Source organism: Nocardia sp. NPDC004711 (genome assembly GCF_053601595.1).
This window is the reverse complement of sequence record NZ_JBSGCB010000010.1, coordinates 169,368-224,909: the sequence shown is the minus strand read 5'-3', so window position 1 is coordinate 224,909 and position 55,542 is coordinate 169,368. Positions and strand designations below refer to the sequence as shown.

Annotated in this window: 54 protein-coding genes and 1 pseudogene (1 of these 55 cut by a window edge); 34 read left to right on the top strand and 21 right to left on the bottom strand. The window is 69.0% G+C overall.

The annotated features are described in order from the left end of the window. Positions 1 to 291: 291 nt before the first annotated feature. The 9 genes from ACWEKS_RS12640 to pdxS all read left to right on the top strand — a co-directional run bounded on the left by ACWEKS_RS12640 (position 292) and on the right by pdxS (position 10,080). Positions 292 to 1,071: a (2Fe-2S)-binding protein gene (locus ACWEKS_RS12640; RefSeq protein WP_452340171.1), complete on the top strand. Its 780-nt coding sequence runs from the start codon at positions 292 to 294 to the stop codon at positions 1,069 to 1,071. 486 nt (positions 1,072 to 1,557) lie between these two features. Next, the gene (thrS, locus tag ACWEKS_RS12635) at positions 1,558 to 3,615 is read left to right on the top strand and encodes a threonine--tRNA ligase (RefSeq protein WP_452340170.1); all 2,058 of its coding nucleotides are present in this window, start codon (positions 1,558 to 1,560) and stop codon (positions 3,613 to 3,615) included. Continuing rightward, on the top strand, positions 3,612 to 4,205 hold the full coding sequence (locus ACWEKS_RS12630; protein WP_452340169.1) for an HIT family protein: 594 nt from the start codon (positions 3,612 to 3,614) through the stop codon (positions 4,203 to 4,205). Before thrS ends, ACWEKS_RS12630 begins: the two co-directional genes overlap by 4 nt. Position 4,206: 1 nt before the next feature. After that, on the top strand, positions 4,207 to 4,878 hold the full coding sequence (gene pgsA / locus ACWEKS_RS12625) for a phosphatidylinositol phosphate synthase (RefSeq protein ID WP_452340168.1): 672 nt from the start codon (positions 4,207 to 4,209) through the stop codon (positions 4,876 to 4,878). A gap of 20 nt (positions 4,879 to 4,898) precedes the next feature. Further along, positions 4,899 to 5,861, top strand: a complete 963-nt coding sequence (locus tag ACWEKS_RS12620) for a phosphatidylinositol mannoside acyltransferase (RefSeq protein ID WP_452340183.1) — start codon at positions 4,899 to 4,901, stop codon at positions 5,859 to 5,861. After that, positions 5,858 to 6,982 (top strand): glycosyltransferase family 4 protein, encoded by a 1,125-nt coding sequence (locus ACWEKS_RS12615; RefSeq protein ID WP_452340167.1) that lies wholly within the window; start codon positions 5,858 to 5,860, stop codon positions 6,980 to 6,982. The genes ACWEKS_RS12620 and ACWEKS_RS12615 overlap by 4 nt, the downstream gene beginning before the upstream one ends. After that, a complete protein-coding gene (locus ACWEKS_RS12610; RefSeq protein WP_379440519.1) occupies positions 6,982 to 8,022 on the top strand; it encodes an NUDIX hydrolase in 1,041 nt (346 codons plus the stop codon). The genes ACWEKS_RS12615 and ACWEKS_RS12610 overlap by 1 nt, the downstream gene beginning before the upstream one ends. A 114-nt stretch (positions 8,023 to 8,136) precedes the next feature. Next, positions 8,137 to 8,805: a hypothetical protein gene (locus ACWEKS_RS12605; RefSeq protein WP_452340166.1), complete on the top strand. Its 669-nt coding sequence runs from the start codon at positions 8,137 to 8,139 to the stop codon at positions 8,803 to 8,805. A 372-nt stretch (positions 8,806 to 9,177) separates the two neighbouring features. Further along, the gene (gene pdxS, locus ACWEKS_RS12600) at positions 9,178 to 10,080 is read left to right on the top strand and encodes a pyridoxal 5'-phosphate synthase lyase subunit PdxS (RefSeq protein ID WP_452340165.1); all 903 of its coding nucleotides are present in this window, start codon (positions 9,178 to 9,180) and stop codon (positions 10,078 to 10,080) included. Positions 10,081 to 10,161: 81 nt separating this feature from the next. On the opposite strand, the gene ACWEKS_RS12595 is transcribed toward pdxS, so the two are convergent. Then, the gene (locus ACWEKS_RS12595) at positions 10,162 to 10,650 is read right to left on the bottom strand and encodes an MmpS family transport accessory protein (RefSeq protein ID WP_452340164.1); all 489 of its coding nucleotides are present in this window, start codon (positions 10,648 to 10,650) and stop codon (positions 10,162 to 10,164) included. A 465-nt stretch (positions 10,651 to 11,115) separates the two neighbouring features. Here ACWEKS_RS12595 and ACWEKS_RS12590 point away from each other — a divergent pair, with 465 nt between their 5' ends. Beyond that, a complete protein-coding gene (locus ACWEKS_RS12590; protein WP_452340163.1) occupies positions 11,116 to 11,265 on the top strand; it encodes a hypothetical protein in 150 nt (49 codons plus the stop codon). A gap of 42 nt (positions 11,266 to 11,307) precedes the next feature. Next, positions 11,308 to 11,745, top strand: a complete 438-nt coding sequence (locus tag ACWEKS_RS12585; protein WP_452340162.1) for an SRPBCC family protein — start codon at positions 11,308 to 11,310, stop codon at positions 11,743 to 11,745. Positions 11,746 to 11,764: 19 nt separating this feature from the next. On the opposite strand, the gene ACWEKS_RS12580 is transcribed toward ACWEKS_RS12585, so the two are convergent. Continuing rightward, complete coding sequence (locus ACWEKS_RS12580) at positions 11,765 to 12,709, bottom strand: GlxA family transcriptional regulator (protein WP_452340182.1); 945 nt, start codon at positions 12,707 to 12,709, stop codon at positions 11,765 to 11,767. A gap of 111 nt (positions 12,710 to 12,820) precedes the next feature. Here ACWEKS_RS12580 and ACWEKS_RS12575 point away from each other — a divergent pair, with 111 nt between their 5' ends. Beyond that, positions 12,821 to 13,456, top strand: a complete 636-nt coding sequence (locus tag ACWEKS_RS12575) for an HD domain-containing protein (RefSeq protein WP_452340161.1) — start codon at positions 12,821 to 12,823, stop codon at positions 13,454 to 13,456. Here the strand turns inward: ACWEKS_RS12575 and ACWEKS_RS12570 are convergent. After that, positions 13,428 to 14,075: a TetR/AcrR family transcriptional regulator gene (locus ACWEKS_RS12570; RefSeq protein ID WP_452340160.1), complete on the bottom strand. Its 648-nt coding sequence runs from the start codon at positions 14,073 to 14,075 to the stop codon at positions 13,428 to 13,430. The two genes, ACWEKS_RS12575 and ACWEKS_RS12570, sit on opposite strands and share 29 nt — an antisense overlap. 92 nt (positions 14,076 to 14,167) lie before the next feature. Here ACWEKS_RS12570 and ACWEKS_RS12565 point away from each other — a divergent pair, with 92 nt between their 5' ends. Continuing rightward, positions 14,168 to 15,187 carry a hypothetical protein gene (locus ACWEKS_RS12565; RefSeq protein WP_452340159.1) on the top strand — a complete coding sequence of 340 codons (1,020 nt, stop codon included), beginning with the start codon at positions 14,168 to 14,170 and terminating at the stop codon, positions 15,185 to 15,187. Between the two features lie 42 nt (positions 15,188 to 15,229). Here ACWEKS_RS12565 and ACWEKS_RS12560 read toward each other — a convergent pair whose 3' ends face one another. The 10 genes and pseudogenes from ACWEKS_RS12560 to ACWEKS_RS12515 form a co-directional block, all read right to left on the bottom strand. Continuing rightward, positions 15,230 to 15,841: a hypothetical protein gene (locus tag ACWEKS_RS12560; protein ID WP_452340158.1), complete on the bottom strand. Its 612-nt coding sequence runs from the start codon at positions 15,839 to 15,841 to the stop codon at positions 15,230 to 15,232. 41 nt (positions 15,842 to 15,882) lie between these two features. After that, positions 15,883 to 17,340 (bottom strand): hypothetical protein, encoded by a 1,458-nt coding sequence (locus tag ACWEKS_RS12555; RefSeq protein ID WP_452340157.1) that lies wholly within the window; start codon positions 17,338 to 17,340, stop codon positions 15,883 to 15,885. Beyond that, a complete protein-coding gene (locus ACWEKS_RS12550; RefSeq protein WP_452340156.1) occupies positions 17,337 to 18,035 on the bottom strand; it encodes an FHA domain-containing protein in 699 nt (232 codons plus the stop codon). Before ACWEKS_RS12550 ends, ACWEKS_RS12555 begins: the two co-directional genes overlap by 4 nt. Positions 18,036 to 18,045: 10 nt before the next feature. Next, positions 18,046 to 19,338, bottom strand: a complete 1,293-nt coding sequence (locus ACWEKS_RS12545) for a VWA domain-containing protein (protein ID WP_452340155.1) — start codon at positions 19,336 to 19,338, stop codon at positions 18,046 to 18,048. After that, positions 19,335 to 20,246: a protein phosphatase 2C domain-containing protein gene (locus ACWEKS_RS12540; RefSeq protein WP_452340154.1), complete on the bottom strand. Its 912-nt coding sequence runs from the start codon at positions 20,244 to 20,246 to the stop codon at positions 19,335 to 19,337. Before ACWEKS_RS12540 ends, ACWEKS_RS12545 begins: the two co-directional genes overlap by 4 nt. 3 nt (positions 20,247 to 20,249) lie before the next feature. After that, a complete protein-coding gene (locus tag ACWEKS_RS12535; RefSeq protein ID WP_452340153.1) occupies positions 20,250 to 22,517 on the bottom strand; it encodes a tetratricopeptide repeat protein in 2,268 nt (755 codons plus the stop codon). Next, positions 22,514 to 22,768 (bottom strand): hypothetical protein, encoded by a 255-nt coding sequence (locus ACWEKS_RS12530; protein WP_452340152.1) that lies wholly within the window; start codon positions 22,766 to 22,768, stop codon positions 22,514 to 22,516. Before ACWEKS_RS12530 ends, ACWEKS_RS12535 begins: the two co-directional genes overlap by 4 nt. Positions 22,769 to 22,942: 174 nt before the next feature. Continuing rightward, positions 22,943 to 23,764, bottom strand: coding sequence for a PaaX family transcriptional regulator C-terminal domain-containing protein (locus ACWEKS_RS12525; protein ID WP_452340181.1), 822 nt, complete (start codon positions 23,762 to 23,764; stop codon positions 22,943 to 22,945). 84 nt (positions 23,765 to 23,848) lie between these two features. After that, on the bottom strand, positions 23,849 to 25,051 hold the full coding sequence (locus ACWEKS_RS12520) for a saccharopine dehydrogenase family protein (protein WP_452340151.1): 1,203 nt from the start codon (positions 25,049 to 25,051) through the stop codon (positions 23,849 to 23,851). Positions 25,052 to 25,091: 40 nt separating this feature from the next. After that, positions 25,092 to 25,301, bottom strand: a pseudogene (locus ACWEKS_RS12515) (alpha/beta hydrolase); the annotation flags it as partial. An 89-nt stretch (positions 25,302 to 25,390) separates the two neighbouring features. Here ACWEKS_RS12515 and ACWEKS_RS12510 point away from each other — a divergent pair. Next, positions 25,391 to 26,242 (top strand): acyl-CoA thioesterase, encoded by an 852-nt coding sequence (locus ACWEKS_RS12510; RefSeq protein ID WP_452340150.1) that lies wholly within the window; start codon positions 25,391 to 25,393, stop codon positions 26,240 to 26,242. 82 nt (positions 26,243 to 26,324) lie between these two features. Here the strand turns inward: ACWEKS_RS12510 and ACWEKS_RS12505 are convergent, their stop codons facing one another. After that, on the bottom strand, positions 26,325 to 28,016 hold the full coding sequence (locus tag ACWEKS_RS12505; RefSeq protein ID WP_452340180.1) for an APC family permease: 1,692 nt from the start codon (positions 28,014 to 28,016) through the stop codon (positions 26,325 to 26,327). 208 nt (positions 28,017 to 28,224) lie between these two features. On the opposite strand from ACWEKS_RS12505, the gene pdxT reads away from it, so the two are divergent. The 7 genes from pdxT (at position 28,225) to ruvB (ending at position 33,231) form a co-directional block, all read left to right on the top strand. After that, on the top strand, positions 28,225 to 28,887 hold the full coding sequence (gene pdxT / locus ACWEKS_RS12500) for a pyridoxal 5'-phosphate synthase glutaminase subunit PdxT (RefSeq protein ID WP_452340179.1): 663 nt from the start codon (positions 28,225 to 28,227) through the stop codon (positions 28,885 to 28,887). Positions 28,888 to 28,932: 45 nt separating this feature from the next. Continuing rightward, positions 28,933 to 29,685, top strand: coding sequence for a YebC/PmpR family DNA-binding transcriptional regulator (locus ACWEKS_RS12495; RefSeq protein WP_452340149.1), 753 nt, complete (start codon positions 28,933 to 28,935; stop codon positions 29,683 to 29,685). A gap of 96 nt (positions 29,686 to 29,781) precedes the next feature. Next, entirely contained in the window at positions 29,782 to 30,306 is a 525-nt protein-coding gene (locus ACWEKS_RS12490; protein ID WP_452340148.1) for an O-acetyl-ADP-ribose deacetylase, read from the top strand. A 97-nt stretch (positions 30,307 to 30,403) separates the two neighbouring features. Then, positions 30,404 to 30,850, top strand: a complete 447-nt coding sequence (locus ACWEKS_RS12485; protein ID WP_452340147.1) for a hypothetical protein — start codon at positions 30,404 to 30,406, stop codon at positions 30,848 to 30,850. A 114-nt stretch (positions 30,851 to 30,964) separates the two neighbouring features. After that, positions 30,965 to 31,534 carry a crossover junction endodeoxyribonuclease RuvC gene (ruvC, locus tag ACWEKS_RS12480; protein ID WP_452340178.1) on the top strand — a complete coding sequence of 190 codons (570 nt, stop codon included), beginning with the start codon at positions 30,965 to 30,967 and terminating at the stop codon, positions 31,532 to 31,534. Continuing rightward, on the top strand, positions 31,531 to 32,136 hold the full coding sequence (gene ruvA, locus ACWEKS_RS12475; protein ID WP_452340146.1) for a Holliday junction branch migration protein RuvA: 606 nt from the start codon (positions 31,531 to 31,533) through the stop codon (positions 32,134 to 32,136). Before ruvC ends, ruvA begins: the two co-directional genes overlap by 4 nt. A gap of 6 nt (positions 32,137 to 32,142) precedes the next feature. Continuing rightward, positions 32,143 to 33,231 carry a Holliday junction branch migration DNA helicase RuvB gene (gene ruvB, locus ACWEKS_RS12470; protein ID WP_452340145.1) on the top strand — a complete coding sequence of 363 codons (1,089 nt, stop codon included), beginning with the start codon at positions 32,143 to 32,145 and terminating at the stop codon, positions 33,229 to 33,231. An 81-nt stretch (positions 33,232 to 33,312) separates the two neighbouring features. Here the strand turns inward: ruvB and ACWEKS_RS12465 are convergent, their stop codons facing one another. Then, on the bottom strand, positions 33,313 to 34,281 hold the full coding sequence (locus ACWEKS_RS12465; protein ID WP_452340144.1) for an NADP-dependent oxidoreductase: 969 nt from the start codon (positions 34,279 to 34,281) through the stop codon (positions 33,313 to 33,315). A 69-nt stretch (positions 34,282 to 34,350) separates the two neighbouring features. On the opposite strand from ACWEKS_RS12465, the gene ACWEKS_RS12460 reads away from it, so the two are divergent. Continuing rightward, positions 34,351 to 35,334: a GlxA family transcriptional regulator gene (locus ACWEKS_RS12460; protein WP_452340143.1), complete on the top strand. Its 984-nt coding sequence runs from the start codon at positions 34,351 to 34,353 to the stop codon at positions 35,332 to 35,334. Positions 35,335 to 35,338: 4 nt separating this feature from the next. Here ACWEKS_RS12460 and ACWEKS_RS12455 read toward each other — a convergent pair whose 3' ends face one another. Continuing rightward, entirely contained in the window at positions 35,339 to 36,034 is a 696-nt protein-coding gene (locus tag ACWEKS_RS12455; protein ID WP_452340142.1) for a FadR/GntR family transcriptional regulator, read from the bottom strand. A gap of 149 nt (positions 36,035 to 36,183) precedes the next feature. On the opposite strand from ACWEKS_RS12455, the gene ACWEKS_RS12450 reads away from it, so the two are divergent. The 3 genes from ACWEKS_RS12450 to ACWEKS_RS12440 are packed head-to-tail and all read left to right on the top strand — an operon-like array spanning position 36,184 to position 40,003. Beyond that, a complete protein-coding gene (locus ACWEKS_RS12450; protein WP_452340141.1) occupies positions 36,184 to 37,332 on the top strand; it encodes an acetamidase/formamidase family protein in 1,149 nt (382 codons plus the stop codon). Then, complete coding sequence (locus ACWEKS_RS12445; protein ID WP_452340140.1) at positions 37,332 to 38,528, top strand: amidase family protein; 1,197 nt, start codon at positions 37,332 to 37,334, stop codon at positions 38,526 to 38,528. The genes ACWEKS_RS12450 and ACWEKS_RS12445 overlap by 1 nt, the downstream gene beginning before the upstream one ends. 23 nt (positions 38,529 to 38,551) lie before the next feature. After that, a complete protein-coding gene (locus ACWEKS_RS12440) occupies positions 38,552 to 40,003 on the top strand; it encodes a DUF222 domain-containing protein (protein ID WP_452340139.1) in 1,452 nt (483 codons plus the stop codon). Positions 40,004 to 40,644: 641 nt separating this feature from the next. On the opposite strand, the gene ACWEKS_RS12435 is transcribed toward ACWEKS_RS12440, so the two are convergent. Both ACWEKS_RS12435 and ACWEKS_RS12430 read right to left on the bottom strand, forming a co-directional pair. Next, entirely contained in the window at positions 40,645 to 41,940 is a 1,296-nt protein-coding gene (locus tag ACWEKS_RS12435; protein WP_452340138.1) for an amidohydrolase family protein, read from the bottom strand. A gap of 80 nt (positions 41,941 to 42,020) precedes the next feature. Beyond that, positions 42,021 to 42,731 carry a GntR family transcriptional regulator gene (locus ACWEKS_RS12430; protein WP_452340137.1) on the bottom strand — a complete coding sequence of 237 codons (711 nt, stop codon included), beginning with the start codon at positions 42,729 to 42,731 and terminating at the stop codon, positions 42,021 to 42,023. A 226-nt stretch (positions 42,732 to 42,957) separates the two neighbouring features. On the opposite strand from ACWEKS_RS12430, the gene ACWEKS_RS12425 reads away from it, so the two are divergent. The 6 genes from ACWEKS_RS12425 to ACWEKS_RS12400 all read left to right on the top strand — a co-directional run bounded on the left by ACWEKS_RS12425 (position 42,958) and on the right by ACWEKS_RS12400 (position 49,960). Then, entirely contained in the window at positions 42,958 to 44,157 is a 1,200-nt protein-coding gene (locus ACWEKS_RS12425; RefSeq protein ID WP_452340136.1) for an amidohydrolase, read from the top strand. Positions 44,158 to 44,226: 69 nt separating this feature from the next. Continuing rightward, a complete protein-coding gene (locus tag ACWEKS_RS12420; RefSeq protein WP_452340135.1) occupies positions 44,227 to 45,072 on the top strand; it encodes an ABC transporter ATP-binding protein in 846 nt (281 codons plus the stop codon). Then, entirely contained in the window at positions 45,069 to 45,968 is a 900-nt protein-coding gene (locus tag ACWEKS_RS12415) for an ABC transporter permease (protein WP_452340134.1), read from the top strand. Before ACWEKS_RS12420 ends, ACWEKS_RS12415 begins: the two co-directional genes overlap by 4 nt. A gap of 46 nt (positions 45,969 to 46,014) precedes the next feature. Next, a complete protein-coding gene (locus tag ACWEKS_RS12410) occupies positions 46,015 to 47,148 on the top strand; it encodes an ABC transporter substrate-binding protein (RefSeq protein ID WP_452340133.1) in 1,134 nt (377 codons plus the stop codon). A gap of 13 nt (positions 47,149 to 47,161) precedes the next feature. Further along, positions 47,162 to 48,442, top strand: coding sequence for a purine-cytosine permease family protein (locus ACWEKS_RS12405; protein ID WP_452340132.1), 1,281 nt, complete (start codon positions 47,162 to 47,164; stop codon positions 48,440 to 48,442). Positions 48,443 to 48,451: 9 nt separating this feature from the next. Then, positions 48,452 to 49,960 (top strand): amidase, encoded by a 1,509-nt coding sequence (locus ACWEKS_RS12400; protein WP_452340131.1) that lies wholly within the window; start codon positions 48,452 to 48,454, stop codon positions 49,958 to 49,960. Here the strand turns inward: ACWEKS_RS12400 and ACWEKS_RS12395 are convergent. The 3 genes from ACWEKS_RS12395 to ACWEKS_RS12385 all read right to left on the bottom strand — a co-directional run bounded on the left by ACWEKS_RS12395 (position 49,920) and on the right by ACWEKS_RS12385 (position 52,119). After that, positions 49,920 to 50,702 carry a hypothetical protein gene (locus tag ACWEKS_RS12395; protein ID WP_452340130.1) on the bottom strand — a complete coding sequence of 261 codons (783 nt, stop codon included), beginning with the start codon at positions 50,700 to 50,702 and terminating at the stop codon, positions 49,920 to 49,922. The genes ACWEKS_RS12400 and ACWEKS_RS12395 overlap by 41 nt on opposite strands. Before the next feature lie 94 nt (positions 50,703 to 50,796). Then, positions 50,797 to 51,366 carry a DivIVA domain-containing protein gene (locus tag ACWEKS_RS12390; RefSeq protein ID WP_452340129.1) on the bottom strand — a complete coding sequence of 190 codons (570 nt, stop codon included), beginning with the start codon at positions 51,364 to 51,366 and terminating at the stop codon, positions 50,797 to 50,799. A gap of 87 nt (positions 51,367 to 51,453) precedes the next feature. Continuing rightward, positions 51,454 to 52,119, bottom strand: a complete 666-nt coding sequence (locus ACWEKS_RS12385) for a TetR/AcrR family transcriptional regulator (RefSeq protein WP_452340128.1) — start codon at positions 52,117 to 52,119, stop codon at positions 51,454 to 51,456. Between the two features lie 68 nt (positions 52,120 to 52,187). Here ACWEKS_RS12385 and ACWEKS_RS12380 point away from each other — a divergent pair, with 68 nt between their 5' ends. The 3 genes from ACWEKS_RS12380 to secD all read left to right on the top strand — a co-directional run. Continuing rightward, positions 52,188 to 53,681 carry a flavin-containing monooxygenase gene (locus tag ACWEKS_RS12380; RefSeq protein ID WP_452340127.1) on the top strand — a complete coding sequence of 498 codons (1,494 nt, stop codon included), beginning with the start codon at positions 52,188 to 52,190 and terminating at the stop codon, positions 53,679 to 53,681. A gap of 182 nt (positions 53,682 to 53,863) precedes the next feature. Beyond that, a complete protein-coding gene (yajC, locus tag ACWEKS_RS12375) occupies positions 53,864 to 54,235 on the top strand; it encodes a preprotein translocase subunit YajC (protein ID WP_379386935.1) in 372 nt (123 codons plus the stop codon). A gap of 101 nt (positions 54,236 to 54,336) precedes the next feature. Beyond that, positions 54,337 to 55,542, top strand: the 5' portion of a protein-coding gene (gene secD, locus ACWEKS_RS12370; protein ID WP_452340126.1) for a protein translocase subunit SecD. Its footprint extends 495 nt past the window's final position; only the first 1,206 of its 1,701 coding nucleotides appear in the window; its start codon is at positions 54,337 to 54,339; the stop codon falls past the right edge of the window.

The window sequence follows — 55,542 nt, the reverse complement described above, 5'->3', positions numbered from 1 at the left end:
ATAGGGGCGTTACCCCACACGCACTGATAGCGCCCACCCTGCGATGGTGCGGGCTTCCCGTACGGGAAGCCCGCACCATCGTGTTTTCCGGGGTGGCTATCCGGCCGGTGCTCGCCGCCGGGCGCGTCGGCGCGGTGAGGGAGCCCGTGCGGCATACGCTGAGCGCGCCTCGCGGCATCGTGAGTCGAACGGGTGCGCCGGGGGTCGCGGGGGAGCGGCCCACATCGGCGCGGAAACGTGACATCGTGGGTAGTAATCACCGTGGATCGGCCGGATCGGAGTCGAATGGAAATGGTTGCGCAGCCCCCCGTTTCACAGGCGCTGGTGCCGGGCACCGACCTACTGCGACCACAGTGGCTGGCCGAGCGGATCGCCGACATGGGGATCTCGTGGGGGACTGCCAACACGCGAGTGTCGGGGACGCTGTGGTGGTGCATGGCGGCCTCGTCGCTGGTGGATCCGATCGTCGCGGCCATCGCGAGCGGGCGGCCCGCCTTCGACCCCGCGCTCGAGCACATCGCCCTGGAGATCCGGCCCGACGGCGGCGTGGAGCGGGTGCTGCCGGAACCGCGCGGCTACCTCGTCGGCGCGGGTCCGCTGCCCATCGAATCCTGGTCTCCGATCGCGCCATCGCCGCAACCGGGGGAGGCAGCGGGCCCGGCGAGTGCCGGTCCGGTGGTGCCCGCCGAGGACACGGACGCCGAGTCCGCAGGCTGCTGTGCGACGGCGTCCGTCGGACATGCGTTGCGGCACACGCTGACTCGCGTGATTCCGGTGGTGGCCGAGGTGTCCGGCGCGGGTGCTGCTTCGCTGTGGGCGATCGTGGCCGACGCCATCGGCAACCGCGCCCTGGACATCGGGGCCGAGGACGCCGGTGCCCGCCTGGCCCGCGATGTCGCGGGCCGGCTGCCGGTGCCACGGTTCCAGGACGTCGGCAGCCGCACCTTCGTCCGCCGCATCTCCTGCTGCCTGGTCTTCGAGGTGCCGGGCTGCGAGATGTGCACCAGCTGCCCCAAACGCCCCGCCCCCGAACGCGAAGCCCTGCTCGCCGAGGTCGCCGCGCGCGGCTGACGGCCCGGCGGAGCGTGCCGGCGCGACCGTGCCCGCCCGCAGCCGCCACCGCGGCTGCCCGAAACCTCCTGCGGCACAGGACAAGCGCACCCGTCCGAGGCCGCCGCACGCGGGTGGCGGTTTCGGCTCCCGCGATGAATTCGCTTGCCGTGCCGGTGCGGTCGCCCGGAGAATCATGCGGTCGACCTGCCCAGGAGCCCTGGACTTCGCGGTTCGGGCCGATCTTGTTCCACCGGTGCCCCGGATCCTCGATTCCTCGTGCTGATCGGGTGTTTCACCTGGTCACCGGGGCGGGATCGGCCCGGGCCGGGACCTGCGCGGTGGCGGGCGACGCGGCGGGGCCGGTCCATCGGCGCACGGTGACAACCGTGCCGATAGAGTGGTGCCGCCGGGGCTCTGCCCTTCACGAAGGGGGTGCCCGGTCATCCAGTCCAACCTGTACGGCGGATCGACCACCCGCCGTGAACCGCCAAGGAGTGTCCAGCCGTGACCACCTCACCCCAGCAGACCCCAGTCGCCCGCGTCCGGGTTACGGCTGGGACTACCGCCGGGGCCGCGGTGCGCGAGGCGGACCTGCCGAGCAAGGGCCCGGCCGCGGTCATCGTGGTGCGTGACGCCGAGGGCGCGCTCAAGGACCTGTCCTGGGTGCCCGAACTCGACACCGAGGTCGAGGTGGTCACCGCCGATTCCCCGGACGGCCGCAATGTGATCCGGCACTCGGCCGCGCACGTGCTGGCCCAGGCGGTGCAGCAGGAGTTCCCCGAGGCCAAGCTGGGCATCGGCCCGTTCATCAAGGACGGCTTCTACTACGACTTCCAGGTCGACCGCCCCTTCACCCCCGAGGATCTGGCCAAGCTGGAGTCCCGGATGAAGAAGATCATCAAAGGCGCGCAGCGGTTTTCGCGCCGGGTGGTCGAGGTCGACGAGGCCCGCGTCGAGCTGGCCAAGGAGCCGTTCAAGCTCGAGCTCATCTCCGACAAGTCGGGCATCGACGATCCGGAGGTCATGGAGGTCGGCGGTAAAGAGCTGACCGTCTACGACAACCTGGACCCGCGCACCGGCGAGAAGCTGTGGGGCGACCTGTGCCGCGGCCCGCACATCCCGACCACCAAGTACATTCCGGCCTTCAAGCTGACCCGCTCCTCGGCCGCCTACTGGCGTGGTGACCAGTCCCGCGAGGACCTGCAGCGCATCTACGGCACCGCCTGGGAATCCAGCGAGGCGCTGGACGAGCATCTGCGCCTGCTCGAGGAGGCCGAGAAGCGCGACCACCGCAAGCTCGGCCTGGAACTGGACCTGTTCTCCTTCCCCGACGAGCTCGGTTCCGGTCTGCCGGTGTTCCACCCCAAGGGCGGCATCATCCGCAAGGAGCTCGAGGACTACTCGCGCCGCCGCCACATCGCCGCCGGCTACGAGTTCGTCAACACCCCGCACATCACCAAGGGTCATCTCTTCGAGGTCTCCGGCCACCTGGACTGGTACCACGACGGCATGTTCCCGGCCATGCACCTCGACGCCGAACTCAACGAGGACGGCTCGGTGCGCAAGCCCGGCCAGGACTACTACGTCAAGCCGATGAACTGCCCGATGCACAACCTGATCTTCCGGTCGCGCGGGCGCTCCTACCGTGAACTGCCGTTGCGCATGTTCGAATTCGGCTCGGTCTACCGCTACGAGAAGTCCGGCGTCGTGCACGGCCTCACCCGGGTGCGCGGCATGACCCAGGACGACGCGCACATCTACTGCACCAAGGAGCAGATGCACGCGGAGCTGACCAACACGCTGCAGTTCGTGCTCTCGCTGCTGCGCGACTACGGCCTCGACGACTTCTACCTGGAGCTGTCCACCAAGGACCCGCAGAAGTTCGTGGGCTCCGACGAGCTGTGGGAGGAGGCCACCGAGACCCTGCGCAAGGTGGCCACCGACTCCGGTCTGGAGCTGGTGCCGGATCCGGGCGGGGCCGCCTTCTACGGCCCGAAGATCTCGGTCCAGGCCAAGGACGCGCTCGGCCGCACCTGGCAGATGTCCACCATCCAGCTGGACTTCAACCTGCCCGAGCGTTTCGAGCTGGAGTACACCGGCTCCGACGGCGGCAAGCACCGCCCGGTCATGATCCACCGCGCGCTCTTCGGCTCCATCGAGCGCTTCTTCGGCGTGCTCACCGAGCACTACGCGGGCGCGTTCCCGGCCTGGCTGGCGCCGGTGCAGGTGGTCGGCATCCCGGTCGCCGAGACCTTCGTCGAGCACCTGGACGGCGTGATCGAACGCCTGCGGGACAACGGCATTCGCGCCGAGGTCGACCGCAGCGACGACCGCATGCAGAAGAAGATCTTCAACCAGACCGCGCAGAAGGTGCCGTTCATGCTGCTGGCCGGCGCGCGCGATGTGGAGAGCGGCGCGGTCAGCTTCCGCTTCCGCGACGGCACCCAGGTCAACGGTGTGCCCGTGGCCGACGCGGTGGCCACCATCGTGGACTGGATCGGGCGCCGCGAGAACCAGTCGCCGACCGCGGAGGGCTTCGAGATCCGCAAGGCGGATCGATGAGTGAATGGATTGCCCCCGTGTCCGAGCAGATCGTGGATACCGGTGCCGGGGATCCGGACCGCCTGCAGCGGTTGTGGACCCCGTACCGGATGTCCTACATCACCGGCGAGGCCGAGGATCGGAAGATCGACACGGCCAAGAAGACCGGGCACCCCTTCACCGACATTCCGGAGATGTCGGACGAGGACGGCCTGATCGTCGCGCGCGGTGAATGGGTCTACGCGGTGCTGAACCTGTACCCGTACAACCCGGGCCACATGATGGTGGTGCCCTACCGCCGGGTCGCCAACCTCGAGGACCTGACCACCGAGGAGAGCGCCGAGCTGATGGCGTTCACCCAGCAGGCGATCCGGGTGATGAAGCAGGTGTCGCGGCCCGAGGGCTTCAATGTCGGCCTGAATCTCGGTGGCGTTGCCGGTGGTTCACTCGCCGATCACCTGCATCAACATATCGTGCCGCGCTGGAGTGGGGACGCGAACTTCATTACCGTCGTCGGCGGAGTGAAGGTGATGCCGCAGCTGCTCCGGGAAACCCGGGCGCTGCTGGCACAGGCGTGGAAGGAAGCCGACGCATGGAACGACGCGGGATAGCGTGCTGAGCTTCTTCGGTCGCGAGACGTTCGCCAAAGCGACTGCGCCGCTGGGCAAAGCGCTGGTGAGCACGGGGCTCACGCCCGATGCGATGACGCTCATCGGCACCACCGCCTCGATCGTCGCGGCGGTGACCCTGTTCCCGACCGATCACCTGTTCTGGGGAACGATGGTGATCTGGCTGTTCGTCATGTTCGACATGCTGGACGGGGCCATGGCCCGCGCCCGGGGCGGCGGCACGAAATACGGTGCGGTGCTGGACGCCACGTGTGACCGCGTGGCCGACGGCGCCATCTTCGCGGGGCTGGCCTGGTGGTCGGTGTACCACGCGAACTCCAAGCATCTGTTCGTGGCGACCCTGGTGGTGCTGGTGACCTCGCAGGTCATCTCGTACGCGAAGGCGCGGGCGGAGGCCAGCGGGCTCTCGGCCGACGGCGGCCTGATCGAGCGGCCCGACCGGCTGGTCATCGTGCTGGTCGGCGCCGGATTGACCGGTATCGGCGGCTACTTCGGCATCACCTGGCTGTCGTACGCGGTGTACGCGGCCATGTACGCGCTGGCCGTGCTCAGCATCATCACCGTCTTCCAGCGGGTGCTGGCGGTGCGTAATTCCCCTGGCGCCCGTGACATCATCGCCCCCACGGCGAAGGCTCCGGAGGAACCGCAGCGGTGACAACCGATTTCACGTCCGCGATGACCGACAAGGCGTACGCGGCCGGGTGGCGGCTTGTCCGCGGACTGCCGGAGGGCATGGTGCGCAAGGGCTTCGACGCGGGCGCGAACGCCATCGCGCGGCGATCGAACCGGAAGGCGCACCGCGGGCACCCGAACCAGCTGCGCCGCAACCTCGCCCGCGTGCTGGGCACGACACCGGCGGCGGTGCCGGACAGCCTGATCGCGGCGAGTATGCGGTCCTACGCCCGCTATTGGCGCGAGGCGTTCCGGCTGCCGTCGATGGACCACACCGCACTCGGACAGCTGCACGTGCACGGGGTCGAACACCTGGACGCGGCGCTGGCCCGCGGCAAGGGTGTGCTGCTGGTGCTGCCGCACTCGGGCAACTGGGATATGGCCGGGGTCTGGCTGGCACAGAACTACGGCCCGTTCTCCACTGTCCAAGAGCGTTTGAAGCCGGAGTCGCTGTTCGAGCGGTTCGTCGAGTACCGGGCGAGCCTGGGCTTCGAGGTGTTCCCGCTGACCGGTGGCGAGCAGCCGCCGTTCCCGCAGCTGGCCGATCGGCTGCGGGACAACAAGGTGGTCTGCCTGATGGGGGATCGCGACCTTACCGGCAAGGGGGTGCCGGTCACCATGTTCGGTGAACGCACCTGGCTGCCCGCCGGCGCGGCCAAGCTGGCCGCCGGCACCGGTGCCGCGCTGCTGCCGGTGCACTGCTGGTTCACCACCGAGGCCGACGGCCGCGAGGGCTGGGGCATGCAGGTCTTCGAGGCGCTGGATCTGTCCGGTGGCGTCGCGCCCGCCACCCAGGCGCTGACCGATGTGTTCGCCGCCAATATCGCTGCCCATCCGGCGGACTGGCACATGCTGCAACCCCTGTGGGAAAGCGACCTGTCGCAGGCCAGACTGGAACGTATCGCCGCTGCGCAACAGGCGCTGGGCTATGACGCGCAGGGGTCGCAGGGAACAGGGGCGCTATGAGAATCGGCATGGTCTGCCCGTATTCGTTCGACGTGCCGGGCGGGGTGCAGGCACATGTCGTGGAGCTGGCGCAGGTGCTCATCGAGCGCGGCCACAAGGTGAGCGTGCTCGCGCCCGCCGCCGACGACACGCCGCTGCCCGATTTCGTGGTGTCGGCCGGCAAGGCCGTGGCCATCCCTTACAACGGCTCGGTGGCGCGACTGTCCTTCGGGCCCACCGCCTATACCCGGATCCGCCGCTGGATCGCCGAGAACGACTTCGACGTCCTGCACATCCACGAACCCAACGCACCCAGCCTGTCCATGCTGGCGCTGAAGATCGCGGAGGGGCCGATCGTCGCCACCTTCCACACCTCGACCACGAAGTCGCTGGTGCTGAGCACTTTTCAGGGTGTGCTGCGGCCGTACCACGAGAAGATCAGCGGGCGGATCGCGGTGAGCGAGCTGGCGCGGCGCTGGCAGGTGGAGGCGCTCGGCGGGGACGCGGTCGAGATCCCCAACGGTGTCGACGTGCCCGCGTTCGCGCACGCGCCGCTGCTGGCCGGGTATCCGCGTCCGGGGAAGTCGGTGCTGTTCCTGGGCCGGTTCGACGAGCCGCGCAAGGGCATGGAGGTGCTGCTCGGCGCGCTGCCGGAACTGGTGCGCCGGCATCCGCAGCTCGAGCTGCTGATCGTCGGCCGCGGTGACGAGGACCGGCTGCGCCGCGAGGCGGGGGAGAACGCGGGACACCTGCGCTTCCTCGGTCAGGTGTCGGATGCAGAGAAGGCCTCGGCCATGCGCAGTGCCGATGTCTATGTCGCGCCCAATCTCGGCGGTGAGAGCTTCGGCATCGTGCTGGTCGAGGCCATGGCCGCCGGGACCGCCGTGGTGGCCAGCGATCTCGATGCCTTCCGCCGGGTGCTGCGCGACGGCACCGCGGGCCAGCTGGTGCCGGTCGGGGACTCGGCGCGGCTGGGCGAGGCGATCAGCGGCATGCTCACCGACGACGCCCGGCGCGAGGAGTTCATCCGCACCGCGAATCAGGTTGTCGGCGAATATGATTGGCCGGTCGTGGCCGAGCAGATCCTGCGGGTGTACGAGACCGTGACCGTCGGCGACGTGCGCGTCAGGACCGCCGGATGATCACCTTCTCCGCGACGACCATCCTGGTCCTCGCCCTCGTCGCGGCCCTCATCGTCACCGCCGCGGTCTGGGCCTACACCACCGCCAACCGCCTCGACCGCCTGCACGTGCGCACCGACCAGGCCCGCCACGCGCTGGACGCGGCCCTGGCCCGGCGCGCGGTGGTGGGGCGCTCGGTGGCCACCACCCTGGCCGGGCTCTACGATCCGTCCCTGGTCGAGCAGGCCCGCCGGCTGACCGCCCTGGCCGACCGGGCCGAACGCTCCAACTGGCGCGACCGCGAAACCGTCGAGAACCAGCTCGCCGCCGCCCTGTCCGCGGTCGACATCGCCCTGTTGCCGCCCCAGCTGGTGGCCGAGCTCGCCGATGCCGAGGCCCGGGTCCTCATCGCCCGCCGCTTCCACAACGACGCGGTGCGCGACACCCTCGCCCTGCGCACCCGCCGCCTGGTCCGCTGGCTGCACCTCGGCGGTACCGCACCGCTGCCGACCTACTTCGAGATCGCCGAACGGGTCACCCCCGCCGCCTCCACCGGCCTCGACGTCGACACCGTCCGCACCTCGGCCCGCGTGGTCCTGGTCGACGAGAACGACCGCGTCCTGCTGCTGCAGGGCGTCGACCCCAAGGTCCCCGACGTCCCGTTCTGGTTCACCATCGGCGGCGGCGTCAACCCCGGGGAAACCCTGCGCGAGGCCGCGATCCGCGAGCTCTACGAGGAAACCGGCCACGCCGCCGACTCCTCGGCCCTGCGCGGCCCCCTCTGGCGCCGGGTAGCGGTGTTCCCCTTCAACGGCGAACTCATCCGCTCGGAGGAACTCTTCTTCGCGCTGCGTGCCAAGGCGTTCGACCCGGTTCCCACCAACCTCGACTACATCGAACGCCGCTCCATCACCGGCAGCAAATGGTGCACCCCCACCGACATCGCCCAGATCGACCACTCCGGCGAGACCGTCTACCCCTACCACCTCGACCAACTCCTCGCCGAGGCCATCGCGGCCGCCGACTCCGACATCGACCCCGAAGTCCGCTCCATCCGCTGACAACCGCCGGCCTCGGTCCGGTGGGTGGGATCGGCGGCTGAAAGCTCGCATTCCGGGCGGCGGCCGGGGCTACGGTGGGGCGATCAATGGTGATCTGTGGCAAGGACTTACGGCATGAAGTTGATGTATGTGTTGTGGGGCGCGGGGCTGGGGGAGCGGCTGCGGGGCGAGGAGCTGCGCAAAGAGCTGGCCGGGGTGGGGGTGACGGCCTATCAGGTGAATGTGCAGGATGCCGACGTCGAGGCCGCGCAGGTGAAGCACACCACCTATGACGCGCCGATCGACGCCATCGTGAGCGTGTGGACCGAGGGCGGGCACGCGGCGGTCACCGATGTGCTGCGAACGGTGGCGGACGACGTGAACGGCTGGGTCGTGGATGAGCGCCGGCCCATCGAGCCCCCGGTGGTCGAGGACGGGGTCCGGACCGACGCGCTGGCGAATATCGCGATTCTGCGGATTCCCGAGGACCTGACGCGCGAGGAGTGGCTGCATCGGTGGCACGTCCTGCACACGCCAGTGGCTATCGAGACGCAGGACACGTTCGGCTACGTCCAGAACACCGTCACCGAGGCGATCACCGACGGCAAGCGGGTCGACGCCCTCGTCGAGGAACTGTTCCCGATGGCGGCCATGACCAGCGCACATGCCTTCTACGGCAGCGGCGGGGACGACGCGGAACTGCAGCGGCGCGTGACCGCCATGATGGAGAGCGTCGTCCGCTTCGGCGCGCACCTGAACCTGGATCTGGTGCCCACGAGCCGGTACGTCTACACCCTGGGCTGACCGGCGGCTTCCCGGACCTTCTGTGATCTATGGCGCAATCTCCGCTAGGGTCCCTGGGAAGGTTTGCCGCGCAACGGAATCGGCGGACCGTGTGTGGAAGGTGGAAAATTCTTCGTGTCTTACCTGCTCTATGACTTCCTGGAGCCGTTGATGGGTCCGGCCGCGGCCGAGTACTGGGCGACGATTTTCGTCGTCGGACCGCTCTAGTGGCGACGCGGTAACCCTGGCGCTGTGACGCCCGTCATCCCTTGCGGAGCGGGCAGTCCAGTCGTGTCGGACTGGCTATGAAGTGGCCTGAAAGCGCCGCCTAGAATCGACCTGTTCGATTCCGAGCGATCCGACCGATTGGCCCACATGACCCAGGAGTTTGCCGTGACCACGCCCGACACCACCCCCACCATCGGTACCGCCCGCGTCAAGCGCGGCATGGCCGAGATGCTGAAGGGCGGTGTGATCATGGATGTCGTCACGCCGGAGCAGGCCAAGATCGCCGAGGATGCCGGCGCCGTCGCGGTCATGGCGCTGGAGCGGGTCCCCGCCGACATTCGCGCCCAGGGTGGCGTGTCCCGCATGTCGGATCCGGACATGATCGACGGCATCATCAACGCCGTCTCCATCCCCGTCATGGCGAAGGCCCGCATCGGTCACTTCGTCGAGGCGCAGATCCTGCAGTCGCTGGGTGTCGACTACATCGACGAGTCCGAGGTGCTGACCCCGGCCGACTACGCCAACCACATCGACAAGTTCGCCTTCACCGTCCCGTTCGTGTGTGGCGCGACCAACCTGGGCGAGGCGCTGCGCCGAATCACCGAGGGCGCGGCCATGATCCGCTCCAAGGGTGAGGCCGGCACCGGCGACGTCTCCAACGCCACCACCCACATGCGCAAGATCCGCGACGAGATCCGCCGCCTGACCTCCCTGCCGAAGGACGAGCTCTACGTCGCGGCCAAGGAACTGCAGGCTCCCTACGAGCTGGTCGCCGAGATCGCCGAGACCGGCAAGCTCCCCGTCGTGCTGTTCACCGCGGGCGGCATCGCCACCCCCGCCGATGCCGCCATGATGATGCAGCTCGGCGCCGAGGGCGTCTTCGTCGGCTCGGGCATCTTCAAGTCCGGCAACCCGGCCGAGCGTGCCGCCGCCATCGTCAAGGCCACCACCTTCTACGACGACCCCGATGTCCTCGCGAAGGTCTCGCGCGGCCTGGGTGAGGCCATGGTCGGCATCAATGTCGAGGAGATCCCCCAGCCCCACCGCCTCGCCGAGCGCGGCTGGTAGTCGGCTCCGGCCGGTAAACGGCTCCGCGACAATCTGATTCGACATCGCCGGGTGGTCTTCGAACCACCCGGCGATCGTCGTTCACTTGCTGCCGATGATATTGCTCAGATCCGTGGTGCAGGTGGCCATGGCCAGCGAACCGGTGGCCGTGTTCTCCACCAGCACCTTGTCGCCCTGCACGATGCGGCAGGTGATGGTCGCACTGTCATCGTCGGCGGCCGTCGCGGTGAGGGTGGCCATCTTGAGAAAGCCGGTCAGGGTGACATCCTTGCTCCACGGCAGTTGTGCCGCTGTGTTCGTCCCCGATCCCGTGTCGCCGATGCTGTAGGTGACCGACGGCTTGACGTACGTGCCTTCGCCGGACCCGGTCACCTCGTAGCGCACATCCACGGTGCGCTTGGACTCCTTGGCGACGTCGTTCGCGGCCTTGCCGAACACCGCTGTGCAGGCTGCGAACGGCAGCACGATGAACAGCAGCAGTGCCCCCACGATCCACGGCCAGATCTTCCGCTTCTTGGGCGGTGGCGGCTGCATCGGATATCCCGGAGCCGGAACACCTTGGTACGTCATGAATCCCCTTGATTTGTATTGCTGTGGACCGGAGCGGAACCGTATCAGCGGGATCGCGCGGTGAGAACCGCCCGGAGCGGGGACGGATAGGTCGTTCAATCGGTCGGGGAATCCGTTGGTATCGGACGGAATTGGAGATTCTTGCCGAAGTCGGCAGACCGAGGATCTCAGGTGGTTTCGCGGTGGCATTGTGCACTGTTCCGCAATCGCATTGTGCACGAGTGACCTTCGGCCCTTGCCGGGTTGCCGGGTGGGTGCCAGGTGTCAATGACCGCATACGTGGCAGCCGCGGTGCTCCGGGCCCGCCCATACCGGCGGCTACCTGCGTGCATACCGTTCAGCAAACCCCAGCTAATTGTTGCGGACTGTACTGCGACAAATATTTACTGCCTGGTACTTCCTCGCCAGTCTTCGGCTCAGTCACCGGTGAATCGTCATGAACAGCCATTCCGGCAAGGAGCCAGCATGCTGGTAATCGACCACTTCACCTGTGGGTGGCTCACCCGTGTCCTGGCCTATGTCATGTCCGTCACCGGGTCGTTGCTGGCGCTGCGAATCCGGACGCGGACACGCCGCCCGGGTGGTGGCCCGGCCGCCCGCTTGCTGGTGTCATGAACCGGCATCGCTGCCGAACACCCCTGAGGCGAAAGGACCGCCATGCCCGCCGCGTCCCGTACGGTGACCATCGCCCGCCCCATCGACGAAGTGTTCGCCTTCTTCGCCGACTCGACCAACAGCGCCCGCTGGCGTACCGGCGTCAAGCAGATCACCGCCGAAGGCCCGCCCGCCGTGGGCACCGTCTACCGTCAGACGGTCTCGGGTCCCGGCGGTCGGGGCATCCCCGCCGACGTCCAGATCACCGAGTACCTCCCGAACGAGAAGGTCGTCCTGAAGGGCATCGCGGGACCGCTGCGTCCCACGGTCACCTATGCCTTCGCGCCGGTGGCGGCGGGCACCGCGGTGACCTTCTCGCTGGCCGCGGAACTGTCGGGCTTCAAGAAGCTGCTCATGAACCGCCCGGTCCAGAAGACCATGACCGCAGAGGTTTCCGGTCTGGATCGCGCCAAGGCACTGCTCGAGTCCGGGACGGCCTGACCACGCCGGCACCGTCCGGTCAGGCCCGGCGCGCGGTCCGGAACTGGGCCCGATAGGCGGACGGGGTGATGCCGAAGCGCCGGAAGAAGATGCGGCGCAAGGATTCCTCGCTGCCCAGACCGGATCGGTGGGCGGCGGCGGTGACCGAGGCCCCGGCCTCCAGCATCGCCTGTGCGGCCTCGACGCGCGCCGATTCCACGAATACCGCCGGGGTGGTGTCGAGTTCGTCGCGGAACAGGCGCGTGAGCTGCCGGGTGCTCACGGCGGCGCGGGCCGCCATGGCGGTGAGCGAATGGTCGGCGGCCGGGTCGGCGAACACCTCGTCGACGACGGCGCGCACATCGTCTCGGCGCGGCACCGCGGTGCGGGACGCCACCGAGAACTGCGATTGCCCGCCCGGCCGTCGCAGGAAGACGACCAGTTCCCGGGCCACCTCGCGGGCGAGGTCGGCGCCCTCGTCCTCCTCGACCAGGGCCAGGGTCAGGTCGAGACCCGCGCTGACTCCGGCCGAGGTGAGGTATTTGCCGTCGCGAATGTAGATGGCATCCGGTTCGACCGTGATCGACGGGTACGCGCGGGCCAGCCGGGCGGCATGCCGCCAATGTGTGGTCGCCCGGCGGCCGTCGAGAAAACCGGCCTGCGCCAGGACGAAAGCGCCCGTGCACACCGAAGCCGTGCGGCGCGTGGACGGCGACAGGGCGCGAACGGCGTCCAGAATCGCGCTGTCGACGGGGGAGTGCGGAAACCGGTCGTCGCCCGGCACGATCAGCGTGTGCACGCGGCCCACCTCGGCCGCGGCCGCGTCGACGAGCAGGCGCGTACCCGCCGCGGTGGTGACCGGTGCGCCGTCCGGTGAGCACAGCGTCACGTCATAGCGCGCGCCCGACCCGGCGGCGGTGCTCAGCACCTCCAGTACGGCGGTGACATCGAGCAGCCGGACGCCGTCGAAGGCCAGCACCGCCATTCGCTTCCTGCCCACCCACCCGAACCTAGCACTCGGGCATGTCCGGATCTATGGGGTTCCTGTCCGGAAAGACACGGTGCCGCTCCTATCGGTTCGGCGAGTGTGGTTGCCATGGAACACATTGCCGATATCGCCATCCCCGACAGCGCTCTGGCCCGCGAGGCCACCGAACTGGTCCGCGACACCGCGGGCGAACTGCTCTTCGATCACTCCCGCCGGGTCTACCTGTTCGGTGCGCTGCAGGGTGCGCGCCGCGGGCTCGGCTACGACCCCGAACTGCTCTACGTGGCGGCCATGTTCCACGACCTGGGTCTGACACCCCGGCACCAGGATTCCCGGCAGCGCTTCGAGATCGACGGCGCGGACGACGCCCGGGCCTTCCTGCGCGCGCACGGCATCCCCGCCGAGCGGGCCGAGATCGCCTGGACCGCAATCGCTCTGCACACCACCCCGGAGATCCCGGCCCACATGGTACCCGAGATCGCCCTGGTCACCGCCGGTGTCGAGCTCGATGTGCTCGGCATCGGCTACGACGATGTCACCGAGGAGCAGCGCGCCGCGGTGATCCGCGCCCACCCGCGCCCGGATTTCAAGCGCCGCATCCTGGCCGCCTTCACCGACGGGATCGCCCACCGCCCGGACACCACCTTCGGGAATGTGAAAGCCGATGTCCTGGAACATTTCTCGCCAGGCTTCCGGCGCGGCGACTTCGTCGAGGTCATTCTCGATTCGCCCTGGGCGGCCTGATCTCGCCCCGGTGGTGACTCGCAGCCGAATAGCCGCGGATCAGTGGCAGGTACACGGTGTCGACGATGTCCACCAGCACGTCGTCGGGCACCGTCGGCACGCCGCGCGTCACGAACTCGTTGCGCAGCAGGTCGATCGGCGTGGTGGCGACCCGGGCCACGCACGCCGCGGGCGGGGCCTCGCCGCGGTCGGCCGCCCGCTCGAGGATGGTGAGCCACGGCCGGGTCCCCGCGTCCCCGGACTGTTCCCGCAATTGCGCGAGCAGTTCGGGCTCGTTCGCGAGCTGGGAGAGCAGGCTGCGCAGGATCTCGCCGAGCGGCGAGGACAGATGGGAGTTGGCGCGGCGCAACAACTCCAGCGCGTCCGCACGCAGGGCGCCCGTGTCCGGCAGTTCGAGCGCTGCCGAGGTCAATTGCCGATACGCCGCGACGCCCAGTGCGGCGCGGTTGGGCCAGCGCCGGTAGATGGCGTTCTTGTTGGTGCCCGCCCGGGCGGCGACGGCATCCATGGTCATCCCGGGGTATCCGGATTCGAGCAGTTCGTCCACGGCCGCGCGCAGGATCGCCTGTTCCAGTGCCGGGCCGCGGCGGCGGGTCGGGCGCTCTGTCGATTCGCTCATAACGGTACTGAGCGTACCTTGCGAGACCGGTTCGCAGCGGGCTATGGTCGCAACTAGGGTACGAACAGTACCGTAAATGGAGGAGGTAGCCGATGAGAGCGATCGGCGTTTGCTACGACACCGGCTTCGTGAACCTGGGCAGCAGCACCCACGAGCCGTTCGATATCGCACGGGTCCGAGAGGACATGCGAGTCATCCGCGCGGACCTGCACTGCGGCGCGGTCCGCATCACCGGCGGGTACCCGGAACGGCTGAATCTGGCGGCCTCCGAGGCCGCGGCCGCCGGATTGGAGGTCTGGGTGTGCCCGTTCCTGAACGACGTCACCGAGGACGAGGTCCTCGCCGTCGTCGCCGACTGCGCCGAACACGCGGAACGCCTGCGTGCGAGCGGCGCGGAGATCGTGCTGGCGGTCGGGTCCGAGCTCGCCATGTTCGTGCTCGGTTACCTGCCCGGCGAAACCCTGGCCGAGCGGGCCGCCGCCCTCCGCACCCCGGCGGGTCAGGCCGCGCTCGCCGGAATCCCCGCTCGCGTCAACGATCTCCTGGCCCGCGCCGCCGCGATCGCCCGGGACCGGTTCCGCGGCAGGCTGACCTATTGCAGCCTGCCGTTCGAGCAGGTCGACTGGGAGCTCTTCGACATCCTCGCCACCGACGCCGGATACCGCGGCGCGGAGCTGGCCCCCGGCTATCGGGACACCATGCGCGCCTACGTCGCTCAGGGTGAGCAGCTCGGAAAGCCGGTGGCCATCACCGAATTCGGCTGCCCGTCCTTCCGCGGCGCGCCCGATGCGGGCCCGCACGGCTTCGACATCATCGAATGGGACCCGGACACCGCGAGGCCGCTACGCCTCGATGGCGTCTACGAGCGTGACGAGCCCGCCCAGGCCGACCACCTCACCGACCTGCTCGGCATCCTCGATACCGCGGGCGTGGACGCCGCCTTCTACTACTGCTTCGCCCGCTACGACCTGCCACACCGCGACGACCTCGCATTCGACCTGGACCTGGCGAGCCCGGGACTGGTGAAAGTCCTTCAGCCCGAAAGCGGTTCGCTGACCTGGGAGCCCAAGGCGGCGTTCGGGGCCCTGGCGGAGCAGGCGGAATCGCGCTGAGTTCCGTTCCGCGGCTCGGCCGATCAGGATTGTCGGGCGGGTTCAGCCGACCCGGATCGCCGGCCGGTCCGGATGGTCCCAGGCGACCTGGATATCGGGTTCTTCGGCATGCTCGCGCTGGAACTTGAGCAGCCCGTCCACGGTGAACAGGCTCGCGGCGTCCGTCCGGCGGCGCAGCGCCCCCGCCGACATGCGCAGGCCGACAGTCAGATCGAAGTCCAGTCCGCGCCCGAGCAGCATGGGTCCGGCGATGAACAGCACCGTGGTGTCGTCGGCGGTGCGGATGCGAGCGCGGGCGGAGCGATCGGCGCGTTCATCCCAGAGCGCGGGCAGGTAGCGCCCGGTGTCCCGGAGCGGTTTGAGGACTTCACGATTCAGCGCCGCGTAGTCGAACCACCCGGTGCGGTAGGTGAATTCGCTGTCGCGATCGTATTCCAGGCGCACGGAGGCGGGCCGCACGAAATCATGCAGCGACACCACCGCGGCGGGACGGCCCCGGGTGCGCAGGAGTTCGGCGACGCCGTTCGCGACGGTGAGCGGATCTGCGGCATCCGCGCCGTCGACCGCGATCACCGCATACCCCGCCAGCGTCATGGCCCGCTCGGCGATGAGTGCGTACAGGGCGTCGGGGCTGATGGCGGTGAAATCGGGCACGAGACCATCTTGGCCGAGGTCTGGTGCCCGGTCACCTCCGGTCAGCGGTACTCGGCCAGGCGCGGGCGGACACCGAGCAGCACCAGCACCGCGACGACCACGGCCGCGCCGTACGGGAGCCAGGTGCTCCAGCCCGACAGATCGCTCTCGCCCTGGGTGATCGCGGTGTCGAAGGCGTGCTGGTTGATGTCGATGGTCGACACCAGGGCCTTGTCGTAGGCGGCGAAGTGGTCGTTGGAAGCACCGGTGTCGAGGGCGATGGCCGCCCGCAGATCCGAGCCCGCCAGTCCGCGCAGCGCGTGATCGTCGTGCTGGTAGGCCTGATAGGTGAGCAGGTTCTGCTCGGCGGCCTGGCGCTCGCCGGAGAAGGTGATGTTGCGCAGTTCCTGGCCGAGGAAGGAGTCGGCGCTGATGGCCTGCGCGAGATCGCCGCTGTGTGCGCCGATCGCCTGGTCGAGCGCGCCCGCGTAGTCGTCGACGCCGCGCGCCTGGACGCCGGCCAGTCGCTGCGCTTTCTCGAAGTAGCTCTGCTGGTATGTCGCCGCGCGTGCGGGGTCGAGCAGGTACCGGCTCTCGTCGGCATTGGCGTCGTAGCTCAGCGCCCGCGCCTGCCGCAGCGCCAGCAGCGAGTCGAAGGCGTCCTGCTTGGCGACGGTGAGCTGGTGTGCCGCCGAGGCATTCGCGAGGTAGCCGCCGGTCAGCACCCCCAGCATCAGCACGGTGGTCGCGGCCAGCGCCGGGTTGACCCGCCGGTGCAGCATCACCCGCAGCACGACCTGCAATCCCGCCAGCACGACGAGCAGCAGCAGCCCCAGCACGGCGATGCGCACGCGGGCCGCGACCGTGGTGTGCTCGCTGTCCTGGTACGCCTGGCTCAGCACACCGCTGTTGGTGTCGGCCAGTTTCTGGGCGCGCGACAGCAGATCCGGCACCATCCCCGTCGCCGCCCGGTAGGCCTCCAGGGTGCGTGCCGAGGGCTGTCCCGCTGCCCCGCGGTCGAGATCGCCGAGCTGGAAGGTGTCCGCGGCCAGTGCCTCGTACTGTCCGAACTTGTCGAGCAGCTCCCGGATCTGGCGGGACGCATCGTCATTGGTGGCGATGGTCATGGCCTGCTGCAGGTCGGCGTCGGCCTGCACGCGCCGCTGCTCGTAGGCGGTCAGGGCGTTCTTGCGTACGCTCGCCAGCGTCGAATCGTTTCCGGCGAGCAGCACATTCGCCAGCTGCGCGTCCATGTCCGCCAGCGCGAAGTACAGATCCTCTGTGGCGGTCACCGTCGGTGCCGTGTGGTTGCCGATGACGTCGATACCGTGCCGGGTCGTTCGTGCGTCGGCGGCCATCACCAGCGCGGTCACCGCGGTGAGCACGACCGCGGCGATGGCCAGCAGCCGGATCCAGCCCGGCGTGTCCGACCGCCCGGGCAGCAGTCCGCGCAGCCGCGCGAGCGCGCCCGGATCGGCCTCGGTGCGTGGAGTCTGGGGACGGGTGAGCATCGTCGTCATGACGGGGTGTCCTGCTTCAGGGTGAGAGTGGTCCACGCGCCCAGGTGGATCCGATCACCGGATCGCACCGGCACCGCCTGCCCACGCGGAATGGGATCGGCGGCCGCGTTCACGCGGGTGCCGTTGGTGGAGCCGAGATCGATGACGACCCAGCCGTTTCCGGGCTGGGCGACGAACAGCACGTGCAGGTGCGAAATGCCCGGATCCTGTGGGGGACCGGTGAGATCGATCTCGGGATCGATGCCCTTGGAGGCGCTGTAGCGGCCCACCCGGACCTGCGTGCCCTGCAGCGCGAAGACGCGTTCGGGGCAGTACCCGGGGAATTCGACGTCGTCGTCCTCGCTGCGCATGGTGTCGAAGTACTCGCGGTCAGCGAAAACGGTTGCCGTCCACGTGGTTCCGGGTACCTCGAACGCGGGCGGCGCGCCCATCGCCGACGCGGGCGCGACCACGGTCGGTGCCGGCACGACCACCGTGGCAGCCGGCGCGGCCCGCGTCACCCTGGGCCCGCCCGCCACGAAGTCGTAACTGCACCCCTCGCAGAACCGTCCCGTCTGCGGCTCGCCGCACACCGGGCACGGCACCCCCGTGGGTTCCGGTGCGGGCGAGGGTTTCTCGCCCGGGTCCATGAGCAGCCCGCACACATCGCAGTAGTCGCCGGCCACCGAATCGTGTCCCGCCGGACAGGTCAGCATGGTCGTCCCCTCACCGCTTGTGCACGCGGGAGGTCTTGGTCGACCGCGTGTCCAAGGTCATCTCGTCGGCCTTGCGCACCGCGGACTTCAGCCGCACGGTCCCGGTCCGCGCATCGAGCACGTCGACCACGCCCTCCAGAAGTTTGGCCGTGTCCGCATTGCCGGAGGCCGCGGCGATCTGCACCGCGCGCCCGAGTTTCCTGGTGGCCGTGTCGAGGTCGCCGTCGCGGCGCGCGGCGAGGCCCTCCTGGATGACCCCGGCGAGTTCGGCCTGCCCGGTGTAGTGGGCCACTTCCGGGCTGATCTTGCTGGACTGGGCGACGTCGTCGGTCCACACGGCCTTGATCAGTCCCTGCCCCAGCACCTCGGCCCGATCCCCGCTGCCGCGCACCAGCGCGACCCGCCCGGCGAGCATGACATCGCCGAGTCCGCCGGGCGCGACCTCGACGCAGATGTGGTAGTCGCGGCTCTCCGCGCCACCCCAGGAGCCGGTCGGGTATTCGCCGGTCTGCGTGCCGGTTTCGGTGCGCCGCCCGGTCAGGTCCAGCAGCTCCGGCGCGACCTGCTTGACGAATTTCACGGTGGCCCCGCGCGGGGTCCACAGCCGCAGCGCGACATCGGCGACCGACTTGCCCATGGCGGTGGTGGTCATGGCCTGGAAGTCGGCCACCAGATCCCGGGGGTCGGCGACGATGTCGACGGTGCCGAGCAGCGCGCTCGAGATCTTGCGCAGTTCCGCGATCTCCCAATCGGTGCCGACGCCGCGGCAGTCGCACACGTACACCCCGGTGCTGGCCTGGATTTCGGCGTCGAGCTGCTGCGGCGTCTCGTGCTCGTCACGGCCGTCGGTGAGCAGGATGGCGTGGCGCAGCCCGGCCCGGTCCCCGAACAGCTGCCGCGCCAGCCGCAGCCAGGTGCCGATCGCGGTGCCGCCCCCGGCGCGCAGGTTCTGCACGGTCGCAATGGCATTGGCCTTGTTGCCGGGGGAGGCGGTGATCAGCGACGGCGTGACCGGGTACACCATGCGCGCCTGGTCGGTGCCCGCCACCACGGCGAAGTCCACGCCGTCGCGCACCGCCGAGATGGCGGCGGCGGTGGCGTTCTTGGCGGCGGCCAGTTTGCCGTAGGCGTGGTCCATGCTGCCCGAGCAGTCGACGATGATCACCTCGGCCGCCCCGCCGCCGCCCGGTATCGCGCCGCCGCCGGTCGCGCTCACGGTGACGACCGCGTCGACCCGCGTCGCACCGGCGGGCAGGTACTCGTTCTGGAAGGTGTCGATGCGGAAACCCAAGGGGTCGTTCATGATCGGTCATTCCTCGAGAGGGCGGGAAACGGTGCGACGGCGACGGTGATGTTGTCGCCGCCGCCGGCGGCCAGCGCCCGATCGGCCAGCTGGTGGGCCGCGGCGCGGGGGTCGGTCAGGGCGGACGGCAGGGCGAGCGCGGTGAGCGCGGCGGCGTCGGGGTAGTAGTTCCACAGTCCGTCGCTGCACAGCAGCACCGCGCCCGGCCCGTCCGGGACGAAGGTGCGCAGATGGGGTTCGACACCGTCGGCGTCGGCCCCGAGCCAGGCGGTGAGGGTGTGCGCGTCGGGCATGGACATGGCGGTCACCTCGTCGACGCCCAGATCCACCAGCCCGGCCGCCACCGAATCGTCGATGCTCAACCGGCGCGGCGGGGTGGCCGCGGGGTCGGCGGTGAGCCAGTAGGCGCGGCTGTCGCCGATGGACCCGACGGTGACCGCGGTCGCGGTGACCGCCGCGGTCACGATAGTGCAGGATGGTGTCAGTTCGCCCCGATCACCCAGGGCCGCAACGGCTTCGGCCGCCGCGCCGATGGCCAGCAGGGTCGCCCCCTCCGCGCCGAGTCCCGCGCCGAGCGCGGCCGCCAGCCGGTCCGCGGCGGTGGCGGCGGCCCGCTGGGCGGCGTCGGCGGCGTGCTCGGAGCTGGACACCCCGTCGCACACCACCAGGATGCGGGTGCCGTCGAGGACGCGCAGCGCCATCGCATCCTCGTTGTGCGCGTGCCGTTTCCCGCGATCGCTGACCGCGGCGAGCGCGCCGAGGTCGAGCTGCCACCGGTCGGGCACGGCCGCCGGCGTGATCTCACCGGTCAGCGCTGCGCCGCAGTCCTCGCAGAATCGGTCGCCGTCGGCGCATCGCGCTCCGCACGCCGGGCACACGTCGGTCGTCTCCTCGAGTGTCGTCGTCATGGCTCACACCCAGCTGACGGGGCGAATGGCATTGGCGCGGTTCACCAGATCCCGCCGCGTCACTTTGTCGGGGGCCAGTCGCGCCAGTGTCCGGAACTGGGATTCCAGCGCGGTCCGCAGCTCGCGATCGGCGAATCGGCAGCCCAGCACGGTCGCGCCCGGCTCGACCGGCTGGGCGGCCGCCAGGGTGCGCGCGGCGTCGAGGACGGCAATGCTGCGCCACGCCCTGTGCTCCGGATCCAGCGGCAGACCGCTGAGGCGAGCGCCGGCGGCGACGAGATACCCGTGCCGGTCCGACCCGCCCGCGAGTTGCGCGCCGAAGGCGGCGAGCTGGGCGGCGGTGTGATGGCTGGAGCCGGCGGGCACCGATTCCGCGGCGGCGATGGCGCCGTCGATATCGCGCTCCTGCAGCCGGGTGCGGGCCAGACCGAAGGCGGCACTGGGGTATCCGTGGTCGGTCCGCCACACCTGCAGGTACAGCCGGGACGCGGCGTCGAACTCACCCGCGCACTCCCGGGCCGCCGCGAGCGCCAGCTTGGCCGCGGCCTCACCGGGCAGCATGCCGTGGACGGTGTCGAAATGCTCGCGGGCGGCGGTGCAGTCGCGGCGGGCCAGGGCGGTCGCCCCGCGATACCAGGTGATCCGCCAGTCGGCGTCCTCCGACTCCTCCAGTGCGGCGAGTTCGGCGGTGGCCGTGTCGAAGTCGCCGCTCTCGATGCGGGCGCGGACCAGTGCCAGGGCCACCTCCGGCGAGGACACCGGTGCGGCCTCCAGCGCGGTCACCAGCTGCCGGGGATCACCGATCGAGGTGGTGGCCAGGAAGCCCGCCGCGGGATCGGACGGATCGACCATGGGCACCGGCAGTGCCGCCACGATGGCGAGCGGGTCCGGTGTCGCGGGCCACTGCTGCGGGTCGGCGCCGAAAGCCGCACGCTCGCCGCTGAACACGGTCGACAGCGCCGGCCGCGGCTGCCCGTCCTCGGCGGCCACCACCTCGCGCAGCACGCCGGTGACCTGCTCGGCCATCTCCGAGGCGGACCCGAACCGCTCGTTCGGGTCGGCGGCGGTGGCGCGCTCGAGCAGCCGCCGGAACGACGGGAACTGCGCCAGCACCGGCACCTCCGTCGCGGGCGGCAGGGTGTACCGGTAGGCGTGCTGGTAGTCGAAGTTGAAGGTCAGCACGGCCAGTGTCCGCGCCACGGTGAACAGATCCGACTCCACCGACGCGCCTTGGGTTTCCAGCTCCGGCGCACAGTAGCCGTCGGTCTTGAACCCGGCGCTGTCCTCGTCGTCCATGTGCCGGACGGCGCCGAGGTCGATGAGCTTGAGCTGCTCCTCGGTCTGAATCATATTGTCGGGCTTGAAATCGCAGTACAGCAGATCCAAGCCGTGCAGGTAGCCGAGCGCGGGCAGGATCTCGAGAATGTAGGCCAGCCCCCGGGCCAGCGGCAACGGCTGCAGCCGTCCGGCCGGATCATGCTGGGAGCGCAGCTCTTTCAGCGATGCCCCACCGATGTACTCCATGACGATGTAGCCGACCGGCTCCTGCGTGCGGGGGTCGGGATGGCGGACGAAGTTGAAGATCTTGACGATGTTCGGGTGCTCCACCGACGCCAGGAACTGCCGCTCGGCCACCGCCGCCGCCAGGGCGTCGGCGTCACCGGTGTCGAGCAGGCCCTTGAGCACCACCCAGCGGTCGCTGACATTGCGGTCGCGGGCCAGATAGATCCAGCCCAGGCCGCCGTGGGCCAGACAGCCCAGCACCTCGTACTGCCCGGCCACCAGATCTCCGGCCGTCAGCTTCGGGGTGAAGGAGTAGACGGTGCCGCACTGGCGGCAGAAGCCCTCGGTGCGGCCCGGCACCCCCTCGCGGCCGCGGCCCACCCGCTGATTGCAGTTGCTGCAGAAGCGTTCGTGCTCGGGCACCTGCGGATCGGCCATGACCGCCGTGGACGGATCCCGGTAGGGCACCTGCGGAATCGACACCAGGCCCGCGCCCAGGCGGCCCCGGCTGGACCGCGCGGTGCGGGTCGAGCGGGAGGAGGAGCGGCTGGAGCCGCGGCGGCTCTGCCGGCCCGAGCGGGCCGAGCCCACCCCGGTCCGGGAAACCGGATGCCCATCGGGCGTCGGCGCGGCCTCGGTGAAGGTGGCCGCGAGGACCGGTGCCGAAACGTGCTGTGCCGGTGCGGCAGGCGCCAGCCCACATTCGTCGCAGAAGCCGTCCTGAATGGTGCCGCCGCAATCCGGCCGCAGGCAGTGGGTCATGGTCATGCCGTCTTCTCGGTGATAGCCCGCTGAAACTCGGCCACCGCGCGGGTGATGGCGGCGAGATCGCAAGGGGCGGAATGGAGTAGCTCGTGCAGCGCGAGGGCATCGTCGCCATCGGGCCGCTCCAGCAGTGGATGGCCGATGGCGCTCGCACCCGTCAGCGGCACCCCGTCCAGAAACCGGACGCCTGGATCGTCTTCCGGCTCCGCGAGATTCGCGGCGATTTCACCATGGTCGGCATCGAGCCGGGCCAAGGCCTGATCGACCTCGGCTATTGCCAACACTGGCACCCCCCGTTTCAGCGATGTCCCTCATCGAGCGTGAGCCCGTCAGCACATGCTGCCACCGCTGGGCGTAAGCAAACCGTAAGGATTTTCCGGGTTCCGGGTCACCGCCACGACCGGGCCGGGGGATGATGTGCTGTCGGTCTAATCCCGGGCGCCGGTGGGGGCGGTAATCTCGGCGACCGCCTCCGCGTACCAGCGGAACAGCCGAATCGGCGGCAGGGGAGCGGCATTCAGCGCCGCCCAGCAGTCCGCCACGGCGGCGCGCGCGGTCACCCCGATCCAGTGCTCGGGAAGCAGCTCCGGCGGCAGCAGCGGATCGGACACGACGGCACGATCGAACTCGCTCGCCAAAGTGATTGCCAGCGAGAGCTGCCGGGTCGGATCCGCGGTGCGCAGCGCCGGCAGGGTGCGCTCGGCGGCCGCGAGCAGCCGCTCGTGCCCGGCGGCCAGCCGGTCCAACGGCCACAATCGCGCCGCGAGCTCGGCACCCCCGGTGATCCCCCCGACCGAGAGCTCATCGGTCGACAGCGTGGTGAGCTGCCCGTCGATGCCGAGTTTCCTTGCCAGGGAACGGATTCGGTCTTCCCATGCATGCGGCGACACATACAGCCCGCCCTGGATCGGCGCGCCGCCGCGGTACACGATGTCCTCGCGCATGGCGTCACGCGCCTGCCGATTCGCCTCGGGCACCGCGAACGCCACCAGATGCCAGACGCCGTCCCACTGCACCTCCCCGCGATCCTGGGCATAGGCGAAGCGCAAGTACTCCAGATCGGGTTCGATGGTCCCGCGGGTGTCCTCGGTGGCGCGCAGCACCGCCTTGCGCCCACGCCCCTCGTGCGTGAATCGACCCTCGGCCACCAGCCTTTTGATGCACAGCCGCACCTGCTGATCGCTCATGCCGAGCACGGCCGCGACATCGTAGAGCTCACCGGCGTCGATCGTGGCGTCCTCCCGGATCATGCTCTCCACGAGCGTCCGGGTCGGAATCTCGGTGGCCGGAATCAGATCGTCCACGGCGTACTCCTCACTCCACGATGCACGGTGCTACCCGACCGGTTCCCGCTCGATGACGACCGGTGAGCCGCCACCGAATTCGCGGCCCAGATCCGCGAAGAACCGCGACGCGTCGATGACCGCCTCCGGTGGATGCACCCCCGGCCGGCGGGCGCGGCCGTCGATGACCTGGGACATGCCCAGCGCCAAGGGCATCCCGGTCGCCCGCGCCATATCGCCGAACAGCTTATCGATGCCGCCGGCCACCGACGGGTCCAGGTGTGCCAGCACCCGATATTCGCGCCCGGCTCGCCGGCCCGACAGAGCGGCGAAGAACGGCGGCAGATTCCCCGGCCCCCGGGTCCGCAGGGCCGTCGGCACCGAGCGGGCGATCCGCGCCAGCGTCGGCCGCGCCAGCTCCTGCGCGGCCGCCTCATTGGTGAGCCGGCCCGCGTCGATATCGCGGCGCAGCATCTCCAGATAGGCCAGCGTCGACGGCGTCACCACCATCAGGTTGGCCGCGTCGCCGACCGGTTTCAGGCTGCGCTGCAAGGTGATCGGCTCGGGGTGGCCGATGGTGTAGGCGGTGCCGCGCCGCCCGCCGGGCAGGGTGAGCTCGACCGGGCGCAGAGGGCGCTGCGCGACCACCCGGCCCGCCGTCACCGCCGAGATACTGCCGCTGCTCTGCTGCATCCAGTGGACGGCCGCCGCTGTCGGCTGCTCGTCGGCGAGCAGCGACTCCGCACCGCCGCCCGCGCCCGGAACATCCACCGGCCACGCGGTATACGCGTCCAGAACGGTGTCGAGCTCGGCCGCCGCCAGCGCCGCCAGCAGATTGCTGATCCCGGGACTGGCGCCCATTCCCACGATCGCGCACACTCCGGCCGCGCGCGCCCGGTCATCGAGCCCGAGCATGTCGACCGTCGGCTCCCAGTCGTCGCAGATATCGAGATAGTGCGTGCCGGTGTCGATCGCGGCGCTCAGCACGGTGCGGCCGAATCGGTAGTAGGGGCCGACGGTATTGAGCACCAGATCGACCTGCGCGAGCGCGTCGCGCAGGGCGAGAGCGTCGGTGACATCGAGCGGGCGCGCGGACACCGGTACCCGGGCGCCGGCGAAGCGCCGGGCCACCGCCGCGGCGGCCTGCCCGTCCCGATCGGCGATCACGATCCGCTCGACGCCCAGCAGCCGGGCGGCGGTGTCGACGGCGGCGGCGCCCATCGCGCCCGCCGCACCGAGGGCGAGGATCCTCATGGCGTACTCCTGTGCAGCATCAGTGGTTCGGTGGCCGCACGTCGCCGTGCGCGAAAACCACCAGCCCGAACGGTCCGTCCCCGTGTTCCGGTAGCGCCAGCGTGCCCTGCAGCGGTTGAGCGCCCCCGGTGATGGTGACCCGCTCCGCGCGAATGTCGAAGTCGTGCTGGACGATCACCCATCCGCCCGCCGACAGCACCAGTGCGGCAACGCAACTCACGGCGGTGAGGGTCCGGCGCTTCCAGCTCATGAAAGTATCGTAACAGAAACGATCGTGGAGATATTGATAGATTTGCGCGGTTGTTAGCCTGAGCGCGACAAACGCGAAGGGACGGGTGCATGGCGACGATCGAAGAGGCGCTCGAAATAGAGCAACTCGAACGCGACATCTTCCGTGGCGCGTCCACCAAGACGCAGCTGCCACGCACATTCGGCGGGCAGGTGGCGGGGCAGGCGCTGGTGGCGGCGGTACGCACGGTGGATCCGCACTATCAGGTGCATTCACTGCACGGGTATTTCCTGCGGCCGGGCAATCCGGAGCAGCCCACCGTCTACCTGGTGGACCGCATCCGCGACGGCCGCTCCTTCTGCACGCGCCGAGTCACCGGCGTGCAGAACGGCGAGGCCATCTTCACCATGTCGGCCTCCTTCCACGTCGGCGACGCGGGACCCGAGCATCAGGACCGGATGCCGTCGGTGCCGCCGCCGGCCGAATTGCCCGACGCCAAGGAGTCCATGAGCCCGGAACGGCTGTGGGCCATGCGCGAATGGGAGCACTGGGACATTCGCACCATCCCGCAGGGGGAGGTGGATCGCCGCGACGGCCTCGCCGCCCAGCAGCAGGTGTGGTTCCGCTACCGGCACGCGCTGCCCGACGATCCGCTGTTCCACGTCTGCACCCTGGCGTACATGAGCGATATGACCCTGCTCGGCTCGTCCAAGGTCATCCACCCGGACGAGCCCACCCAGAACGCCTCGCTCGACCACGCCATGTGGTTTCTGCGCCCGTTCCGCGCCGACGACTGGCTGCTCTACGACCAGCAGTCGCCCTCGGCGGGTGCGGGCCGCGCGCTGACCGGCGGGCGGATCTGGAACCAGGCCGGGGAACTGGTGGCGGTGGTCGTGCAGGAGGGGCTGATTCGTACCTTCCGTGACGAGCAGGCCGAGTCGTACCCGGCCGGTACGGCCTGAGCCGCACCCGAAACCGTCCGAGCCACAAACAAATCGAGCGCGCCGCCGGTGAATTCCGGCGGCGCGCTCGGGTTTTCGAGGATCAGGCGGTCTGCACCCGCAGGTGGCACACCACCGTGTCGTTCATCTTGCGCAGCACCCGCTCCAGCTCGTCACTGCGATGGCTGGGCAGCACATGGTTCCACCCGGCGGGCGGCTCGATCTCGGCGATCACCACCACCTTGCGGCGGCCGGTGAAATGGTCGGCGACATAGCGCGCCACCGGGCCGCCGACCGTCGAATCGCCGTCCTCGAGCAGCACCAGGCGCACATCCGGATGCCAGGCCTCCCACTCCTTGGTGAAGACGGTGATGTTCTCGCCCGGCAGGCACACGTGCACCGCGGTGACGTCGCGGCCCAGCGACATGGCCGCCGAGAGCGCCTCCCGGCTCAGCTCCGACACCTCCGACACCGGCACCACGATCGCGGTCTCGGTGGCCTTCGGCTCGGCGGGCACACAGCCCACGCCGCGGCAGCCGTCGATGCGGGTGTAGATCGTGCGGATCCGTTCCATGGCCACCACCAGCAGCGGTAGTACGACCACGATCAGCCACGCGCCCTCGGTGAATTTCATTGCGGTGGTGACGATCAGCGCTACGCAGGTGAGCACCGCGCCGAAGCCGTTCAGCGCCGCCCGCCACTGCCAGCCCTGGGTGCGCACGTCCAGCCAGTGCCGGACCATGCCGACCTGGGCGATGGTGAAGCCCACGAACACGCCGATCGCGAACAGCGGCACCAGCGCGTTCATATCGCCGCGGGACGCGGCCAGCAGCACCGCCGAGGACACGCCCAGCGCCAGCACACCGAACCGGTACACCTGTCGTTGCGAGCTCACCGCGAACCGGTGCGGCAGCGAATTGTCGTCGGCGAGAATCTTGGTCAGCGTGGGCAGGCCGCCGTAGGAGGTGTTGGCCGCCAGCGCCAGCAGGATCACGGTCGCGAATTGCACGATGTAGTAGGCGATTCCGTGGCCCAGTGCCGACTCGGTCAGCTGCGACAGGATCGTGGTGCCCTCGATCGGGTGGATCGAGAACTTGCCGATCAGCGTGGCCAGCCCGAGGAGCATGAGGCCCAGCAGCACGCCCAGCGCCACCTCGGCCCGCTGCGCGCGCTTGACTTTGGGCTGGGCGAAACTGGGCACCGCGTTGGCGATGGCCTCCACCCCGGTCAGGGCCGCGCAGCCACTGGAGAAGGCCTTGAGCAGCAACAGGATTCCGATGGTGCGTGCGTTCTCCGCGACCGCCGCGCCGGTGGCGACCGTGGCCGGTTCCGACCGCAGCAGGCCCGCGATGATCACCGCGAAGATGCCGAGCACGAACACCGCGGTCGGGGCCATGAAAGCGCGGGCGCTCTCGCGGATGCCGTACAGATTGAGCACGGTGATCCCGGCCAGCACGGCCAGGCAGATCCACACCGTGTAGGGGAACAGCTGCGGGAACGCGGAGGTCAGTGCCGCCACGCCCGCGGCGATCGACACCGCGACATTCAGCACGTAGTCCACGATCAGCGAGGCCGCGGCCACCAGACTGGTCCGCCGGCCCAGCCGGGCCTTGGCCACCGCGTACGCGCCGCCGCCGTTCGGGAAGGCGGCGATGACCTGCCGGTAGGACGCGATGAGCACGGCCAGCAGCACCACGATCGCCAGGGTCACGGGCAGCGTGAAGCCGAGCCCGGCCGTCCCGGCGGCCGCCAGCACCAGCACGATCGCCTCCGGCCCGTAGGCCACCGAGGCCATGGCGTCCAGCGAGAGCCCGGCCAGCCCGGTCGCGACGGTCAGCCCGTGCCGCGGAGGAGGAGCGTCGACTCCTCCGTGCGGCCCGGGCGAGGTTTGCGGTAGCAAATCAGTCACATGCCGCAGTGTTCACCCGAAAGCGCTGATGGACACCCCTCCTTACGAATCCCTGACGCTCTGGGTGAGCAGGGCCACACACCCCTGCAAACGTATGCTCGACGGCGTGAAACCGAGGATTGGTGTGCTGGCGCTGCAGGGCGATGTGCGTGAACACCTGCATGCTCTCGAGGCGTGCGGGGCGGATGTGGTGCCCGTGCGCCGCGAATCGGAGTTGGCCGCCGTCGACGGTCTGGTGCTGCCCGGTGGCGAATCCACCACCATCAGCAAGCTGCTCGAGGTCTTCGACCTGCTGGAACCGGTCAGGCAGCGACTCCGTGACGGCCTGCCCGCCTACGGTTCCTGCGCCGGCATGATCCTGCTCGCCTCCGAGGTCCTCGACACCCGCCCGGACATGCAGCCGTTGCGCGGCATCGATATGACGGTGCGGCGCAATGCCTTCGGGCGTCAGGTCGACTCCTTCGAGGCCGACCTGGACTTCGCGGGTCTCGACGATGGCCCGGTCCGCGCGGTGTTCATCCGCGCCCCCTGGGTCGAGCGGGCCGGGGACGGCGTCGAGGTGCTCGCGCGGGTGCCCGCGGGCCCGGCGGCCGGACGCATCGTCGCGGTGCGGCAGGGCAATGTCATGGCCACCTCCTTCCATCCGGAGGTGACCGGCGATCTGCGGGTGCACAAGCTCTTCGTGGACACCGTGGTGCGTCCGCGCGCCGGAGTCTCGAGTAGACTGGTGCAGTTGTCCGTCCTCCGGGGCGGGTAGTTTGCCACTTGAACCACAGCGCCCCCTGAAACGAGGAAGTAGGGAATGAGCGGCCACTCAAAATGGGCCACCACCAAGCACAAGAAGGCCGGGATCGACGCGAAGCGCGGCAAGCTCTTCGCGAAGTTGATCAAGAACATCGAGGTGGCGGCCCGCACCGGTGGTAGTGACCCGGACGGCAACCCGACTCTGTACGACGCCATCCAGAAGGCGAAGAAGTCGTCGGTCCCCAATGACAACATCGAGCGCGCCCGCAAGCGCGGCGGTGGTGAAGAGGCCGGTGGCGCGGACTGGCAGACCATCATGTACGAGGGCTACGGCCCCAATGGTGTCGCCGTGCTGATCGAGTGCCTCACCGACAACCGCAACCGCGCCGCCGGCGAGGTGCGCGTGGCGATGACCCGCAATGGCGGCAATATGGCCGACCCGGGCTCGGTGTCGTACCTGTTCCACCGCAAGGGCCTCATCACCCTGGAGAAGAACGGCCTCTCCGAGGACGACGTGCTCATGGCCGTACTGGACGCGGGTGCCGAAGAGGTCAACGACCTGGGCGACGCCTTCGAGATCATCTCCGAGCCGACCGACCTGGTCGCGGTGCGCACCGCCCTGCAGCAGGCCGGAATCGACTACGACTCCGCCGAGTCGAGCTTCCAGCCGTCGATGTCGGTGGCCGTCGACGTGGACGCCGCGCGCAAGGTGTTCAAGCTGATCGACGCGCTCGAAGACAGCGACGACGTGCAGAACGTCTTCACCAACATCGACGTCTCCGACGAGGTGCTGGCCGAGCTCGACGCCTGATCGAGCTCCGAACGACGCGGGCCGCCTCCCGAACCGGGAGGCGGCCCGCGTCGTAAATTCCCGGGCTCCGCGGGTGCCGGGTGCGAGAATCGCGGCGTGCCCGAATTGCGCGCCGTGCGAGGCGATATCACCGAACAGCAGGTCGATGTCATTGTGAACGCCGCGAATTCCTCCCTGCTGGGCGGCGGGGGAGTGGACGGGGCGATCCACCGCAAGGGCGGACCGGAGATCCTCGCCGCCTGCCGCGCACTGCGGGCCTCCCGGTACGGCAGCGGCCTGAAGACCGGGCAGGCGGTCGCGACCACCGCCGGAAACCTCCCCGCCCGCTGGGTGATTCACACCGTCGGCCCCGTGTGGTCGGCGACCGAGGACCGCTCCGCGCTGCTGGCCTCCTGCTACCGCGAATCCCTGCGCGTGGCAGACGAACTCGGCGCGGACACCGTGGCCTTCCCGGCCATCTCCACCGGCGTGTACGGCTGGCCCATGGACGACGGCGCGCGCATCGCCGTAGAGACCGTGCGCGGCGCCGAGACCCGGGTGCGGGAGGTGCGGTTCGTCCTCTTCGGCGACGAGGCGTTCCGAATCTTCGCCGCGGCACTCGCCGCGAATCAGGGTGCCTGAGCGGGCGAATTCCGGGTTTACCCCGATATGCGTGAAACCTCCTGTGCGGCAAGCTGAATCCCGGGTCGGGTCATAGTCGATAGGAGTTGATTCATACATGGCTCAACGGTTGCTGGTCGGTCTGGGCGCTGCGGCCCTGATCACCGCCGCGGCTGGCGCCCTGGCCCCGGCGGCATTCGCGACGGATCTGGCCGAGGGGGTTTCCTGCAGTGATCGCAGCTGCCGCAACGACACCGACGACATCTATCGCATCCAGGTGCGGGTGCACTGCTCGGGAGTCGGTGACGGGTACGAGACGTCGGTCTGGGTGAACAGCCACACCACCGAACAGACCCAGGTCGGGTGCACCGGCCGCTGGGTGTCCGGTGGATTCCGCCCCGGCACGCCCTCGATGAACTCGGACGGCACCTGGAACTCGCCTCCGATGGAGAAGGAGCCCGACAGGTTCGAGCCCAGTTACCTGACGGGCATCGACTACCTGAGTGCCGTGGTCGACAACAGCGGCCGCCGACGCCCCGGCGCCCCCGCGCCCAGCGGCTCCTGATTCCGGCCGGATCACCCGAGCCCGCACCGCGACCGGCCGTGTCGATGGACAATGTCGCCGCGAGGGTCCGTTAGACTCTCGAACAGTTGTTCGTTCATGGTGAGAGGGGTTTCGGTGCGGGTGATGGGCGTCGACCCCGGGCTCACCCGGTGCGGCCTCAGCATGGTCGTCGGCAGCATGGGCCGGCAGGTCTCCATGCTCGCCGTCGACGTGGTGCGCACCCCGCCGGAAATGGAGCTGGCGCAACGGCTTCTGCTGGTCGCCGACGCCGCCGAGGCCTGGATGGACACCCATGAGCCCGAGGCCGTGGCCATCGAACGCGTCTTCTCCCAGCACAATGTGCGCACCGCCATGGCCACCGCGCAGGCGGGCGGCGTCATCGCGCTCGCGGCCGCCCGGCGGCAGATCCCGGTGCATTTCCACACGCCGTCTCAGGTGAAGGCGGCCGTCACCGGCAATGGTTCGGCGGACAAGGCGCAAGTGACCGCCATGGTGACCCGTATCCTCGGGCTGGCCGTCGCGCCCAAGCCCGCTGACGCCGCCGACGCGCTCGCCCTGGCGATCTGCCACTGCTGGCGTGCACCCATGCTGGAACGCATGGCCAAGGCGGAGGCGATGGCCGAGCGGCAACGGCGCATGTACGAGGAAAGGCTTGCCCAGCAACGGAAGGCGGTAACGCGGTGATCGCGTCGGTACGCGGCGAGGTACTCGAGATCGGGCTCGACCATGTGGTCATCGAGGCGGCGGGGGTCGGCTATCGGCTCAATGCCACCCCGGCCACCCTGGCCGGGCTCACCCGCGGCGAGGACGCCCGGCTCTACACGACCATGATCGTGCGTGAGGACTCCATGACGCTGTTCGGCTTCGCCGACACCGAGGCGCGGGAGTTGTTCGTGTTGTTGCAGACCGTGTCGGGTGTGGGCCCGAAGCTGGCCATGGCCGTGCTCGCGGTGCTCGAACCCGAGGCGCTGCGCAAGGCGCTCGCGGAATCGAATGTGGCGGCGCTGACTCGGGTCCCGGGTGTCGGCAAGCGCGGCGCCGAACGCATGGTGGTCGAGCTGCGGGACAAGGTGGATATGGTTCCGGTGCAGTCCGGTCCGCCCGGATCCGGGCCCGCGCCCACGGCCACCCCGGTGCGCGAGCAGGTGGTGGACGCGCTCATCGGGCTGGGCTTCCCGGCCCGGCAGGCGGAGGGTGCGGTGGACGCCGTGCTGGCCGACGACCCCGGCATCGGCACCTCGCAGGCGCTGCGCACGGCGCTCGGGCTGCTGGGCAAGAATCGATAGGCCGTCATGAGCGACGAGTTCGACGATATCGACGACACCGAATCCGCCGTCAGCGCAAGCTATCTGCAATCCGATGGCGAGATCGAGGCCAGCCTGCGCCCGAAGTCCCTCGACGACTTCATCGGCCAGCCGCGGGTGCGCGAACAGCTGGCGCTGGTGCTGCGCGGGGCGAAACTGCGCGGCGGCACCCCCGACCACGTGCTGCTGTCCGGCCCGCCGGGGCTGGGCAAGACGAGTATGGCCATGATCATCGCCGGCGAACTGGGCACCGCGCTGCGGCTCACCTCCGGCCCGGCGCTGGAGCGCGCGGGCGACCTGGCCGCCATGCTCAGCAATCTGGTCGAGGGCGATGTGCTGTTCATCGACGAGATCCACCGCATGGCGCGGCCGGCCGAGGAAATGCTGTACCTGGCCATGGAGGACTTCCGCGTCGACGTGGTGGTCGGCAAAGGCCCTGGCGCGACGTCGATTCCACTCGATATCGCGCCTTTCACGCTGGTCGGCGCGACCACTCGATCAGGTGCCCTGACCGGCCCGCTGCGCGACCGCTTCGGTTTCACCGGCCACATGGACTTCTACGAACCCGAAGAGCTGCAGAAGATTCTGGAACGCTCGGCCCGAATCCTGGGCGTGCGCTTGGAGTCCGACGCGGCGGCCGAGATCGCGGGCCGCTCCCGTGGCACGCCCCGCATCGCGAACCGGCTGCTCCGGCGCGTCCGTGATTATGCCGAGGTCAAGGCCGACGGGCTTGTCACGCGTGAAATCGCCTGTGCCGCACTGGCGGTGTACGACGTGGACGCACTGGGGCTGGACCGCCTCGACCGCGCGGTGCTGAGCGCGCTGATCCGCAGCTTCAACGGCGGCCCGGTCGGGGTCTCCACCCTCGCCGTCGCGGTCGGCGAGGAAGCGGCCACCGTCGAGGAGGTGTGTGAACCCTTCCTGGTACGGGCCGGATTGGTGGCCCGCACGCCCCGCGGCCGCATCGCGACAGCGGCGGCGTGGGAGCACCTCGGCTTGGTCCCGCCGCCGGACCTGGTCTTCGGATCGATCGAAGTGCGGCGTCACGAGCCCCAGCTGGATCTGTTCGAGCCGTAAACCGTTCACGGGTGCGAACTTCCGTGAACAGAACCGCGCCGCTTGCCGTGCTCCGGCGGGCGGCGCGGTTCCATCGCTACTTCACTCGACGGTGAGGACGAGCTTTCCGACGGTACGGCCGGTCTCGCCGAGAGCATGGGCCTTGGCCGCGTCGGCGAGCGGGAATGACCCCGCGATGGTGGGGCGCAGCGCGCCGGATTCGGCGAGCTCGCGCAGCGCCTCCATCCCGGTGTGATCGGCCTCGACGAGCAGGATCTCGGCGCGCACGCCGAGCCGTTCGGCCTCGGCCTTGTAATGGTCACCGCCATTGGCGCGCAGGGAAACCAGGATGCCGCCGGGGCGCAGGGTGCGCAGGGACCGCTGGGCGTGGTCGGCGTCGATGGGGTCGAGGACCATATCGATATCGTGGACCGTGTCCGCGAAATCGGTGGTGCGGTAGTCGATCACCTCGTCGACGCCGATGCCGCGCAGGAAATCGTGGTTGGCGGCGCTGGCGGTGCCGATCACGTACGCGCCGCGCGCCATGGCGATCTGCACCGCGAAGTGCCCCACGCCGCCGGCGGCGGCGTGGATCAGAACCCGCTGCCCGGCCTGCACATTCGCGGTGTCGACCAGCGCCTGATAGGCGGTCAGGGCGGCCAGCGGGATGGCTGCGGACTGCGCGTGGTCGAGATTGGCGGGCTTGCGGGCGAAGGCCCGGGCCGGTCCGGTGACGTATTCGGCGGCCGCGCCGTGCCCGTGCGGGTAGGGGAGCATGCCGAACACCGCGTCGCCGGGCTTGAACAGGGTGACGCCGATCCCGGTCGCCACCACCTCGCCGGAGACGTCCCAGCCCAGCACGAACGGCGGCGGGGGCAGGAACAGGCCCGCGCGGCGGCGGTGACCCCAGTCGGTCGGGTTCAGGGCCGTGGCGCGCACCCGCACCAGGATCTCGCTCGGACCGGGCTGCGGCACCGGCAGTTCCACCTCGTGCAGGACCTCGGGACCGCCGAGCACGTCCTGGCGGATGGCCTTCATGGTGGTGGGGATGGTGATCTCCTTTTCGCTCATGCCTCCAGCTTGCCGCCGGGGGAGCGGGGAGGAAATGGCACGATTGCCAATATTCGATAGGATCGTGCCATGCAGTCGGAGAAGCTTCAGCCGCACCGGGTCGTCGTCCTGGCGCTCGACGGGGTCTACCCGTTCGAGCTCGGCATCCCGAACCGGGTGTTCGGCACGGCCGACGGACTGTACGAGGTGATCACCTGCTCGCTGGACGGGCGGCCGGTCCGCAGCAGTTCCGACTTCGACATCGCGGTCGCGCACGACGCGAGCCTGCTGGAAAGCGCCGACACCGTGGTCATTCCGCCGTGTGATGTTGTGCCGATCCTGGAAAGTGGCCTGCCGCAGGCCGTTTCGGATGCACTGGCCTTCATCCGCCCGGGCGTGCGACTGGTCTCCATTTGCACGGGAGCGATCGTGGTCGCCGCCGCGGGCCTGCTCGACGATCGGCCTGCCACCACCCACTGGAACTTCGCCGACCGGTTCCGGCGGACCTTCCCGAGGGTCCACGTCGACCCGAACGTCCTCTACGTCGACGACGGTGACATCCTCACCTCCGCCGGCGCCACCGCCGGAGTCGACCTGTGCCTGCACCTGATTCGCGCCGACCACGGCAGCGAAGTCGCCAATATGGTCGCTCGCCGCTGTGTCGTCCCGCCCTGGCGCGAAGGCGGGCAGGCGCAGTTCATCGAACAGCCGGTGCCCCCGCCGACCGCCGCGGGCACGGCCACCGCTCGCCAGTGGGCGCTCGAGAACCTGGACCGGCCGCTGACCATGGCCGACCTCGCGGATCGAGCGCGCATGAGCGGCCGCACCTTCGCCCGCCGGTTCCGTGACGAGGTCGGGATGAGCCCGGGACGATGGCTGATTCAGCAGCGGGTGTTCCGTGCCCGCGAATTGCTGGAGACCACAGAGCTTTCCGTCGATCGGATCGCCGGGGAGGTCGGCTTCGCCACCGGAGCCTCCCTGCGCCAGCACCTGCACGAGGCGATCGGTGTGTCGCCACTGGCCTATCGGCGCACCTTCCGGACCGAGGTGGCGGTCGGCGCGATGCGCGCCTGAGCGCTCAGCGCGGTGCGATGCTGAGTTCGCGGACCTCCCGCAGATGCCGTTGCATCGCGGCGGCCGCGGCCGCGCTGTCGTGGGCCGCCACGGCCTCGTAGATCCGGTGATGGCCCTCGAGCGACAGGCGGCGGGCGTGACGTGAGCGGTGGGAGAGCGTGCGGGTGCTCCTGGTCCACTCGGTGGTCATGGTGCACAGCGTCACCAGGAGCGGATTCTGCGCCGCGTGCGCCAGCAGGGTGTGGAATTCGATGTCGAGCCTGAGGGATTCGGCGGGGGACAGGGTGTCGCTGGAACAGGTCAGGACGTCGTCGAGGGACAGCAGGTTCGAGTCCAGGGCACGCAGGGCGGCCAGCTCCGCGATGCGCGGTTCCACCAGATCACGCAATTCGATGGCGTGGCCGAGCTCGATATCCAGCGCCCGCAGGCCCTCTGTCAGCGCGTCCGCGTGCCGCGGGGTTTCGGTGACGGTGCTGCCGCGGCCCTGACGGCGTTCGATGAGCTGCTTGGATTCCAGCTCGAACATGGCCTGGCGCAAGGATGATCGCGACACGTTCATATTCGCGGCCAGCTCGCGTTCCGACGGCAGCCGATCCCCGGCCCGCAGCTCGCCATTGGTGATCAGCGCCTCCAGATGCGCGGCGACCTCCGCGCTGACGCTGCGCGCGCGCCGGCGCAGCGGGGGAATCGATGCTGTCATCGCCCGAGTTTAAATCCGTTCCCGGCCAGGCCATTTCGGCCAGGTTAAACGCCAGTTACGTTCGGTTTCGAGCCCCGTCACCGCCCGTTCGCCGGGCTTATGGTCGGCACATCGGATGGTCCGACCAATTCGGTCGGGTAGGAGAGGTAGTGAGCGTGACGTCGATCGTGCGGGAGTTCATCCCGGCGTTTCCGGTGCTGCAACCGGGTGAGGGGATCGGCTCCGAGACCGGTTATCTGCCGGTCGATCCGTCGGCGGTGCTGTGGGGGCGCCTGCCCTGTGCTCGGGACCGGCCGATCGCGGCCGTCGAACCGGGGCACAGCATCGTGGTCGACACCGTCAGTCATGAAGGGATTCTCGACGACCAGGGCTCCGATCCCGTCGGGTATTTCGGGCGGAACGGCGTCGAACGCGACCAGGTGCTGGCCGACGCCGTCGAGGTCGCCGCGACCAGGAATCGTGACTCGCTGGCCGGGCCACACATCGTCACCGGGCCGATCGCGGTGACCGGAGCGCAGCCGGGTGACCTGCTCGCCATCCGCATCGACGAGCTGACCATGCGCGCACCCTACGGCGTGGTCTCCACGCGGCACGCGCGCGGCGTGCTGGCCCATCGGCGCGGATTCGACGGGAACTACGGGCAGTTCTGTGCGGTGGAATCGCGGGAGGGGAGGTGGTTCGGCGCCATGCCCATGCATCCGGATCGGCCGCAGCGGGCCAGTTTTCCGCTGCATCCGTTCCTGGGGATCATGGGCGTCGCGACCGACACCGAGAGCCGGGTGTCGTCGGTGCCGCCGGGGCTGCACGGCGGCAATATCGACATCCGCCGCCTGACGGCCGGTGCGACATTGTTTCTGCCGGTTCAGGTTCCGGACGCGCTGTTCTATATCGGCGACCCGCATTTCGCCCAGGGGAACGGCGAAGTGGCACTGACCGCGCTGGAAGCGCCACTGCGGGCGCGATTGACGGTCGATGTGATTCCGGGCGCACAGGTCGCGGCCGGACTGGGCCGGACGATCGGGCCGTTCGCCGCCGCACACGGGCTGGTCATTCCGACCGGCTTGGACGAGGACCTGAACCGGGCGCTCGAGGTCTGCGTCCGCAACGCGGTGGAACTGGTGGTCTCGCTGTTCGACGCCGATCCGCAGCAGGCGTACCTGTATCTCAGCGCGGCAGCGGATTTCACCATCTCGCAGGCGGTGGACCAGGTGCGTGGGGTGCACGGTGAGGTACGGGTCGCCGACTTCGCCCACCACGCCGCGACCGAGCTGGCCCGGCGCGTCCTCGAGCGGGCCTGATGACGATCGTGAAGCAGATCCCGGACCGCGCAACGGATTTCGATCGGCGGGTATGGCGTGAACTGGGTGCACCGCTGGTCCGGGCCACCGGCGAAGGCGTTCTCAGCGGGCACACCGTGGCAGTGAAGGATCTCTACTCCGTCGCCGGGTTTCCGCTCGGTGGGGGAGTTCCGGACTATCTCGGCGCGCCCGCGCCGTCCCACGCGCCCGTGGTGGCCCGCCTGCTGGCGGCCGGTGCCGACATCACCGGCATCGCGCAGACCGACGAATTCGCCTACAGCATCACCGGTGGCAACGGACGCTATGGGATGCCGGTGAATCCCGCTGCTCCACACCGGGTTCCGGGGGGATCGTCGAGCGGCTCCGCGGTCGCCGTGGCGAGCGGCGCGGTCACCATCGGGCTCGGCACGGATACGGCCGGGTCGATCCGGGTTCCGGCCGCCTATCAGCGATTGTGGGGAATCCGTACTTCGCACGGCGCGATACCCACCACGGGAGTGCTGCCGCTCGCGCAATCATTCGACACGGTGGGATGGATGACGCGTGACGCGCTCACCTTGGCGGCTGTCGCGGAATGTCTGCTGCCCGAACAGGAATCAGGCGCCGCACAGTTGATCGTGGATCCGAGGTTGTGCGCTGTCGCCGATGACGAGCCGGCGGCCGCGACTCTCGCCGCCGCGAAGCGGATCGGTGCCGCTGAGGCAGATCTGAACGCCGACACAGCATCGTGGTTCACCGCGTTCCGGACGGTCCAGGCCTTCGAAGCCTGGTCCAACCATGGAGCCTGGATCCAGGCGCATCCCGGAGCACTCGAATCCGAAGTGGCACAGCGCTTCCGGTTCGCATCGACGATCACCCCGTCGCAAGCGATGGAGGCCCGCGAAGTGCTACGCAGAGCCGCCGAACATCTCCGCGCCGCACTGCGCGACCGGATTCTGGTATTGCCCACCACCGCCACACCGCCGCCACCTCGGACGGCCGCCGCCGAAGCATTGGAATCGGGCCGAACACGCACCCTGCATTTGACGTGTTTGGCCGCTATCGCAGGCGCACCTGCCGTCACCTTCCCGCTGGCGGATATTGGCGGAATTCCAAATGGTCTGTGTTTGATTGGGGCGCCCGGTATGGATCGAACCGTTATTCGACATTCAATCGAAAAGGCAAGGAATACTGGACAATTCGGGTTCTCTCAATGATTGCGTGGCGGTAGAATTAGCCCATGGATTCGAAGGGGGAAACACTCGACACGTGTGGCATCGCCGACCTGGCGGCCGCCGTCGAAACCCTGTCGAATTCCGTCCTCCACGGCAACCTGAACCCGTTCTCCGACAGTGATGTCGTGGAGTTGATGCAGCGCCTGGAAACCTGCAAACGCCAACTGTCGGCGCTGGATTCACGCCTGATCATCGAGGCCTGCAACCGTTCGCTGCCCGAAGGCAGTGGAGCGAAGAATGTGGTGCCGTTCCTGCGTCAAACGTTGGGGTTGTCGAGGTATGACGCGTCGGTGCGGGTGAAGATCACCCGCCAGTGCGGGGAGTTCTTCGAACCCACCGGACACCTGCGTCCGGCCACCTTGGCTGCGACTGCCGAAGCCTTTGAGGCAGGCGACATCTCGCGCGATCATGTCCGCAACATCATCGACGTGATGAACCACCTGCCCGCCGACATCTCCGCCGAGACGCGCGCGGAAGCCGAACACCTCTTGGTCGATCACTCCTGCATCGGCTGGCCCGATGACCTGCCCAAGATCGGCCGCGACATCCTCGCCCGCATCGACCCCGACGGCAAGGTCGTCTCCGACGCCGACCGCCGTCGCCGCCGCGGCCTGGTCCTCGGCCGTCCCGGAGTGGATGGCATGTCGTGGATCGAGGGCTGGATCACCCCCGAACTGCGGGCACTGCTCGACGCCGTCTTCGCCAAGCTCGCCCGTCCGGGCATGTGCAACATCGACGACACCGACAGCGTTGCCGCCACCGTCAGGGTCGTCGACTCGAGGGTCCTCGAGGCGGCTGCCCGTCGGGACCGTCGTGATGCCGGTCAGCGCACCCACGACGCGTTGTTCGCGTTGCTGCAGCCCGGTGTCGACCCTGCCAAGCTGGGCTCCCACCGGGGTCTGCCGGTGCAGGCCATCGTCACTATCTCGCTCAACGATCTGGAGCGTGGGGCCGGGGTTGCGACCACCGCCTCCGGTGGCCACGTCTCCATCAATGAGGCGTTGAAGCTGGCCGAGGGGACCAAGCCGGTGCTGGTGGTCCTCGACGCGGACGGGCTGCCGCTGTACCTGGGTCGCTGCCAGCGACTGGCCGGCCCCGCTCAGCGTTTGGCGTTGATCGCCCGCGACAAGGGATGCACCCGACCAGGATGCGACGCACCCGCCTCGATGTGCGCGGTGCACCACATCACCGACTGGGCCGAAGGCGGCCCCACCGATCTGACCAACCTGACGCTCGTCTGTGATCACTGCCATGCGCTGGTCAACGACAGTGCCGAGGGTTGGAAAACCGTTGTCATGGGCAAGGATTCCCCGTATCGGGGGCGGACCGGGTGGATTGCCCCGAAACGTCTTGACCCCACCGGCATTCCTCGCGTGAACGACAGACATCATGTCGGTGAGTGGGTCGCCGCTGCCATCGATTCCAGTTGCCGGAGGTGGGGTTCACGGGCGGCGTGATTCCCGGCTGCTCGTGTGCTGCTGGCGTGCGCAGGGACCGGGGAGTGTGGTCACCTCGCCTGCCCTACCGGACTTGGGCTCACGCCGGGTTGAGAGCCGCCACCCACCGATCCCGGCCCACGGACCGCACGCATCGCCTTCTACAGACAAACCCACCGCCACCGCGATCGGTACCTGCCCCGGCCACTCCTGCGACAGCCGCCATCTCCCCCCTCGATTCACACGCGACCGGCTCCAGGGGATCGCAACCGAATCGGTCGACCGCATCTTCAGGGCCCAAGGTCCTGGAGTCCTGCCAACTGGTCAGCGCTCGCGGCCGCCGCTCGGGCCCATCCGGCCGGTGCCCCAATCCCCCGGCAGCACGGACCTATCTCCAACCCGCCGACCCCAGTCCTCACCACAGTGCCTCCTGCCGGGAGGCCGATCCACGGCGCCACTACTGATCGGCAATGTCCCCCAAGGGGCGCAAGCGATCATGTGGCGACCCCAACCCCGTGATCTGAAGGAATACTTCCTGCGCAACCCCACATGCGGCTTCAAAGGTGAGGGGGCTGGTAGGTGTAGGCGTGGACGTGAGCCCGGCCCCTCCCTTCTCCGGGCGTCTCTTGTCTTTTAATCTTTTGGTCTTTGTCTTTGGTCTTTTAGTTCTTGTCTCTTGGGTTTTCGTCATTCCGGATTACCTCCTGCACGCGGGTGGTGCGGGCGGTCAGGCGTCCGGACTTGAAGACATAGTTTCGATCGGGGCGGTCGAGTAGGGCACCTTCGACTCTTCGTGTGGACAGCACCACCAGATCGGCGGACGCGCCGACGCGTAGCCCGTATCGCTCCGAGATGCCAATGGTGCGGGCGGCCTCGGTGGTTGCCATTGCGAGCACCCGGGTCAAGTCCTCGGGGCCGGAGAGGTGTGCGGTCTGGGCCAGGAAGAGTCCGATATCGAGCATGTCGGCGTTGCCGTATGGGGTGAAGGCGTTGCGGATGTTGTTGGATGAGTAAGCCGTTGTGATTCCTGCCTGCCAGAGCTCGCGGATCGGGGCGATGCCGCGGCGCACGTTGGTGAGATCTGATCTGCCACCGAGATGCATGTCGGTGGCGGGCAGGGGGACGACGGAGATTCCGCTCGCCGCCAATTGTTCCAGGGTGCGGGCGCGATCGGCACGGGGACGACCGGCCAGGGAGGTCATGTGACCGAGTGCGACCCGCCCGTGCCGGCCGGTGCGCTCGGTGACCTCGGCGATGTAGTCGGCCATGGCATAGCGGGGGTCGGTGGCGTCGTCGGCGAAGTCGGCGTGAATGTCGAGCGGGACATCGAATTCGGCGGCCAGGTCGAAGACGAGGTCGATGTGGCGGCGGCAGTCTTCGACGGTGCGTTCGTTGTAGGCGCAGCCGCCCAGGACGTCCGCGCCCGCGTGCAGACTCTCGCGGAGGAGGTCGAGGGTGCCGGGAGCTTGGAGAATACCCTCCTGCGGGAATGCGACGATTTGAATGTCGAGGCGGTCGCGATACTCCTCGCGCAGATCCAGCAGTGCGGTCACGCCACGCAGGCCCACGATCGGGTCGACATCGGGGTGCGCGCGAATGGCGGTGGTGCCATTGCCGATCGCCATGTCGAGGACACGGCGGGCGCGGTCGCGGATGGCGGCGACGGTGAAGCCGCGCTTGAGTTCGGCGGTCACGCTGATGGCCCCGGCCAGGGTGCCGTCCGGATTGGACTTCTCGTCGTCGAGGAGCGCCTTGTCCAGGTGCACATGGGATTCGATCAGGCCGGGAATGACGACTCGTCCGGCGCAGTCGATTTCCTCGGCGCCCCGGCCGGTGAGCGCGGGCCCGATCGCGGTGATGACACCGCCGTCGATCGCGATGTCGACCAGTTCCGCGTCGTCGGCGATACGCGCGGCGCGCAACATCAGATCCACGGTGTGCGGCAACGGATCCGCCATGGTGACCTCCCGGACGAAGTGACTCCGTTTTGTATACGAGAGCCGTGTTTCGTCCCGGGGTGGCAATTGCTGCGCCGATGTTACGAAGTGTGCGACCTCGAAGCACGCTGTCGCGCAGTGTTTTCGGTGCGCGGCAACGCGGTGTCCTCGGTGTGTTTCCGGAATCTGTAGGCGTTCGCGGCGTGCGCGATGTGGGCGCTCACCACATCGGCCGCGCGGTCGGGGTCACCGGCCTCCAGTGCGGCACAGATCTCTTCGTGCTCGCTCCACGAATCACTGGCGCGGCGCGGAAGTTCGACCGAGTACACCCAGGCGATCTTCCAGCTCAGCTGCATGATCAGCTGCGCGAGCAGGGTACTGCCCGACGCTTCGGCGAGCACCTCGTGGAAGCGGCTGTTGAGCCGGGCCAGCTCGTCCAGCCGGCCCGCCCGCACCGCGTCCTGGCCCAGCGCGGTGAGTTCCTTGAGGCGGCCGAGTTGTTCGGGCGTGCGCCGCACCGCCGCCCGAGACGCACAGAGCGGTTCCAGGCGGGCCCGGATCTCCAGCAGGTCGGCGGCCTCGTCCTCGGTGAGCTCCGCCACGAACACCCCGGCGTAGGGCCGTGAGGAGGCGAAACCCTCGGCTTCCAGGGTGCGCAGCGCTTCCCGGACGGGCACGCGGGAGACGCCGTAGCTCTCGGCGAGCGACTCCTCGGTGAGTCGTTGGCCGGGGGCGTACGCGCCACGAATGATGTCGTCACGGATGGCGCGGCACAGCTGCTGCGGTGTCATGCGCCCGGCGGTGCTGGTCACTGCGGCCTCATCTGACGATCGGTGGAATGGGGATTTGCATACGATCCATCGTGGCCTCGCCCGACGGGATCCCGCAAATCTACTGCACCGATCAGATATTCGCGGGTGCAGCTGTGTCGCAGGGGTTTCGGGTCGCTGAGCAGGCAGTATTTGTATACGATGCGGCCATTCCGTTCGGAAGGATTCCCGACTTGCCGTTCTCTCTTCGATACAGGTGGTGCACTCCATGAACGATCTCCTGCTGCGCGGCGGCCGCCCCTGGACTCCCGGAGTCCCGCTCGCCGCCGCCGACATTCTCGTCCGGGACGGCCGGATCACGGCGATCGCGCCCGATCTGAGCGCCGAGGGCGTCGACACCGTGGATCTGGCCGGGGCGCTGGTGCTTCCGGGCCTGGTCGAGTCGCACTGTCACCTCGACAAAACCATGTTCGGCGGTCCCTGGGTGCCCAATACCGGCGGGCCGACCCTGGCCGGGCGCATCGCCAACGGCGAGGGCCGCCGTGACGAGCTCGGGCTGCCCAGCGCCGACTACGCGTCGAACCTGCTGGGGGCCATGGTGTCCGGCGGGACCGCACACGTCCGCAGTCATATCGACATCGACCCGGAGGTGGGGCTGCGGGGCGTGGAGGCGGTCCGGGCGGCCGCGGCGCGGCACGCGGACCGGGTCGACGTGCAATTGGTCGCCTTTCCGCAGGGCGGTCTGCTGACCCGGCCGGGCACCGGCAAGCTGCTGGAAGCCGCGCTGGCCGAGGGCGTCGAGGTGATCGGCGGGCTGGATCCGGCCGGCTACGACGGGAATCCGACCGGCCAGCTCGATCTGATCTTCGGTCTCGCCGAGAAATACGGCGCGCGCATCGATATCCACCTGCACGACCGGGGCGCGCTGGGCGCCTGGCAGTTCGACCTGATCGCGGCCCGGACCAGGGCCACGGGGCTGGCGGGACGGGTCACCATCAGCCACGCCTACGCGATGGGGGAGCTCGCCCCGGGTGAGCAGCGCCGGATCGCCGAAAACCTCGCCGACGCCGGGGTTTCCATGATCACCTGCGCGGTGGGTGACGCGCCGGTGGTGCCGGTGCGGGTGATGCACGAGGCGGGGGCCGGGCTGGCCCTGGGCAATGACGGCGTCCGGGACCTGTGGACGCCCTACGGCGACGGCGACATGCTGCGCCGGATCATGCAGGTGGCCTTCCGGGATCGGCTGGTGTCCGATGCCGATATCGAACTGGCGCTGGCGGCCGGAACCTATGGCGGCGCCGCGGTTCTCGGGATCGAGGATTACGGGTTGCGGGTGGGCGCACCCGCCGACCTGTTCACGGTCGACGCCGAAACACCCGCTGCGGCTGTGGTTTCCGTTCCGACCCGAAAGCTGGTGGTCAAGCGCGGTCGGGTGGTCGCGCGCGCTGGCCGGCTCAGCGCGGGCTGATCGTATACGAAACAAAGGTGTAATCGCGTGGACCGCATCCGGCAATGATCCGCCGATAGAACTGTGGACATGCGCACCACCGCCTCAACCATCGTCAAAGGCCAAGGCCCGGACGGGAATACGGAGGCCGCCGAGGGCGGCAATGTATACACCGATCCGGCCTTGGCCTTTCAGCATGTCGGCCTGACCTTCGAGAACGGCACGCACGCGCTCGACGGCATCGATATCGCCATCCGGCCGGGAGAGTTCGTCTCCCTGGTCGGCCCCTCCGGCTGTGGCAAGTCCACCCTGCTGCGCCTCGCCGCCGGATTCGAGCAGCCCACCGCCGGAACAGTTTCCGTCGCCACCGGCAAACTCGGCTACGTCTTCCAAGAGGCGACGCTGCTGCCGTGGCGCTCGGTGCTGCGCAATGTCGAGCTGCCCGCGGAGCTCGCCGGCGTGGACAAGACCACCCGGCGGACGGCCGCGCGCGAAGCGCTGGAGCTGGTCGGGCTCTCCGGCTTCGAGAACCACAAGCCCGCACAGCTTTCCGGTGGCATGCGCATGCGGGCGTCGATCGCGCGGGCGCTGACAGGTGCACCTGAACTGTTCCTGTTCGACGAGCCGTTCGGGGCGCTCGACGAGATCACCCGGCAGCGCCTGAACGAGGAGGTCAGCGGGCTGTACCGGCGATCGGGCTTCACCGGGGTGTTCGTGACGCACTCGGTGGCCGAGGCGGTGTTCATGTCGAGCCGGGTCGTGGTGCTGACCGGGCGGCCGGGCCGGGTGGCGGCGGATATCCCGGTGCCGCTGGATTTCCCGCGATCACCGGAGTCGCGGTACACGCCCGAGTTCGGCGCCGTCGCGGCGGAGGTGTCGGCGGCGTTGCACGACGCCGAGCGAGGAACTGCGCGGATCGGGGGGAGGGTCGCATGACCGCCGCGACCGCCGACAGCGGAATCGTCGTGCCCGAGACGGCCGTGCCGCCCAAGACGACCGAGGCGACCGCGCGGCCGCCGCGCACACCCCGGAAACTCCGCTGGCCCTTCGCCGTCACCCCGGTGCGCGTGCTCGCGCCCGCGCTGGTGTTCGCACTGGTCATGGCCGCCTGGACGATCGCGAGCCACCTCCTGATCCCGCAGGAATCCCGATTCCTGCTGCCGCCACCGGAATCGGTGGTGTCCAAGGGCCTGCTCAATGCCGCCACCCGCGCCGAGATCCTCACCGCCCTCGCCTCGACCGTGCAGATCGCGCTGGTCGGTCTGCTGATCGCCATCGTGCTCGGGGTGGCGTTCGCGGTGATCATGAGCCAGGCCCGCTGGGCCGAGTATTCGCTCTACCCGTATGCCGTGATCCTGCAGACGATTCCGGTGCTGGCCGTGGTGCCGCTGTTCGGCTTCTGGTTCGGCTACGAATTCGGCAGCCGGGTCATCGTGTGCGTGATGGTGTCGCTGTTCCCGGTCATCACCAACACCCTGTTCGGCTTGAAGTCGGTGCAGGCGTCCGAGCACGACCTGTTCACGCTGCACGGCGCCAACCGGTGGCAGCGGCTGCTGAAGCTGCAACTCCCGGCGGCGCTGCCCGCCATGATCTCGGGATTCAAGATCTCGGCGGGCATGGCCGTGATCGGCTCGATCGTCGCCGACTTCTTCTTCCGCCAGGGCAATCCGGGCATCGGCCGGATGATCGACGTCTACCGGCAGCGGCTGGCCACCGAGGAACTGCTGACCGCGCTGCTGCTGTCCTCGCTGGTGGGCCTGGTCCTGTTCTGGATCTTCGATTTCCTGGCCGGGCGCGTGGACCGCGCCCACGGCAAGCGCGCCGGCGAATAGCCGAACAGATTCTCCCGCAATCGGTTTCAACCCTCAAGGAATGCTCGTGAAGAAACGTGTCCTCGCCGCTGCCGCGATCACCGGCAGTGTCCTGCTCACCGCCGCCTGCGGTGGCGGCGCCTCCACCCCGAAACCCTCCGGGCAGGGCGTGCTGGCCGGAGTCTGTCCGTCCACCATCGTGATCCAGACGGACTGGTACGCCACACCCGAACGCGCGGCGGCCTATCAGCTGGTCGGCCCGAACGGCACCGTCGACCCCAAGAAGGGCGCGTACACCGGCCCGCTGGGCGACACCGGCGTGAATGTCGAAGTGCGGCTGGGCGGTCCGTTCCTCGGTGGCCAACCGGTACCCGCGCAGATGTACCAGGACAACTCCATCACCCTCGGACTGGTCCCGACCGACGAGCAGGTGCGAGCCAAGGCGAAGTTCCCGCTGACCGGCGTCTTCGCCTCGCTCGCGAAGAACCCGCAGATCATCATGTGGGATCCCGCCACCTACACCGTCAACTCGTGGAAGGACGTGGCCGCGACCAACGCCCCGATCCTGTACTCCGAGGGCAAGATCTACATGGACTACCTGATCGCCGGCGGGTACGTGAAGAAGGAACAGGCCGACGCCTCCTACGACGGCACGCCCAGCCGCTTCGTCGCCGAGCACGGCCGGGTCATGCAGCAGGCCTACGTCTCCAACGAGCCGTACCGCTGGGAGCACGACGTCAAGGGCTGGCAGAAGCCCACCGGTCACCTGCTGGTCGCCGACGCCGGATACGAGAGCTACCCGCACGCCTGGTCGGTCCGCAGCGGCGAACTCGACAAACTGCGCCCCTGCCTGCAGAAGCTCGTCCCCATGCTGCAGCAGGCCCAGATCGACTATGTCACCAATCCCGACCCCACCAACCAGGCCCTGCTCCGCATCGCGCAGACGATTCCGGACGGCCCGCCCATCTCCGTCGCCGGCAATACCGACTCCGTCCGGGTCCAGCTGGAGAACAAGATCGTCGCCAACGGCCCCGGCAATACCCTCGGCAATTTCGACACCGACCGCGTCACCCGCGCCATCGCCCAGGTCACTCCGCTGCTGCGCGCCAAGGGCCAGCAGGTCCCCGACAACCTCACCGCCGCGGACCTGGTCACCAACGAATTCATCGACCCCGCAAAGGGTCTCAAGCAGCAGGGATAGGCGGGGCCGAACCATGTCGAGTCACGAATACGAGCAGGAACCGGTCCCGGCCACCGAGCGCCGGAGCCTGCTCTCGGTGGCGGCGGTCTGGGCCGGATTCCCGATGTGCCTGGGCAACGCGGTCTTCGGCGGCTTGATCGTCTACAGCCAGGGCATGGGGCACGGGCTGCTGGCGATCCTGCTGGGCAATCTGCTGTTGTTCGGCTATATCGGCACGCTGAGCTGGATCGGCGGGCAGACCGGCCGCAATTTCTCGCTGCAGGCGCGACGCGCTTTCGGCGACCGCGGGCGCGCCGTGGTGGTCGGCTTCCTGGCCACGGTCGTGATCGGCTGGTTCTCCTATCAGGTCGGGCTCACCGGCACCACGCTCCAAGGCATGTACGGGTGGAATCCGTTCTGGGGCGGGGTGATCGGCGGGACGTTCTTCGTGGTGCTCACCCTCGCCGGGATCCGGGCCCTGTCGCTCATCGGCCTGATCGGCACGCCCCTGTTCCTGATCATGGCGGGCCTGGCCCTGTATTGCGGTCTCGGGCACGGGCATTCGCTCTCGGGGGTGCTCGGTTACGCCGGCGGCAGCGGGCCGCTGGGATTCTGGGCGTGCGTGAGCATCGTGGTCGGCGGCTTCGCCGATTCGGGCACCATGACCGCCGACTTCACCCGCTGGGCCCGCGACGGCCGGGCGGGGGTGCTGGCCGCGGCCGCGGCCTTCCCGTTCGCCAATTCGATCGCGTTCCTCGTCGGTGGCGTGGTGGTCGCGATCGGCGGCGCGAGTGATCCGGCGTCGAACGGCGGGGCCTTCCTCGGACTACTCGCCGGGCACGGCTCCCTGATCACCGGGCTGTCGGTGCTGTTCGTGTTCGCGAACCTGGGATCGGTTGCGGCGCACTGCCTCTACAACGGAGCGGTGGGCTGGGCCGGGATCACCCCGCTGCGCATGCGGCCGCTGGCGGTGACGCTGGGCCTGATCGGCACCGTGGTGGCGCTGACCGGAATCTGGGCGCACATCGTCAACTGGCTGGTCCTGCTGGGCGTGGTGGTGCCGCCGATCGGCGCGGTCCTCATCGTCGATCACCTGCTGGCCCGGCGCCGGGCCGCGGCGGGTGCGCCGGTCCGGCCGGTCGCGTTCGCGGCGTGGGGGATCGGGGCGGTGGCCGCCGGGATCGCGCACTATCAGCTGGCGGGCTCGGTGGACGCGGTCATCGGGTTCGTCACCGCGGTGGCGGTGCAGGCCGGAATCACGGCGGTACTGCCGGCGGCCGCACGCGAACCCGCCGTCGCCGCCGTGGGCGGATGAGGTCTCACAGTGAATTCCGCTGAGCGAGAGGAACTCTGCTTCCTCCCCGCCACCGAACTCGCCGCCCGGGTCCGGTCACGGGAGCTGTCGCCGGTCGAGATCGTCGACGCGGTACTCGACCGGATGGCAGAATTCGACCCACTGCTGCATGCCTTCTGCACCCCCACGCCGGACCAGGCGCGGCGACAGGCGCGGCGGGTGGCCGATGGACTGGCGCGCGGCCTCGATCCGGGGCCGCTCGCGGGAGTGCCGCTCGGGATCAAGGACCTGCTGTCCACCAAGGGAATTCGCACGACCGCCGGGTCGTGGGTCTATCGCGATCACATCCCGGACGAGGACGACATCGTGGTCGAACGCGCTCTCGCGGCGGGCGCGATCTGTCTGGGCAAGACCAATACTTCCGAATTCGGTTACAGCGCAACCGGGCTCAATCGCCTGTTCCCGGCCACCCGCAATCCGTGGGACCTCACGAGGAGCCCCGGCGGATCCAGTGCGGGGTCGGCGGCGGCGGTCGCGGCCGGGCTGGGGCCCGCGGCCCTGGGCAGTGACGGCGGATGCTCGGTCCGCGCGCCCGCGGCGTTGTGCGGGCTGGTCGGAGTCAAGCCGTCGATGGGTCGGGTGCCGGTGTATCCGGGCTGCCGCGACGAGCGGCTGCCCGGCGTATCCGGCTGGGAGAGTGTCGAACACATCGGCCCGATCACCCGGACCGTCGGTGACGCGGCACTGCTGCTGTCGGTGCTCGCCGGCCCCGATCCGCGCGATCGGCACTCCATTCCGTGTCAGGACGTGGACTGGATCGGCGCGGCCCGGGCCGGTGCCGAGCATCCGGAGTCGGTGGCCGGGCTGCGGGTCGGATTCAGTGCCGATCTCGGGTACCTGGCGGTGGATCCTCAGGTTCGGGCGGTGGTCGAACGAGCGGTGCTGGAGGTCGTGGGCGGCCGCCTCGGATGCCGCGTCGAGGACGTGACGCCCGGGTGGGCGGACCCCGCCGCCGCCTTCTCCGCGCTGATCATCGCCGAGACCGATCTGACCGGCATGCGAGCCATGATCGACGCGTACGGCGAGCGGATGTCGCCGTACGTGATCGACTGGATCCGGCAACCGTGGACCGCACAGCACTTCACCGACGCGAACATCGCGCGCAAGGCGCTGGTGAACACCATGGCCCGGCTCATGCGCCACCTCGATGTCCTCATCACTCCGACCACGGCCGTCCCGGCCTTTCCGGTGGAGCTGACCGGTCCCGAAATCATCGACGGCACAGCGGTTTCCGATTCTGCCTGGATCGGATTCAACTATCCCGCCAATCTCACCGGCCAGCCTGCCGCCAGCCTTCCGGCGGGCTGGACCGACACCGGCCTCCCCATCGGACTCCAGATCATCGGCCGCCACCTCGACGACGCCACCGTGATCCGGCTGGCCGCGGCCATCGAGCGCGTCGCTCCCTGGGCGCACCGCAGGCCGCCGGTGGCACCGGTCAGCTCGGCGACGCGGCTGGGTGCGACGGTGCCGGGATGACGGTGGCGTCGGTTGCGGGTGCCGCCGGTTCCGGGGCGGCCGATTCCGGTGTGCCCCGGAAGAAGTCGGCGTAGACGCGAAATGCCATGGCGAGGTAGGCGAGGGTCTTGGGAATCATGAGCAGACCCAGCTGGGGGATGCGGCGAGCCCACAGGATGACGGGCAGGTAGCAGGCGAAGGACGCGGCCATGGCGTCGGAGAGGAAGCGGAAGGTGCGATCGCCGGTGCGGGTGGCTTCGCGGCGCATGAGGTACATCTCGCCGGCGCCCACGGCCAGCAGCGGGAGATTGCGGTCCACGCCGTACCCGGCGGGCGTCTCGTCCCGGTCCCAGTTGTTGAACGGCGTTGCCAGCAGGATCAATCGCACGAACGACAGCCCCAGCAGCGATTTGGTGAAACCGTCCCAGGAGCGCCGGAACCGCAGCCGCCAGGCATCCAGCGACAGCACATAGAACAGGGTGATCGTGATCGAGGTGGCCATCTCTCCCAGCCCGATCAGACTCGCCCGCCGTCCCCGCAGGCTCAGATACCCGCGGTCCTCGCCGCGTGCCATGGACACCGCGCGCAACGCCAGGTGTGCGGTGTCGCCGGTCGCCAGCAGGGTGAACGCCTCCTCGAATCGCGCCGCGGTTTCCCGCTGCTCCCGCGGAACCCGGTCGCGATTGCGCCGCATGGCGATCACCAGCCCCCAGATGATCGCCAGGTAGGACATGTTGAAGGCCAACTCGAATCGTCTACGCATGACGATCAGTCTGTTGCGTCGGCTCCTCCGGAAGCAGGGCCCAAGGTCCCTACACGCGAGACGTCCGATGGAGATTCTGCTCCGACTTCGGGTGTCAGTGCCGGGATGCTTCGGGCTTCTCGAGCTGGTGGATCACCAGGTCGAGAAAGGCGTCGACCTCCTCGCGGTGATAGGCGGGCGCGCCGTCGGTGGCGAGGTGGAAAGTGATGTCCCGGATATCGTTCGGGGTGAGGCCGTTGGGGCCGTGGTGGGCGAGCGTCGCCGCCAGGCGGTCGAGGAACGCGCCCACTTCCTCGGCCAGATAGCCGGGGAAACCAAAAGGGGGAGCGGAGAATTGGATGCGCAGGACGTCGTCGTGGGTGAGGGTGTCGGGCGTGCGGCCGGCGGGGAGGCGTCCGCGGCCGCGGCGTAGGTATTCCAGTTCCGTGCAGACGTGGTCGAGGAAGTCGTCCACCTCGTCGATGTCGTAGCCGCGATGTCCGGGTGGGGGACCGTCGAATTCGATGTGCCGGATCTCGGCGATGCTCAGATGGTCGCGGCCGAGCATGGTGTCGGCGATGCGTGCGCAGAAGGCGTCCACCTGGGCGGGGTGGTAGCCGTGGGGACCGGACGGCGCGTGGCCGAACCGGGTGCGGCGGACGTCGTCTGGGGTCACTCGGGTCATTGTGCCAATGGCTGCATGTCCGAATTACCTCCGCCCCCAGCCGAATCCGGCCGCACCGGACAAACGGTCCGTTTGTGCACGGTGGGGTCAGTGCTTGCGGACGCCGTCGATGAGCAGATGCCGGATGGCGTGGCTGAGATCGTCGACCGCCTGCACCTCGGGCGTCCGGATGCCGTGCAGAATGGCGGCCAGCAGCATGCCGGTCACCGCCCGCGCGGTGTTCACGGTGTCGAGATCCGCACGCAGATAACCGCGTTCGACCCCGTGCTCGAGGTACCCGGCGGTCAGCATGTCCGCGGTGTCGAGCAAACCGTAGAGCCGCGCGGTCAATTCGGTGTCGATGCCGGTGGCCTGGAACAGCAGCAGCTGCGCCACCCGCCGGTCCTCGAGGAAGATGTGGTTCAGCGCGTCGCCGATGCGATCCACCTGCGCGCGGTACTCCTCGAGGCTGTCGGCGGCGTCGGGGGCATTGTCGGTCCCCAGCGACTCGATGATCCGCGCGGACAGATCGTCGATGACGTGGTCGATGATGTCGCGCTTGTTCTCGAAGTATCGGTAGAACGTCCCATGCCCGATGCCCAGCTCGCCCGCGATGTCGGCGATGCCGGTGGCGTGGTAGCCCCGCTCGGCGAAACACGCGAACGCGGTGTCGATGATCTCCTGCCGGAGTTCGGCCTTACGCCGTTCGATTCTCGAGGATGGCTTCGTCACGAGCCCGATGATACGGTGATCATAAACGGAATGAGATGTCATTCCGTGACATGTGCATCATTTCTTTGAACACAGTTTTGTTCGAACACAGTTCTTGCAGGAGGTTCGGCGTGGCACCTCAGTACGACGCCATCGTGGTCGGCGCGGGATTCGGCGGTATGGGCGCGGGCATCGAGCTGGATCGGCTCGGCCTGAGCAATTTCGTCATCCTCGAGCGGGAGAACGACCTGGGCGGCACCTGGCACGTCAACCGCTACCCGGGCCTGGCCGTGGACATCGCCTCGGTCACCTACTCGTACTCCTTCGAGCCCAACCCGTACTGGTCGCGGCTGTTCGCCCCGGGTTCGGAGCTGAAGAAGTACGCCGAGCACGTCGCCGACAAGTACGACCTGCGCCGGCGCATGCGGTTCGACACCGTGGTCGGGGGTGCGCGCTGGGACGAGGAACAGCAGTACTGGGTGGTCTCCGTCGAGAACGGTGAATCGCTGACCGCGCGCTATCTGATGGCCGCCACCGGATTCCTGTCGCAGCCCTACACCCCGCCGTTCCCGGGCATCGACACCTTCGCGGGCACGATCATCCACACCACCGCGTGGGACGACGAGGTCGATCTCACCGGGACCAGGTCCGCCATCATCGGCACCGGCGCGACCGCCGTGCAGCTGATCCCGGAGGTCGCCAAGCAGGCGCGGGCGCTGACCGTCTTCCAGCGCACCCCGATCTGGGTGGTCCCGAAGGTCGACGCCCGGATTCCGCCCGCGGTACAGAATCTGTTCGCGCGAGTTCCGTTGACGCAGAAGGCCGCTCGCCTGGTCAACACCTCCATGCTGGAGGCGCTCATGGTGGTCGGCGTGCTGCACTTCAAGGAGGCCAAGCCGCTCAACAGGGCCGCGGGCATCCTGGCCAAGGCGCATCTGCGAACCCAGGTGCGCGACCAGGAGACGCGCAAGAAGCTGACGCCGGACTACGACTTCGGCTGCAAGCGCCCCACCTTCTCCAACCTCTACTTCAAGACCTTCAACGAGCCGCACGTGCGCCTGGAGACCAACTCCATCGACCACATCGAGCCCGACGGCATCGTCACCGCCGACGGCCACAAGACCGAGATCGACACCCTCATCCTGGCCACCGGCTTCAACCTGTGGGACGTCAACTTCCCGGCCATCGAGATCATCGGCCGCGACGGCCGCGATCTCGGAAAGTTCTGGCGCGACAACCGCTTCCAGGCCTACGAGGGCATCACGGTGCCGAAGTTCCCCAACTTCGTCAGCCTCAACAGCCCCTACTCCTACAGCGGCCTGTCCTACTTCACCACCATCGAGGCGCAGATGAAGCACATGGCGCGCCTGTTCGGGGAGATGTTCCGCCGCGGCGAACGGGTCTTCGAGGTCACCGAGCGCGCCAACGCCGACTTCCTGGACCGCGTCACCGAGAAACTGGATTCGTCGGTCTTCTACGGCGGCCAGTGCGCCACGGCCCGCAGCTACTACTTCAACCAGCACGGTGAGGCCGCGCTGTTGCGCCCGACAAGCACCCTGAACGCCCACCGCGAGGCGACCACCTTCCCGCTCGACGACTACACCTACGGGCGGCAGCCGGCCTGAGCGGGACTGCGCGGTCGGCAGAGTCGGCGGTCGACCGCGCAGCTGGGGGAAACAGGATGAATCAGCCCTGCGCGAACGAGCGTGGACTCTAGAACAGGTCGCCGCGCATTCTCTCAGGGATTACTGGCAGACTGTGTGGGAAACGCACCCAACCGACCACTTACTAGGGGCTGACTTCGACGATGGACCTTCTGCTGCCGCTACTGCTGGTTGCCCTGCTCATCCCGATGTTCCTCGGTGTCCGCCGTCAGAAGCGGGAGATGTCGAAGGTCACCGAGATGCAGGACAGCCTGAAGGTCGGCGACCGGGTCGTCACCACGTCGGGGCTCTTCGGCACCGTGGTCGAGCTCGATGACACCACCGTCGATCTGGAGATCGCCGAGGAAGTCGTCACCACCTGGCTGCGGCAATCGATCCGCGAGGTGCGCAACGACGACGCCACCGAGGACACCACCGCCGAGACCACCGAAGCCGCGTCTTCGAACGGCGTCGCCGACGATCACGTCGCCGCCCCCGAAGCCGCCGACGACGCGCCGCGGCTGACCAAGGACTGACATACTCCGCGCCATCGGCCGCACCGGATTCCCGGCGGCCGGTGGCGCTGCGGTGTGTGCCCGCTCGTTCCACCTTCGAATCCGCCTAGGAGATAAGTACTGTGCCACCTTCTCAGGGAACGGCGCACCCGTTGCGTCTGCTCGGCATCTACGCCGCGCTGGTGGCTCTGATGTTCGGCCTGATCTTCTTCACCGGGGACAAGCACCACACCCCGAAGCTCGGCATCGACCTGCAGGGCGGTACCCGCGTCACCCTGACGCCTCGCACCCCGGATGGCGGTAAGCCGAGCCAGGACAGCCTCAAGCAGGCGCAGAACATTATCGAGCAGCGCGTGAACGGTCTGGGCGTGGCGGGCTCCGAGGTCGTCATCGAGGGCGACAATCTGGTGATCACAGTCCCCGGTGCCGATGGCGCACAGGCGAAATCGCTGGCGACCACCGCCAAGATGTACTTCCGTCCGGTGGTGCAGAGCGCCCCCGCGCAGGCGGGTAAGCAGGCCCAGCAGCCGCAGCAGACCCAGCCGCAGCAGCCGCCGAGCACGAGCGCGACGCCGGTCGAGACCACCCCGGCCACGGCCGAGGCTCCGGCCCCCACGACGACCGGCGAGGCCCCGCAGAACCGGGTGTTCCCGGCGCAGGCCCCGACCACCCCGTCCGCGCCGCCGTCGACGCCCGCGCAGCCGGGCGGCCAGCAGCAGACCGCGCAGGAGATCGCGGCCGCCAAGGCGGCCCGCCAGAGCACCGACCAGAACGCCCAGCTGCAGGCCATGGCCACGCTGGACTGCTCCAAGCCGGATCCGTTGCAGGGCAACGACGATCCGAACCTGCCCCTGGTGACCTGCAGCACCGACGGCACCACCGTCTACCTGCTCGACAAGTCCGTGATGGACGGTACCGAGATCAAGGACGCTTCCGGCGTGCTGCAGCAGGCCCAGTGGGTGGTCAGCCTGCAGTTCAAGTCCAGCGGCACCGACCAGTGGGGCAACCTCACCAACAAGTACGTGGGCAAGCAGATCGCCTTCACCCTGGACTCCCGCGTGGTCTCCGCGCCGGTGATCAAGGAGGGCGGCCAGTTCAGCGGTAGCACCGCGATCTCGGGTCCGGGCATCAATGCCAAGACCTCCAAGGAGCTGGCGAACACCCTGAAGTACGGTTCGCTGCCGCTGTCGTTCGGCACCTCCGAGGCCGAGACGGTCTCGGCGACCCTGGGCATCTCGTCGCTGCACGCCGGTCTGATCGCGGGTGCCATCGGCCTGGTGGCGGTGCTGCTGTACTGCCTGCTCTACTACCGCATGCTCGGCTTCCTG

Coding starts and splice junctions, on each gene's coding strand:
- ACWEKS_RS12640 (WP_452340171.1), top strand. CDS start 292: ATGGTTGCGCAGCCCCCCGTTTCACAGGCGCTGGTGCCGGGCACCGAC.
- ACWEKS_RS12630 (WP_452340169.1), top strand. CDS start 3,612: ATGAGTGAATGGATTGCCCCCGTGTCCGAGCAGATCGTGGATACCGGT.
- ACWEKS_RS12620 (WP_452340183.1), top strand. CDS start 4,899: ATGACCGACAAGGCGTACGCGGCCGGGTGGCGGCTTGTCCGCGGACTG.
- ACWEKS_RS12615 (WP_452340167.1), top strand. CDS start 5,858: ATGAGAATCGGCATGGTCTGCCCGTATTCGTTCGACGTGCCGGGCGGG.
- ACWEKS_RS12605 (WP_452340166.1), top strand. CDS start 8,137: ATGAAGTTGATGTATGTGTTGTGGGGCGCGGGGCTGGGGGAGCGGCTG.
- ACWEKS_RS12595 (WP_452340164.1), bottom strand. CDS start 10,650: ATGACGTACCAAGGTGTTCCGGCTCCGGGATATCCGATGCAGCCGCCA.
- ACWEKS_RS12590 (WP_452340163.1), top strand. CDS start 11,116: ATGCTGGTAATCGACCACTTCACCTGTGGGTGGCTCACCCGTGTCCTG.
- ACWEKS_RS12585 (WP_452340162.1), top strand. CDS start 11,308: ATGCCCGCCGCGTCCCGTACGGTGACCATCGCCCGCCCCATCGACGAA.
- ACWEKS_RS12580 (WP_452340182.1), bottom strand. CDS start 12,709: ATGGCGGTGCTGGCCTTCGACGGCGTCCGGCTGCTCGATGTCACCGCC.
- ACWEKS_RS12575 (WP_452340161.1), top strand. CDS start 12,821: ATGGAACACATTGCCGATATCGCCATCCCCGACAGCGCTCTGGCCCGC.
- ACWEKS_RS12570 (WP_452340160.1), bottom strand. CDS start 14,075: ATGAGCGAATCGACAGAGCGCCCGACCCGCCGCCGCGGCCCGGCACTG.
- ACWEKS_RS12565 (WP_452340159.1), top strand. CDS start 14,168: ATGAGAGCGATCGGCGTTTGCTACGACACCGGCTTCGTGAACCTGGGC.
- ACWEKS_RS12555 (WP_452340157.1), bottom strand. CDS start 17,340: ATGACGACGATGCTCACCCGTCCCCAGACTCCACGCACCGAGGCCGAT.
- ACWEKS_RS12550 (WP_452340156.1), bottom strand. CDS start 18,035: ATGCTGACCTGTCCGGCGGGACACGATTCGGTGGCCGGCGACTACTGC.
- ACWEKS_RS12545 (WP_452340155.1), bottom strand. CDS start 19,338: ATGAACGACCCCTTGGGTTTCCGCATCGACACCTTCCAGAACGAGTAC.
- ACWEKS_RS12540 (WP_452340154.1), bottom strand. CDS start 20,246: ATGACGACGACACTCGAGGAGACGACCGACGTGTGCCCGGCGTGCGGA.
- ACWEKS_RS12535 (WP_452340153.1), bottom strand. CDS start 22,517: ATGACCATGACCCACTGCCTGCGGCCGGATTGCGGCGGCACCATTCAG.
- ACWEKS_RS12525 (WP_452340181.1), bottom strand. CDS start 23,764: ATGATCCGGGAGGACGCCACGATCGACGCCGGTGAGCTCTACGATGTC.
- ACWEKS_RS12520 (WP_452340151.1), bottom strand. CDS start 25,051: ATGAGGATCCTCGCCCTCGGTGCGGCGGGCGCGATGGGCGCCGCCGCC.
- ACWEKS_RS12510 (WP_452340150.1), top strand. CDS start 25,391: ATGGCGACGATCGAAGAGGCGCTCGAAATAGAGCAACTCGAACGCGAC.
- ACWEKS_RS12505 (WP_452340180.1), bottom strand. CDS start 28,016: ATGGCCTCGGTGGCCTACGGGCCGGAGGCGATCGTGCTGGTGCTGGCG.
- pdxT (WP_452340179.1), top strand. CDS start 28,225: ATGCTCGACGGCGTGAAACCGAGGATTGGTGTGCTGGCGCTGCAGGGC.
- ACWEKS_RS12495 (WP_452340149.1), top strand. CDS start 28,933: ATGAGCGGCCACTCAAAATGGGCCACCACCAAGCACAAGAAGGCCGGG.
- ACWEKS_RS12485 (WP_452340147.1), top strand. CDS start 30,404: ATGGCTCAACGGTTGCTGGTCGGTCTGGGCGCTGCGGCCCTGATCACC.
- ruvB (WP_452340145.1), top strand. CDS start 32,143: ATGAGCGACGAGTTCGACGATATCGACGACACCGAATCCGCCGTCAGC.
- ACWEKS_RS12465 (WP_452340144.1), bottom strand. CDS start 34,281: ATGAGCGAAAAGGAGATCACCATCCCCACCACCATGAAGGCCATCCGC.
- ACWEKS_RS12460 (WP_452340143.1), top strand. CDS start 34,351: ATGCAGTCGGAGAAGCTTCAGCCGCACCGGGTCGTCGTCCTGGCGCTC.
- ACWEKS_RS12455 (WP_452340142.1), bottom strand. CDS start 36,034: ATGACAGCATCGATTCCCCCGCTGCGCCGGCGCGCGCGCAGCGTCAGC.
- ACWEKS_RS12445 (WP_452340140.1), top strand. CDS start 37,332: ATGACGATCGTGAAGCAGATCCCGGACCGCGCAACGGATTTCGATCGG.
- ACWEKS_RS12440 (WP_452340139.1), top strand. CDS start 38,552: ATGGATTCGAAGGGGGAAACACTCGACACGTGTGGCATCGCCGACCTG.
- ACWEKS_RS12435 (WP_452340138.1), bottom strand. CDS start 41,940: ATGGCGGATCCGTTGCCGCACACCGTGGATCTGATGTTGCGCGCCGCG.
- ACWEKS_RS12425 (WP_452340136.1), top strand. CDS start 42,958: ATGAACGATCTCCTGCTGCGCGGCGGCCGCCCCTGGACTCCCGGAGTC.
- ACWEKS_RS12420 (WP_452340135.1), top strand. CDS start 44,227: ATGCGCACCACCGCCTCAACCATCGTCAAAGGCCAAGGCCCGGACGGG.
- ACWEKS_RS12415 (WP_452340134.1), top strand. CDS start 45,069: ATGACCGCCGCGACCGCCGACAGCGGAATCGTCGTGCCCGAGACGGCC.
- ACWEKS_RS12405 (WP_452340132.1), top strand. CDS start 47,162: ATGTCGAGTCACGAATACGAGCAGGAACCGGTCCCGGCCACCGAGCGC.
- ACWEKS_RS12395 (WP_452340130.1), bottom strand. CDS start 50,702: ATGCGTAGACGATTCGAGTTGGCCTTCAACATGTCCTACCTGGCGATC.
- ACWEKS_RS12390 (WP_452340129.1), bottom strand. CDS start 51,366: ATGACCCGAGTGACCCCAGACGACGTCCGCCGCACCCGGTTCGGCCAC.
- ACWEKS_RS12385 (WP_452340128.1), bottom strand. CDS start 52,119: ATGACATCTCATTCCGTTTATGATCACCGTATCATCGGGCTCGTGACG.
- yajC (WP_379386935.1), top strand. CDS start 53,864: ATGGACCTTCTGCTGCCGCTACTGCTGGTTGCCCTGCTCATCCCGATG.